The following is a 57,671-nucleotide window of genomic DNA, read 5'->3' as shown; positions in this document are numbered from 1 at the left end:
CCAGTACACGCTTCAATAGCGGGTGCAGGTCGGCAATTTCGGTACAAATGATCTGTTCAATCGGCGTTTTGCTTTTTACTGCCAAGGCTTTGTCGGCCATGCCCGCGTACACAATCAACAGGCGTGCGCCGGAGTCGTTAAACTGGTGTTCCATTTCCCGTTCGGTGTACAGCGGGTTGGTGTTCACCACCACCATACCAGCGCGTAAAACGCCCCACACTACGACAGGGTATTGCAAAATATTGGGCAATTGCACGGCCACGCGGTCGCCGGGTTTGAGGTCGGTCTGTTGCTGCAAATAGGCCGCGAATTGCGCGCTCAGGTTATCCAGTTCGCCGTAGGTCAGAGTTTGTCCCATGCAACTGAAGGCAGGACGCTGACGGTATTCCGCGACGGATTTTGAAAACAGGTCAGTCACTGAGGCGTAATGTGTCATGTCGATGGTGGCATTCATGCCACCGGGGTACTGCTCCAGTGCGTATTGGCTCGCCATAATTGCTCCGAGATTTCTTGTTTTATGAATAAGGATGGTTCTGGGCTGTCTTAATTTTATCGTTGCTTGGGCGCAGTGTACGCCCTTCACCGGGCGCTGTTAACCTCCCCCTAGGGTTAGGGGTTCGGGCTGTTTCAGACTATGGACAATACCGCATTGAAGGTCAGGATTATTAACTCAGAGTTGGTCAATGTTGCTGCTGTGTCCGTTGCCGAAGCACGCGGCGGAGCACTTTACCTACGGCGCTTTGTGGCAAGCTATCGAGGCAGGTGACGGACTTGGGTACTTTATACCCGTCCAGACGCGCCCGGCAGTAGTGGATCATTTCTTTGTCGGACACCGCTTCGTCGATGGGCACCACATATAGATGAATCCGCACATGCCCATGCCCGTCCGGCTCGCCGACCACGGCACAGGTTTTCACCTTGGGGTGTTGGGCAACCACCGCTTCAATTTCAGACGGGTAGACGTTGAATCCGGCCACCTGGATAACGTCTTTCAGGCGATCAATAACGGTGAGATTACCTGCGTGGTCTAGACGGCCCACATCACCCGTGCGCAGCCAGCCATCTTTTGACAATACCGAATGCGTGGTTTCGGGGGCATTCCAGTACCCGGCAAAGACTTGTGGCCCGCGCACCCATATTTCACCCACCTGTTCGGATGGTAGCTGCGTGCCATCAACCGCACGAATACTGACCTCGGTATGCAGTAGCGGCTTGCCAACATGCCCCTCGTAAGGTTGAGTCAACGCGGCCATGGTGACGGCTGGCGAAGCTTCGCTGAGCCCATAAGCATTCACCAACGGCGCTTGCGTGGCGTGTTCCCAGCGCTGCGCCACCATTTGGGTTAGTGCAGCACCGCCCGCCAAGGTCCATTTGAAGCCGTGAAATGAGAGATGGGCAAACTCTTTATGATTCAGGGCGTGCTCAAACAAGGTTTGAATGCCGACCATGGCGGTCACATCCCATTGTTTTAAGGTGCGAATCAGGCCGGTGATATCACGCGGGTTGGTGACCAATATACTGTGCGCACCCAAGGAAAACAGACAGAGACAATGCGCCGTAAAGGCATAGAGGTGATACAACGGCAACGGGGCCATCACGCGCTCTCTACCCGGTATTAACGCCTGAGTATCCGCCGTGGGGTCGGTCAGGTGCTGTTGCAATTGCGCGACGTTAGCCATGAGGTTGCGTTGCGTCAACATGACGCCTCGCGCCAACCCGGTGGTACCCAAGGTATATTGAATTAGGGTCACGTGATCAGGCGTTAAGGCCGGTGCTTTGAAGGCATGGGCTTCACCCTTCAGCAACGCGGCCATAAAAGGGGTGGCGTTTGGTAGGTCAAATTCGGGGACGCGGCGGTGCAAATAACGCGCAACGGTGTTGATCATAAAACGTTGATGGGTGGTGTGCAGGTCGCCCAAGCGCGCCATCAAGATATAGTCGGGTGCAATGTCGCCGTGTAAGCGCTCCACCAGGTCGCCAAAGACTTCCAGGAAGACCAAGGCACGGGGTGCACTGTCACGCAGTTGATGCAGTAGCTCATCCTGACTTAACAAGGGATTGATGTTAACGAGCACAAACCCGCAACGCAGTATGGCATGCGCGACGATCGGGTATTGCAGGTTATTGGGCAGCAAAACGGCAACGCGATCACCGGGCACCAAGTCGGTTTCATGCTGCCAATAGGCCGCCAGATTGGCGCTTAAACGCTCCAACTCGCTGTAGGTGAGTGTCACACCGATGTGGGTAAAAGCGGGCCGATCGGCAAATGCCTCGTACGCCGCTTCTAACCATAGGTTTATGCTGTTGGGCAGATCAAGTTCTTGGGTGTGCATACCCTATACTCTACCTCTAGCTTTTCGGATGCTGTTAAGGCTGCTCTTGAGGTTGCTTTTATGGTTTCTTGGGTTCGTCTTCCGGCAATTCGTCGCCCATCAAGGAATCATCCAGCATGTCGTCGATGTCGTCATCACTGAGGTCGAATTCATCCGGCGCGAGCTTTTCGTCAAACGCGGAGTCATCGTCTGAAATAATGTCTTCCCAGTCGTCCAGATCATCCACCGACTCCAACACTTCATCCGTACCTGAATCCCGAATGCCCAAGCTCTCCAGATCAAACTCTTCATCCAGTACCGACGGTTCTTCGGCGGCTTTCTGCACAGCGTCACTGATGGTCGGGATGTCGCCATCGTCCTCGACCGCATCTCCGTCCATTTCCGGTTCAGCGGCGGGAGGTGCTTCAGCGGGTTTTGGTGGGTCGACATAGATTTCTTCATCGACTTCTTTGCCATCAAGCTCTTGCAAAACGGCTTTTTCGGCCTTGGTTAAGGGCTCGTCGAGGTCTAATTCATCGACCTGATTGCGGCTTTCAAACTTGCGATACGCCAGGTACAACAGCACCAAAACCAGCAATCCAGAACCTGCGGCTAATGCGTACGGCAGCCAGTCGCGCACATTCGAGCCGCTTTGTGCCGGTGCTGGTTGCTCAAGGAAATCCAGCTCTGGCAGTGGCTCCGGCATGGATTCTGGGGGCTCAACCAATGCCGGTTGTTCAACGACCGGTTCAGGTTCAGGCATCGGCTCAGGTTCCGGTACGGGTTCTGGTGCCGGGGTGGGCGCTGACGGTACTTCGGCCATCGTCGGCTGCGGCTGCGGTTCCGGCATCGCGGGTGCGGCAGGTTCTGTGCGCTGGGCACCGATGCGGATAGCATCGCCAGCGACAACCGGGAAACGCAACACGAAGGGATCAATGGCCAGTTCGCCCAAGATACTGTTTGCATCGGAGGTTTCAATGCTGGCTTCTACCACGTAGTTGCCCTGCCCCCGATCGGCAGCCACTTGCAATGACCAGTATCCGGCAGTTTGCGGTACAAAAGGTAGGAAACGCGCACTGCCGTCCGGGCCATCGACCTGCCCCATTACGCGCACGGAAGCACTGTCCAGGTCGCCTAAATTGGGGTAAATGCGCAATTCATAGGTAGTGTCTTGCGGGATCACCTCTACCGCCACTGGCTCGCGGACATTGAACGACACCACGCGACGCCGGTTAAACGTTTGGCCGTTGGCCTCAATGATAATGTCGTAGCTGCCGGTGGTTGCGGGCAAAGGTAAGTCGCCGACAAACCCGTCACCTTGTCGGGTGAGCGTTCGGCTCTGCACAACGTCCATGCCCGAGCGTACGGTGGCTGACACTTCAATCAGGTCCAGGAAAGCGCTATCGGTCACGCGGCCATTACGGTCTTGAAAATAGGTCCGCAACGGCAGGGTCGTGTTACCCGGTACGCTGCGCGGAATGTCATCGACCCGCAGGCTCAAGTCGCTGACCACGGTTACGCGTGAATCTTCACCAAGCGTACCGTCAATGCGCCATGTGCCCGCTGGTGGGGTGCGGAAGGTGACCAAATCAAACTGGGGTGTGGCTAACCACCGGCTGGATGTGGGGCGGTTATCCACTGTGTAGCGCTGACCGTCCGGCGTTTGAAACGCTAAGGCAGCGTCTGAGCCACGGAAAATCAGGGCGGTAAATTCGCTGACGGACGCATCAACTCGGAACGTTTGGTCGCTGGCAATGGACACTTCATCCGGTGCTTCCATGCCCATACTGCTGTTCAGAATCTGGACAAAAATAGCGAGCAGCTCTTCGGCGTTAGATGCCGTTTCGTTCAAGCCACCGGTTTGCGCGGCCAATTGGCTCATGAGCACCGTATCGATGTCATCAGACAAGCCAATACTATGAATGGTGCCGTTGTACTCGGCAATACGGGGTGCCAGTACATTGAGGATGCGATCACGTTCGCGGCGGCTGGCGGCATCGTTCGGCGGAATATCCACCACGCCGTCGGTCAGTACGATGTAGTGTTTTTCGTTTCGGCCGGTGCTGTAAGAAAAATCGTAACTGGCACGTTCCAGCGCTTCACCGATGTTGGTGTACAGGGCAATGGAATTGATTTGCGTGGCCCGTTCCCGCGCTTGGGCGCGCCATGCGTCGTTCACTTCCCCGTGCGGTACCAGCATATTGACGTACTGACCGAAGGTCCAAACGCCCGCCGTGCTGCCTTCCGGCAGCATTTCCAACAACAGGTTAACGGCCGGTACACGCAGGTTGTCGGGGTCGGTATCGGCCATACTGCCGGATATGTCAACGATGATACGCAGATCTAATGGATTGCCACTCTGCGGCGCGTTCTGCTGGGCCAGCACAGGCATAGCCAACACCAGCAAACTGAGCAGGCTAACGAATGTCTTTAGAACAGAGCTCTTTGTTGAAGCGTTTGGCATACCGACCTCATGAACGCGTGCACTGTCCGAGCGGAAAACCTCCGCCCGGCCCCTGTGTATGTGAATCAGATGATTTGCTGCAAGAAACGACGTCCTTGCTCAGTGACGTACCAGCGTACACCCTTCAAACCGTTAACTCGACCGGCCAAGCCTCGCGAAGCCAATAAATTGAGGGTTTTCACCAAGTCCCCTTCGTTGTAGTCGGTATCAGTACTTAAACCGCGCAAAGAGCGGAAAATGTAGCGTCCGGTGCCAAGGCTTTTGAGGACATTTGTTGCCGTTACGTCGACTTCATCCGGCAAAGGAACGGCACCATGGTTGTCGTCATCGGTGGATTCGTTTTCCGTTTCGCTTTCGATCATCGGAGCGATTTGCACCATCAAAGCATGCATCTGGTGTTCCAACGCTTCCGAACGTTCACGCGCTGAACGAGCAGTTTCCATGATGCGATCGGTGGTGCTGATGATGAACACTCGCGAGGCCAAAGCGGCTATCAAACAGAACCCGGCGAATAGAACAAACTGGCCTGGGTCACCTTCGCTGGCGCTGATCAAGTCGCTGCCGAGCAGGCTCAGCACAACAGGCACCATGAACGAAGCGGCTCCACCCACCACCAAGCTGCGCGGCAGGCTGACGACATCAGGGTCATGCTGACCATGCAGATAATAGTTCACCAAGCCGCCAAAGAGACCGGCCATCAACATGACCGCGATCAGTACAAAAACATGAGTTAACATCGGTGTCTCCTAGGACTCTCTCACGTACGCAAAAAAATTGAACAGGCACGGCCTGTTCGTCTATAGCAAATGACTATCAAATTCCATGCCAACGCTCTACTCGGCGGGATCGGGGTCTGGCCGATGCGGCAGAGTTTCCCGCTGCTGGCGTTTGCGCATTACGATACTGATCAGTAACCACAGTACTAAACCGGCCACCCAGAGTGCCAGCATCGGCGCGAGAATATTGAGCATGGTGCCGATGCCACTGTCCATCATTTCAAAGCCACCCACAATAATGGCCGGTGCCAGATAGGGTTGCGGGTCGGTGCCTTGCCACGGCACAATGAGTGTCACGGCAAAAACGTAACGTAAATACCAGCGCAGTCCGGCCCAGCGCAACTGCCCGACGCCTATCCACAGCAGGCCAAACAAAATAAGGCCTAGCGCACCATACACGCCCCAAGCAAACACATAACTTTGATAGTCTTCCATCATTCTGCCTTAAAAATAATGTGATCTTCCCACTCGTCTTCCGGCACGGCGTCATCGGGAATCACCGGCCAGTGCAAGACGGATTTGCCTTTTTTGACCGTCGACATAGGTTTCCCGGTGCGCAGAGGGTGCCATGACGGTAAGTCTTTGCCTTCATACACCAGGCGATAGGCACAGGTATCCGGCAGCCATTTGAACGCACTCACGTCCGCAGGCTTGAGCCAAATGCATGACGGTACTTTTTCATGCCGCGTGTTATAAACCTTACAACGACACTGAGCGTCAAGATACCGGCACACCAAGTTGGTGTAGTAAACCTCGTCGGTGTCTTCGTCTTCCAGCTTTTGCAAACAACATTTTGCACAGCCGTCACACAGCGACTCCCATTCTTCGGCCGTCATCTCGGTGAGCGTCTTTTCTCGCCAGAAGGCGTTAACCTTCTTCATTACAACCCCTCGTAGCGCGCCGAGGTATCACGATACAGATCGAGCAAATAGGGTTCACGCGGTGGTGGCATTTGCAAATAAAAGCCCTGTTCATCCAACGCCCGTAAAACATTTTCTGCCTTGGCACGCGCCAATTTGCGCTCGGCGGTCAGGAGCATGTCTGTTACTTTGATCGGTTGCCCAAACACGGTCATCAATTCCTCGGGTACGCGGGCCAATTGTTCACTGCGCAGCACATACAAATAGGTTTCGTCGCGTTTGGAGGACTTATAAATAGTAATCATGGTTTTGTTCATTGACCGCTCTCCTCCGATTGCGCGTCGAGCGGAAAGCGGCTTTGCAGATGCTCGGTGAGCGAGTGGCCGAACAATGACCAGCGCCAACCCTCCCAGGCCTCGGGCACCGCAAAGGCCCCGGTGCGCTGCCATTGCGTCACCACGGCTTCCAGATCTTTTTTACGCACCAGATACTCGCGTGGCAACCCTTCAGCTTCTGCTCGCTGCGACAGAAGTTCACGCGCCGACTGAAACGCGGGGGCATTTTGAATGCGCAACGGCCCCTGAATGCTCGCCGGTGTTTCGGTTTGACGAACGTCGTGCGAGGCTTGAATCAAAGACAGAATCCACTCGCTTTCTTTGCGCAATACCGACGGTTTTATCTCGGTGAGCTGCGCAATGCCTGCGTTGTCCTTGGGCCGTTTGAGCGCCAGAGTCACCAAGTCATTGTCGCTGATCAGTGCCTTCCGGTTCACATTTAAGGCTTGGCAGCGCCGTTCGCGTTGCGCAGCAAGCTGCTGGATCAGCCACAGTTTGTTGCCCTTTAATTGCCACGCTTGCCGTAAACTTAAATAGTGTTCGTTGGGGTCGCGGCGCGCCAGCTTTGAGGCTAAGCGGTCAACGTCTTCACGCACCCAGTCATAACGCCCACGGTCGATTAAAGCAGCCGCCAAACGTGGATAGATTTGATACAGATAATGCACGTCGTTCGCGGCGTAGGCGCACTGGGCGTCGGACAAAGGCCGAGCCAACCAATTGCTTTGGGTCTGGTCTTTGGGCACCTCTATCTGCAATTCATCGGCCACCAAACCGGCGTAACTCTGGCTGCTGGAACCGCCCAAAAACCCAACCGCCAGTTGGCTGTCGAAGCCGCCTTGCAGGGGTTCCCCCAACAAAAGCGAAAAGATTTCCAAATCCTCTTCACCAGAGTGAAACACCTTGATGATGTTTTTGTTGGTGAACAACGGGCGAAGTTGGTCGGCCAAATCCGGCAGCGTCAAGGGGTCAATCAGGTAGCTACCCCGCTCGTCGGCAATCTGCAACAAACCCAATTCCGGGTAGTAGGTACGCCGCCGCACGAATTCGGTGTCCACGGCAAGATAGGATGCATTTGCCCAATGGGTACAGAGTGCGCGTAAGTCGGCGCTTTGGGTGATTAAGGTATAGTCAGTCGTCATGCTGCTCCGTGCGGCCACGGACGGCCATGGCTAGGGTCGTGGGATCCAGTTTGGTCAATTCTTGGCCAAGCGGTATGCCCTGCGCCAAACGGGTAATTTTGATGCCAAAGGGTTTGAGTTGATCGACCAGATATTGCGCCGTCGCCTCGCCTTCCACTTGTGGGTTCAGGGCCAGCAGAACTTCGCTGAGGGGCACGTCCTGCGGAGTGCTAACCTGCTGTATTAACAGGGGTATGCCCAATTCTTCGGGGCCAATGCCATCCAACGGGGAAAGATGTCCGTTCAACACGAAATAACGACCATGGAACGCGCCGGTCTGTTCAATTAAGTACAGGTCGTCCAATGTTTCGACAACGCACACCTGGTCTTGTTGCCGGGTGTCATCGCTGCAAATGTCGCACAGTGGCGAGGCCGCCAATTGACGACACCGCTCGCACGGGGTCAATTCCACCAATGCATGTGTCAATGCCGTGGCCAGTGCATCGGCGCCATCGCGGTCACGCTGCAACAAGTGCAAGGCCAACCGCCGCGCCGTCTTCGGCCCAATGGTGGGCAGTCGACGCAGTGACGCAATCAAGGCATCTAAAGATTCCATGGGCGCCTCAGAAGGGTAATTTAAAGCCGGGTGGTAAACTCATGCCTGCGGTCAGGCCAGACATTTTGCCTTTGGAGGCCTCTTCTACCTTGCGCACGGCATCGTTCACGGCCGCCGCGACGAGATCTTCCAGCAGCTCTTTATCTTCACTCAGGAGGCTCTCGTCTAATTCGACTTTACGGACATCATGACGACCGGTCATGGTGATTTTTACCATCCCGGCACCGGACTGGCCGGTCACTTCCAGGGTGGCGATTTCTTCCTGTGCCTTTTGCATTTTTTCCTGCATTTGCTGCGCTTGTTTCATCAAGTCGCCCATTCCACCTTTCATCATGCGTTTACTCCTGGTCTGGTCTCGGGTGCTGGCGGTATTACGGGTTCAATGGTGTCGGTCAGTAATTCACCGTCAAAATCTTCGGCTAAAGCCTGCACAAATGGGTCTTCCTGCAACGCCTGTTTGGCCTGCGCATAGGCTTCTCGCCGCTGCCGCTGCTGTCGTTGATTCAGGGTTTCACTGGTGCAAGGCTCAAAACGTACATTAACGCGTTCAACTTCAATACCGATGTTGGTCAAGGCCGCGACCAACCGGGACCAATAGCTGGCTTGATGCAGCCGTTCATAGGCCGGGTCGATCTGCAACTCTAAGGTGCCATCACGCAGATCAAGCAGTGCCGAGTTTGCCACCAGAGTGTGCAACACACCTTGAAGTTCAAGCGCCGGTATCAAGTCTGGCCAAACGTCCCCCAACACACTGGGGTCATCCGCTATTTGGTCGAGCGCGCGTTGCGTCGCAGCGGTATAGGCCAATGTGTTGTCGGCGGGTTGCGGCTCGCCCGACAGCGATTCGAACGCTGCAGCGTCCGGGGCAGCGACGTGCGACGGTTCATCATCGGTATCTAACGGCTGTTCCTGCCAGGACAGTGTCTCCTCCTGGTCATCGCTCTCCTCCGCCTGCCCGGGTATTTTCGCATGAACAGGGTCCGCGATAGGCGCAGGGTTTTCTGTACCAAGAGCTTCTGTTTCCGGGCTCATGCCAACCGAATCTTCGACCACCGACTCTGTGGGCTGCACTGTGGACTCAACAAAGGATTCATCGGGCGCCCAAGGCGGTACATCCGGCGCTTGCGCGACAGGATCCTCGTCATGCTGAGGGTACGGTGCCTGCGACGTCTCAGGTGAATGTTCCTGTGGTTGTTCAAACGCCGGTTCCGTCTCTTGCGGTACGGGCTGAGCCTGCTCGTCGGGCTGAGCTTGTTCGTCGGGCTGAGCTTGTTCGTCGGGCTGAGCCTCTTCTTGCGGTTCGGACGCAGTTTCTGTCATTGGAGCCAGGTCAGATTCCGACTGTGGTGCCACCCCCGACACCGGCGCGCTGCCCGTCGGTGCAGGCTCTGATGTATTTGCGGCGGTATCTGCAGAATTCGACGGTCGGTAAACCCGTTTTATGTCGGGTGTAAAGGCAATCATGCGCAGCAAGGCCATTTCAAACCCTTGCCGGGCGTCAGGTGCTAACGCGATGTCTTTGTGGGCTTGTAAGCCCAATTGATAGTACAACTGCACATCATCGGGCGTTGAACGCTGCGCCATGGCCTGTAAGGCGTCGTGGTGCAGGCCCGCACTGAACCCGGGTGCCATCTGTAAAACGGTTAATTGATGCAGCAAGGCCAGAATGTCGTTCATCAGATGCTGCCAATGCGGCGCAAATTCGGCCAAATGCGCTACGACGCGCAGCAACTGCGGGGCATCCTGTTGCAGAACAGCGTCCAGCAAGGCCAAAATCTGACGCGTGTCTACCGTACCCAGCATTTCTGCCACATCGGCTTCTATTACCGTATTCTGCCCAAACGCCATGGCTTGATCGGTGAGACTTAACGCATCACGCATACTGCCTTGCGCCGCTTTCGCCAAGTGCATTAAGGCGGCATCGTCAAAGGGAATGTGTTCGCGGGTTAAAATGTCTTTTAAGTGCCCCATGACCATGTCGGGGGTCATGCTTTTTAAATTGAACTGCAAACAACGCGAGAGCACGGTAACCGGCAGCTTTTGCGGATCGGTTGTGGCCAGCAAAAATTTCACATGCGGTGGTGGCTCTTCCAGCGTTTTCAACAAGGCATTAAAGCTGTGATTAGAGAGCATGTGCACTTCGTCGATCAGGTACACCTTATAGCGCCCGCGTGTCGGCTGGTATTGCACGTTTTCCAGCAGCTCACGGGTGTCTTCTACCTTGGTACGCGATGCCGCATCGACCTCAATCAAGTCAATAAACCGGTTCTCGGCAATTTCACGACACGCCGAGCATTCACCACAGGGCGTTGAACTTACCCCAACTTCACAATTTAAACTTTTGGCGAACAGCCGAGCCAAGGTGGTTTTACCGACCCCACGCGTACCCGTGAATAAATACGCATGGTGTAAGCGCTGGTTATCCAGGGCATTCACCAATGCCGTCAACACGTGGCGCTGCCCGACCATTTCGGCGAACGTCTGGGGCCGCCATTTGCGTGCGAGAACTTGATAACTCATACAGACATCAATAGAAGAAAAAAGTAGGCGTATGCTACCTGCTGAGCCGACACAGTGCCAGACTTGATCTCAGGAGTTGCGGAGGTTTTGCTCGGATTCGAAAAGCAAGGTAAAACAGAAGGCGAAGTATGGAGATGTCCCAACCAGCCACACCCCGGCACATGACGTCACCACTACCGTTGCTCCCTTCCGGGCCTGGCGGGGTTTGCGGTTGGTCATTGCGAGGGGACCGGCTGGGCCACCACAACAGGTGCGGGACTATACCGACTGTCCGAGTCTATCGCAACCCCTTCATTCAATGAATTATCGGGCAGATCTGAACGGATAAAAGACACGTAAACCACGACAGAAAAACGGAACTAATGAGACTATGGATAACCCATTAAAGTCAGACGACAAGCCCCGTATTGGTATCAGCGCCTGTGTGATGGGCGACGAAGTACGTTACAACGGGGGGCATAAAAAACACGCCTGGATTGCCAACGAACTGGCGCCGCATTTGACGGTACAGAAATTCTGCCCAGAGTTTGAAATCGGTCTGGGCGTACCCCGCGAAACCATTCGTCTGGTTGATCACGAGGACGGCATTCATGCCGTATCACATAGCGGCGAGCGCGATGTCACGCAACCCATGCGCCAATTGGCGGAGCACTACACACAGATAGCTCAGCAATGGGACGGCATCATCTTTATGCACAATTCCCCCAGTTGTGGTTTGAACCGGGTGAAACTCTACCTGCCCAACGGCTACCCATTGGGCAACACACAGGGCCTGTTTGCTGCCGATCTGCAAGCGGCTCATCCTTTATTACCGATGGAAGATGCCGGGCGGCTAAACGACGCACACATCCGGGAGCATTTTCTTACCCGCGTGTACATGCAGTACCGCTGGCGCACGCTTAACCCTGGGCAGTCGGCGAAAGACTTGTTGGCCTTCCATTCACGCAGCAAGTATCTGGTGATGGCGTATTCGTATCCGGTGTATAAGTCGTTGGGGCAGTTGCTGTCGAATGTAAAAAGCCGCCCCTGGGAAGAAACCGCTGCCGAATATTATCGTCAACTTAATGCTGCACTGGCCAACCCACCCAAGCGCGGTCAGATCACCAATGTGCTGCAACACATTCAAGGCTATTTAAAAGACAACCTGAGCTCGGAACGAAAACAGTCCTTGCGCGCGGCCATCGACAAATATCGTGCCGGGTTGGTGCCAATGATCGTACCCATGACATTGTTGCAACACCACCTGGATTCGGTCTGGGACGACGACAGTTACATACGCCAGCAATTCTTTCTGGCGCCCTACCCGGAAACATTAGGACTAAGGAACACCATATGAACCTGATTTGGTTGCGCACCAGTGTTCGTTTGCTGGACAACCCGGCCTGGGGATTAGCAACACTGGAAACCTCACTCGATACCCCGCATTGCGTACTGCTCACGCCAACCCCGGAGCAATACCGTACGCACGGCTATGGCCCCCGAAAAATAGACCCTTGGTTGGCGCAGTTTAACGCCTTTGCCGAGACTTTGCGGGCGCTGGGCGTTAACGTCGAACTGCACAGCGTACCCACCTACCGCGAGGCCGCGGCGTGGGTGCTTTCGCGGGCCACAGCGCTGGGCGCCCGGACGGTGATTGCCGATCGTGAATACGGTTTGAACGAACGTCGCCGCGACGCATGGTTAGGCAAGCGCCTCAATGCACAGAATATTGCATTAACGCTGACCAATGACCGCGTCACCTTTGCGCCGGAATCCTTGCTCACCGGCCAAGGGCAGCCGTTCAAAGTCTATACCGCGTACAAAAACGCCTGGCGTAAACAATGGTCCAGTGCACCACAATACCCCTACCCTCGGCCGACATGGGCTACCCAGTTGCCAGCACCGGAAGAAGAAGCGCAGAGTGCCATGGCCGATTTCGTCGCGCAGGATCTGAAGCACTACAGCACGGCGCGTAATGACATTACACAGCCCGTGGTCAGCGGCCTATCGCCGTTGATTGCCAACGGATTATTGACCACCCGACAGGCCTTCGCCGCTGCAGCCGAACAGCGAATTGACGCGGAACAATGGCTTAACGAATGGATATGGCGTGAATTCTTTCATGCGGTGGCGTGGCATTTTCCGGAAATATATCGGCACCGACCGTTGCAGCCTTGGACTGACCTCGTTCCCTGGTCGGACGATCAAGCCCTTTTTTCTGCCTGGTGCGAAGGCCGCACGGGCTACCCGGTGGTGGATGCCGCGATGCGGCAGTTGAAGTCTACCGGGCAAATGCCCAATCGCGCCCGGATGTTCGCCAGTGCATTTTTAACCAAAGACCTGCACCTCGACTGGCGGTTGGGCGAAGCCTGGTTTCTTGCCCAGTTAAACGATGCCGATTTCGTGGCCAACAATGGGAACTGGCAATGGGGTGCCAGTACGGGCGTTGATGCGGCGCCCTACTTTCGTGTGTTCAATCCGCTACGCCAAGGAGAAAAATTTGACCCAAATGGCGACTACGTTCGTACTTGGGTTACTGAATTGGCAGATCTACCGGGCAAATCGATTCACAATCCCTCGCCGCTTGAACGAGCCGCTTCGGGATACCCCGACCCCTTGGTGATCCATGCTGACGCAGCAACCCGTATCAAAGCGCTCTTTAAACAGGCAAAAGACCTGAACAACGGACAGCAAAATGATGATTGAACATATACAGCGCACCTACCAAAACATCAATGCGAAGAGCTTGGATGACGGCATTCTCCAACAGCTCTACACGGAAGATGCCGTGTTCATTGACCCTTTTCACCGCATCGAAGGTCGGGACCGTTTGGACGCCTACTTCAAACAACTCTACCGCAATGTGCGTGCCATCAACTTCACCTATGGCCGCGCGGTGCAGCAAGACAACCGCATCACCATGGAATGGGAAATGCGTGTCGAGCATCCCCGTTTGAAAGGCGGCGAGCCGGTGAACGTGTCCGGCATTACGTGCTTTGAGCTTGAAGGTGAACGGGTAAAACTGCATCGAGACTATTTTGATGCGGGTGAAATGCTGTATGAAAACCTTCCCGTGCTGGGTCGAATCATCAGAACCATTAAAAACAGGATGGGACAATGAAAAAGATTATTTGGTTGGTGGGTGCTTCCACCGGCATTGGTGCCGCTTTAGTCCGTGAACTGGCGCAAGATGCCGAACGGCTGTACATCAGCGCGCGCTCCGCCGATAAATTGTCTGCTTTGGCGGAACAGTTTTCTAACGTCAACATTCTGCCATTTGATGTGACCGACCGTGCAGGTCGTCATGCCGCCATTGCCGAAATTGAACAACAATCGGGCCGTTTGGATACCCTTGTTCTCAACGCGGGCACCTGTGAATACGTCGATCTTGAGCAAGGTGATACCGACTTGGGCTTGTACCAACGGGTGCTGGACACCAATTTTCACGGGCCCGTCGCCCTTACCCATGAAGCCCTGCATTTATTGCGACGCAGCGATGCCGGCTGCATTGTTGGCATCAGCTCCAGCGTGATCTTTACGCCGTTACCGCGCTCACAAGCCTATGGCAGTTCTAAGGCGGCGTTTACTTACTGGTTGTCTACCATGGCCATTGATTTACGTGGTGAAGGCATCTCGGTGGTGATTGTATCGCCCGGTTTTGTCGATACGCCTTTGACTCAACTGAACGATTTCAAAATGCCGTTTTTGTTGTCGCCCGAAAATGCCGCGCAACGGATACGAGATGGCATTAATCGCGGTAAAACGCATTTGCATTTCCCTAAACGATTCACCTTGCTGCTGTTACTGGAAGGTCTACTTCCCCTTCGTTGGCAGCATGCCCTGAACAGCAAATTAAGCCGAAACAAGACCAAACATACCTAAGGAGAGCGCCCATGCGCCAGCGCATTGCCATTATCGGCAGCGGAATATCCGGTTTGACCGCAGCCTACTTGCTGCACAAGGAACACGACATCGAATTGTTTGAAGCCAATGAATACATTGGCGGACATACCAACACGGAAGACGTGCCGGTGGGCGGAAAAACCTATCCGGTGAACACCGGCTTTATCGTGTTTAACGATTGGACATACCCTAATTTTCACAAACTCATGGCCGAACTGCCGGTAGAAGCGCAAAAGACCGTCATGAGTTTTTCGGTCAAATGCGAACAAAGTGGTTTGGAATATTGTGGCCGCAGCATTCCCTCGCTGTTTGCCCAGCGTCGCAACTGGTTACGCCCTAAGTTCTACCGTATGGTGCGCGACATTTTGCGTTTCAACAAACAAAGTATCGAACTGCTGGAAGCCAATGCGATCGACCCACACCAAACATTGGCTGAATTTTTTACCGAACATGGCTACCACGGCTGGTTTGTCAGCAAATACATTGTGCCCATGGGTGCGGCCATTTGGTCTTCAGGCGAACAGGATATGTTGCGCTTTCCGGCGCTCTTTTTTATTCGCTTTTTTAAGAATCACGGCCTGCTCTCGGTTAAGAACCGGCCTCAGTGGTCCACCCTTATCAACGGTTCACGCAGTTATGTCGAGCCGATAACGGCAGGATTTCGTGACCGTATTCATCTGAACACGCCGGTACAAAAGGTCGTTCGTTCAGCAGAGCATGTACAGGTTATAACAGAAAAAGGTCATAAAGAGTTTGACCAAGTCATTTTCGCTTGCCATTCTGATCAAGCCTTAGCCATGCTGGCTGAACCAACCTCGACCGAGCAAGACATTTTGGGTGCGCTTCCCTATGCCAAAAATGATGTGGTCCTACACACAGATGCTTCATTGCTGCCAAAACGCAAACAGGCGTGGGCCGCATGGAATTATCACATCCCCACCAGCGCACAGTCTGCGGTCTCGGTGACCTATAACATGAATATCTTGCAGAACTTTGACGATTGCCCCGAAACGTTCTGCGTTACCTTGAACTATGATGGCCCGATAGACCCGAAGAAAATCATTAAACGGTTTGATTACAGCCACCCGGTATTTACGCCGGAAGGCATGTTGGCGCAAGCAAGATACCACGAGATTGGCAACCAGAACCGTACCCATTTTTGTGGTGCCTATTGGTTCAATGGCTTTCATGAAGATGGCATCAACAGTGCGCTACGCGTCGTGAAAGACCTGGGCATAGCATGGTGATTGGGCAATGACGCTGCACAGTGGCATTTATACCGGCATCGTCGGGCATGATCGCAAACGGCCCAAACCCCACCGCCTAGAGTACAAGGTGTATATGCTTTACACCGATCTCGACGAAGTGGAGAGCATCGCGGCGCAGCACCCTTTCTGGGGTGCTTACCGGCGCAACCTGATCTGGTTCAAGCGCCTGGACTTTATGCGTCCGACGGATAAACCACTGAAAACCGTGGTATTGGATTTGGTTGAAGCACGTACCGGCTATCGCCCGACCGGTGCGGTGCGGGTGCTGACCCAGTGGCGCAATTTTGGCCTGAGCTTTAACCCGGTATCGTTTTACTATGTGTTTGATGCGGAAGATGACGAGACTCCGGTCGCTATTTTGCCGGAGATCACCAACACCCCTTGGCTAGAACGCTACCAATACGTTTTGGTAACACGCCCCCTGCCCGGAGGCATCGCCGCGACTCATTGTCAAAATGGGCAATGGACCTTCAAGGTCGACAAAGATTTTCACGTCAGCCCGTTTCACCCCATGCATCATAAATACGAATGGCATTTTGATGTACCCGGTGACCATACGCGCATGTTGCTCAAGAATTACGACGAAGATGGCCTGATATTTTCCGCTTGGATGAATCTTGAACGCCAACCGGTGAACCGACGCAACTTGAATCGCGTAATCTGGACATACCCCGGTATGACACTACAAGTTTTATGGGGCATATACACACACGCCCTTAGGTTATGGTTGAAAAAGGTGCCGTTTTATCCGCACCCTGAACGAGGAGTTAAATAATGAGAATAACAGGAAATGAAGCCGTGTCTGCCACTGAAACGCTAGGCTTTTGGCAGCGGCTCATGTTTAGGGCTTTGGAAAAAAATATTCAACAGGGGTATTTGGTACTGGAGCAAAATGGCCAGACGTGGGCGTTCGGTGATGCCCATAGCGACTGTCGTGCTTTGGTCGAAATTCGAGATCCGGCGGTCTATAAAGAATTCGTGCTCGGTGGTGGATTAGGCGCCGCCGAAGCTTATGTGCTCAAACTGTGGGATACCCATGACCTGACCGCTGTGGTCCAGGTGTTTGCGCGCAATCTGGACGCCATCGACAACAACCCGTTCTTGCTGTCATTCCGCAAGGCGCTGTCTTGGCTTGACCATAAGTTTAACCGCAATACCATCAATCAGTCGCGGCGTAACATCGCGGCCCATTATGATTTGGGCAACCCGCTGTTCGAGAAGTTTCTTGATCCGCACATGATGTATTCGGCGGCTATTTATCCGGCGGCTGGGGCATCGTTGGAAGATGCGCAAACCTTTCGCCTGCATCGTATTTGCCAAAAGCTCGACCTGCAACCGGACGACCACCTGTTAGAAATTGGCACCGGCTGGGGCGGTATGGCGATTTTTGCGGCGAAACACTATGGCTGTAAGGTCACGACCACCACCATTTCACAGCAACAGTTCGACTACGCCAAAGAGCGTGTGGCCGCGGAAGGTTTGACCGATCGCATAACGTTACTGCTGCAAGACTACCGGCTGCTGGAAGGCAAGTACGACAAACTCGTGTCGCTCGAGATGATTGAAGCGGTTGGTCATGAATATTTGTCGACCTATTTTAAAAAGTGCGATGCCCTCCTGAAGCCACACGGCGCTATGCTCTTGCAAGCCATCACCATCGCGGATCAACGCTATGATTACTACCGGAAGAGTGTCGATTTTATTCAAAAGTACATCTTCCCCGGTGGCGCGCTGCCCAGCATTGCGCGCATGGCGCATGAAGTAAGCAAAGCCACACAAATGACTGTGAAGCATTTGGAAGACTTTGGCCCGCACTACGCGCGCACGCTGAAAGATTGGCGAGAGCGCTTCAACCGTCAATCGGAAGCCCTGCACGACATGGGTTATGACGAGGCCTTTCAACGTCTCTGGAATTATTACTTTGCCTACTGCGAAGGGGGTTTCTGGGAGCGCAACATTGGCGTTGCTCAATTATTGCTTGCCAAGCCCGATAACCGCCGCGAGTCCGTAATGCCATGATCAAACCTTGGCACCATGGCGTCATCTATCAAGTAACCTTCTTTGTGACGGTGTTAACGGGCAATCTTTGGTCGTTGCTTTGGTCGGTATTCTTGCTGTTTACCGTGGTGTTCAAACAACCCAAAGCTGTTTTAGCGTTTATCGGCTTGGTAACCCTGGGTGGCTATGCTGTTGATCTGATCATTCAAGCGTTGGGCTTTATCCGCTTCAGCCATAACACCCTGCTGGGGCCTATCTGGCTGTTTGTCTTATGGATCGGGTTTGCCAATGTCATCTGGCATTTGGCGTATAAAATCTCGTGGCTTTGGCTGCAAATTCTTTTAGGCGCGGTGTCTGGTCCGCTGTCTTACTATGGTGGCGCAAAGCTGGGCGCGGCAGAACCCATGGACTTGGCCGGTATTGTGGTCTATTCGCTCTGGTGGGCCGTAGCCTTCCCTGCTGGTATTGCATTACGTAATTACTGGCACCGTCGTTGGTTAAAAGAGAGTGAGCAATGAAGCGCGTCATCTACTATTCAATCGGTTTACTCCTGTTACTGTCCGGTCAAGCCGTATCCTCTACGTGGGATTTAATGGGTACCGCACGGGACCCGGTAACCGGTGACTTTATTTACCGTGAATTCCATCGTGTTGAACTCAACGCGGACCAGTCCCAAACCCGCGTGGTGGAATACCGCGATCAAAACAACGAAGTATTGGTGGTGAAAACCTTGGTATCACCGACCGATCGTCCATACCTCCCGGAAATTCGTTGGGATGACATGGCGCAATCGTCATTAATTGAAGGCCGCTTTGACGGTGGCATCTACGAACAAAGCATTGCCCGCCCCAACGGCAATGACGTGCAGCGCGCCCGGCTCGATGATGTTCAGAATACCGTCCTGGACGCTGGCTTTGATCGATACCTGCAAGACCGAATGCCTGATATTTTGGCACAAGGTAGTCTGTCATTTGATTTTCTGTCGTTGGGTGCCGGGCGCACGTATGCCATTACGGCCAATTTGATCGAAGCGAATGACGCACAGATCCGCCTGAACATAGCCCCCAGTTCGGCGTTAATCCGTTGGTTTGTCGATCCCATAGAACTGGTGTATGACCGTGAATCCCTGGCCTTAATTCGTTACACCGGAATTACTAACTTCCGTCGCGAAGGCAGTGTCGTGAACGCTGTGATTGATTACCAATACAGCCCTGAAGCCATTGAGGACGCATCCTAATGGCTCGGCATCATACGCTGATCCGTTGGGGCCTATTCGTCGCGGGCAGTGCCTTTTTAGGGCAAATCATCTGGGCTTCCATGACCGTGAGCTTATTCACGGAAGGCCCCATGATCGGCAATCTGGTGTGGGGCAAGGTGACCCTTGTGGACCTGTATCTGGGGTTTTTCATCGCCTTGTTGTTGCTGTGGCAACTCGAACCCAAAAAAGTCTTGGTGTTATGTTTTATCCCGCTTTACATGGTTATGGGTAATTGGTTGTTGTGTTGGTACTTGGCGTGGCGCTGGCCGCAACTATTTGCAACAAAGCCATGACAAATTTGCGTCGAATCTCGACTTAACCTTCCCCTTCGTGGCGAGTTCATCTACATTTGCAGAAACCTAGTAAAGTGGTTGCTGTCTGTATGATGAAGGTTCGACACCGCATCGCGGTAAAATTAGCCCTAGTGAGCGTGTTGGTAGCGTTGGTGCTGGGGCTATTCTTAGGTGCAGTGCAAGCCTTCGTCGATTACAAAAACGAACAAGAACGTATTGATCAAACCGTCATAGCACTGCTCGAAGCCTATGAGCCTGCGGCGGGTCGTGCCATCTATAATCTGGATACCTTACTGGCCGACGAAGTCACCAATGGATTGATGACCTATGAATTTGTGACCCGCACCGCCATCTTTGACGAACTGGGCAACGAACTGGCCAGCCGCGAACGACTTGGGTTGGCAGAAGAAGAGTTGAGCGGGTTACAACGGCTGGTGCCGGAAGGTCAGTCATCCTACTCCATCGACATCGTTATTACGGGCACCACGAATCCGGGTGCTTTGGTGCTGGAGATTGACCCCGCCATTGCGCTACTACCCTTTATCCAACGATCCGGTACAGCCCTGCAGCTGGCCGTTTTCCGCACCCTGTTTATTGTGATGGCGTTATTTTTGGCCGCGCATTGGATGGTGACACGTCCGCTAACGATTTTAAGCCAGCACTTCCAAGATGCTGAGCCGGAGCGCGGTGAATTAGAAACCATTGCCCTGACGTTCCACAAACATGATGAATTAGGCACTCTGGTCAGCAGTGCTAATCGCTTTGTCACCACCGTTCAACTGTTGCTCGAAGAGCGTGATGCGGCGGAGCGCCACAGCCATTCCGCGTATGAGAATATCCGCGAGCTGGTTGACCACCTACCCCAATTGATTTACGTGGTTAGCCATGAGCAACGGTTATTGGTGGTTAATCGGGCGTTCGCCGCCCTGTTCGGTTCTGACCCTGAAGTGCTGGATAAAGCTCAAATCAGCACCCTGCGTCCGAGAGTCAGTGAAAGTGTCTGGCGGACGCTGTTTGGCACCGACCGGGAAGTGTTGGCCAGTCAGGAAGAAATCGAGATCCCGGAATTAACCTTGCTCGATGCCCAAGGCGAAGAGCGCGCCATTGAAACCCAGAAATTTCCGCTGAATTATCGCGGTGAGCAGGCCGTCTTGTCGGTAAGCATTGATGTTACCGAGCGCCGTAAAACCGCCGAACACATTCAGCACCTGGCCTACCATGACAGCCTGACCGACCTACCCAACCGCAACTTCTTGTTAGAGCATGTGGAACGCCTGAAGCATCAGGCCACCGCCAACAGGGAGTTTGGTGCCTTGGTGTTTATTGACCTCGATAATTTCAAAAACATTAATGACTCACTCAGTCACGCGGCGGGCGATTTTGTGTTGCGGGAAGTGGCACGGCGACTCACTGCCCATGCCCAATCAGGCGATACCGTGTCGCGCCTGGGCAGCGATGAATTCGTGCTTTGCATACCAAAAATTTCCAACCGGGCAAAAGAAGCGCTTTTTCATGCCGAATTCCGCGCCAACGTTATTCGTGACCTCATTGCGGCGCCGTTCTGGTTTGATAACCAGCGTCTGAACGCCACGACGAGTGTCGGTATCGCCCTCTTTCCAGACGGCGATCTATCGGCCGCCGATATTTTGCGTAACGCCGATATCGCCATGGTGTCAGCTAAGAACGAGGGCAAGAATCTTTGCCGGGTATTTCAACCCAGCATGTCGGAAGAAGCCACCCAACGAATGATCCTGGAAACCGGCCTGCGGCAAGCCTTGGAAGACGAGCAATTCTTCCTGACCTTCCAACCGCAGGTTGATGTTTCAACCGGCGCCATCGTAGGTGCCGAGGCCTTGCTGCGCTGGGCACACCCGGAACGCGGTACGGTTTCACCGCTAGAGTTCATTCCCATATTGGAAGCCACCGGGCTGATCGTACCGGTCGGGCGCTGGGTATTGGAAAGTGCCTGTGCCGCCGTTGCACAGTGGCAAAAGGCAGGCCTATGGCACTCACACATGCGCTTGGGCGTGAACGTGAGTGCGCGCCAATTTGCGCAAGCCGATTTTATCCACTACGTGCGCCATGCCACAGAACAGCACAAAATTTCGCCGTCGATGCTGGATATGGAAATTACCGAAAGTATGTTAATCGAACAGATGCGTGAAACGGTGGATCGCATGCAACAACTGCAGGATTACGGTGTCACCTTCTCCATCGACGATTTCGGCACCGGGTACTCTTCCCTTGCCTACTTAAAACGGTTACCCATCGATGTGATCAAAATCGACCAAGGGTTTATCCGCGACATCACCACCGACATCAATGACGCAGCCATTGTCGAAACCATTCTGGCCATCGCACGCCACATGAATCTACAAACCGTGGCTGAAGGTGTAGAAACTCCAGCCCAGTTGGCCTTCTTGCAGGCGAACGGGTGCGACCGGTACCAAGGTTACTTTTATTCAAAACCTATATCATTGGTGGATATGACGAATTTACTGAAAGCCCAAGGCAATAAGGAATTGGTAGAAGCTACATGACTTACAGCGTAAAAGAAGCGTTTTATTCGTTACAAGGAGAAGGCGCACACACGGGTCGCCCGGCGGTATTCTGCCGGTTTACCGGGTGCAATCTATGGTCTGGCCGTGCTGCCGACCGCGCCGGTGCCATTTGCCAGTTTTGCGACACCGACTTCATTGGAACTGATGGGCAACATGGCGGCCGATTCCACAGCGCCGAGGCGCTGGCCGATCATATTCTGGCTTTGTGGCCGGAGGGCTGTGGTCATCGCTACGTCATCTTTACCGGCGGCGAACCGCTGTTGCAACTGGATACAGACTTGATCCAAGCCATGCATGCTCGTGAATTCGTTGTGGGTGTGGAGTCTAACGGAACCCTTGCCGCACCAGAGGGCATCGACTGGTTGTGTGTTTCGCCCAAAGGGACCTCGGATGTCGTGGTCAAACACTGCGATGAGCTGAAACTGGTCTTTCCTCAGTCTGCCGCACCACCAGAGCGTTTTTCACATATTCGGGCGACCCATCGCTATTTGTCACCGATGAATCCTTATGATGCTAATCGCATTACCCCGCAATCGGACCATACACAAGCCGCGATTGCCTATTGTTTGGCCAATCCGGAATGGCGTCTGACCTTGCAAACACACAAAATCCTTGGGGTCGATTAAGACCGTACAACCGACCATTATCACGATTTCAAATACCCATATTCTGTTCTACGAATACCTGTAGCCATGGGCTTCTATTAACTTTTTGGCGTTAATCAACTACACTCACAGGGTATTTTTCGGCCCTGACGGGCCAATACCCCTACCTCGACAGATGCTGTAACGCAGTTTGTCCCGTCAGAGCCTCAGACCAATGAATGGAGAGCCCATCGTGTTAGAAGCCTATCGTGCACACGTAGAAGAACGCGCCGCCCAAGGCATCCCTGCCAAGCCACTGAACCCTGAGCAAGTCACCGCTCTGGTTGAGTTGTTGAAAGCACCCCCGCAGGGTGAAGAAGACTTCATTCTGGATCTGATCGTGAACCGGGTTCCGCCCGGCGTCGATGAAGCGGCCTATGTTAAAGCCGGTTTTCTATCGGCCGTCGCTAAAAGTGAAACAGCTTGCCCGTTGATTTCCGCTGAGCGCGCCGTTGAATTGCTTGGCACCATGCTAGGTGGTTACAACATTGAAACCCTGGTAGGCCTGTTGGACGACGCTAAATTGGGTGCCGTGGCCGCCGAACAGTTGAAAAAAACCTTGCTCGTGTTTGATGCCTTCCATGACGTGGCAGAAAAAGCCGACGCAGGCAATGCGCACGCGAAGGCCGTTTTACAAAGCTGGGCGGATGCCGAATGGTTCCTAAACCGCCCTGCCTTGGCTGAAAAAATCACCCTCACGGCATTTAAAGTGACCGGTGAAACCAATACCGACGATTTGTCACCCGCACAAGATGCTTGGTCACGTCCTGATATTCCGCTGCACGCCCTCGCCATGTATAAAATGGAACGGGACGGTTTGAAGCCGAATCAGCCTGGTGAAGTCGGCCCGATTGATCAACTGGAAGCCTTAAAAGAAAAAGGTCACCCCATTGCGTTGGTGGGTGACGTTGTGGGTACCGGTTCTTCTCGTAAGTCCGCCACCAACTCTGTGCTGTGGTTCACTGGCGACGATATTCCATTTGTGCCCAACAAGCGCGCGGGTGGCTTTTGTTTGGGTAGTAAAATAGCGCCCATCTTCTTCAACACCATGGAAGATGCCGGCGCCCTGCCCATAGAGCTGGATGTCGACCAACTGAACATGGGTGACGTGTTTGACATCTTCCCTTATGAAGGGAAAGTGGAGAAAGACGGCAAAGTCATCACCGAATTCAAATTGAAAACCGATGTTCTACTGGATGAAGTCCGCGCTGGCGGCCGGATTCCGTTGATCATCGGCCGTGGTTTAACCGACCGCGCACGCGCCCATTTGGGTCTGGAACCTTCCACCGTCTTCCGTCGCCCCAGTGGCGCGACGGACAGCAAAGAAGGCTTCACTTTGGCGCAAAAAATGGTGGGCAAGGCCTGTGGCGTTGCCGGTGTTCGTCCAGGCGAATATTGCGAGCCGAAGATGACCACTGTAGGTTCTCAGGACACCACGGGGCCAATGACCCGTGACGAACTGAAAGACTTAGCGTGTTTGGGCTTCTCGGCCGATCTGGTGATGCAGTCGTTCTGCCACACCGCTGCCTATCCCAAGCCGGTGGACATCGACACGCAACACACCCTGCCCGACTTCATCATGAACCGTGGCGGTGTGTCGTTGCGTCCGGGCGATGGCATCATCCACTCGTGGTTGAACCGCATGTTGCTGCCTGACACCGTCGGCACCGGTGGTGACTCACACACCCGTTTCCCGATGGGCATTTCATTCCCTGCGGGCTCTGGACTCGTGGCCTTTGCGGCAGCGACCGGCGTTATGCCATTGGATATGCCAGAGTCTGTCCTGGTTCGTTTTAAAGGCAAGATGCAACCGGGTATTACGCTGCGCGATCTGGTACACGCCATCCCTTACTATGGCATTAAAAACGGCCTGCTGACCGTTGAGAAAAAAGGCAAGATCAATGAGTTTTCCGGTCGTATTCTGGAAATCGAAGGTCTTGAACAATTGACCGTTGAGCAAGCGTTTGAATTGTCGGACGCGTCAGCCGAGCGTTCAGCGGCGGGGTGCACCATTACCCTGTCAGAAGAATCGGTAGCCGAATACCTGCGCTCAAACATCGTGATGTTGCGTTGGATGATCGCCAACGGCTACGGTGACCCTCGGACCATGGAACGTCGCGCTAAAGCCATGGAAGAATGGCTGGCCAACCCCTCCTTGATGCGGGCCGACAAAGATGCCGCCTACGCTCATGTAATCGAAATTGATATGGACGAAATCAAAGAGCCTATCCTGTGTGCACCGAACGATCCTGACGACGCGCGTTTGCTGTCCGACGTTCAAGGCGACAAAATTGATGAGGTGTTCATTGGTTCGTGCATGACGAATATCGGTCACTTCCGTGCGGCAGGCAAACTGCTGGAACAGCATAAAGGCAGCCTGAGCACGCGTTTATGGGTATCGCCACCGACCAAGATGGACCAACACCTGTTGATGGAAGAAGGTTATTACAACATCTTTGGCCGTGCCGGTGCACGTACCGAAATGCCCGGCTGCTCACTCTGCATGGGTAACCAGGCACGGGTTGCGGCTAAATCCACGGTAGTTTCTACGTCGACGCGTAACTTCCCCAACCGTTTGGGCGATGGTGCAAATGTTTACCTGGCCTCTGCTGAACTGGCAGCCATTGCGGCCGTGATGGGCAAATTGCCAACACCCAGCGAATATTTGGACTATGCCAATAAAATCGACAGCATGGCGGGCGAGATTTACCGCTACATGAATTTCGATCAGATGGAAGACTTCGTTTCGGCTGCATCCTCCGTTATTGCTACGGATGCTGCTTAACCGGTCAAACAAAAAACAGCGCTTTGGTTGTTTTTTTTACAAAAAGCCCTTCTTTTGAAGGGCTTTTTTTTGTTTTTTATCCTAGACTACCAGTATTAGAACTATAAATTTTAGCGATTATGTCTATTCCTATTATCATTTGTGATGACTCAAGTTTCGCCCGTAAACAGATGGCGCGCGCCCTGCCACCGGAGTGGGAAGTAGAAGTAACCTTTGCCGAGAATGGTGAGGAAGCGATCGCGTTAATCCGCGAAGGCAAGGGTGAAGTCATGTTCCTGGATCTCACGATGCCCGTGATGGACGGGTACCAAACGCTGGAACTGATCAAAGGCCAGGACCTTCCCTGTATGGTCATCGTGGTTTCTGGAGACGTACAGCCGGAAGCCGTTGCACGGGTCAAACAATTAGGCGCCATCGAATTCATCGAGAAACCCATCGATACCGACAAAGCTCGTCAGGTATTGGTTCAATACGGTGTGATGTAGGTGGACGTTGTGACCAAGCCCTTCTTACTGAACGAAGACCAGCGCGACTGCTTGCAAGAGCTGTCGAACATCGCTATGGGGCAGGCAGCGAGCCTGTTAGCTCGTCTATTGAATGTGTTTGTGGAATTACCCATTCCACGCGTCAACATCATTGAAATCACTGACCTGCACATGGCGTTGCAAGCGCTGGACGGCGGTGAGCGCTCATCCGCCGTCTGCCAGGGTTTTGCTGGCAGCGGTGTCACTGGCGAAGCCATGCTGATCTTTAATGACTCCAGTTTCGATGATGTGGCTGGTCTGATGGACTACCAAGGCCAACAATCCGAAGACATTGAAATCGAGCTATTGATGGATGTGGCCAATATCCTCATCGGCGCCTTCATTAAGAAGTTTTCTGAGCAGGCGGATTTGAATTTCAGCCAAGGCCACCCGACGGTTTTAGGACAGCATCAACCGATCAGAGATTTATTGCGGCCGACCGCGCACAGTTGGCATAAAACGCTGTCGATTGAAATCAGCTACAACATTGAGAACCACAACATTCATTGCGACTTGCTGGTGCTGTTTACGGAAGAATCGTTGCCTGTTTTACAAAAGAAAATCGAATACTTATTGGACTGATCATGACGGATGCCTCGAACGATATCGTTGATTTTCATTGGATGCTTGAAATCCTGCAAACCATTGATATTGGTTTGATCGTTATCGATAACGAATACAACATCACGACCTGGAATGCGTTTATGGAAAACCATTCGGGCCGGGCTGCCAGTTCCGTTAAAAATCAGCCCTTGTTTGAAGTATTCCCCGAATTACCCGAAGCGTGGTTTCGTCAAAAAGCCGATACCGTTCGCCTGCTCAGCATTCGTACGTTCACGACGTGGGAACAGCGCCCTTACTTGGTTCGGTTTCGGAACTATCATCCGATCACCAGTACGGCCGAATTCATGTATCAAAACAGCATGCTGTACCCCATCGTCGATACCAAAAACCAGGTAACCCATATTGCGGTGGTAATCTTCGATGTCACCGACATTGCCACCAGCAAGCTGGCCCTACAAGAGGCGAACGGCGAACTTGAACGGTTGACCCGGACCGATGGCTTGAGCCAATTATTTAATCGCTCCTATTTGGAAGAATCCATTCACCGAGAACTGCAACGCAGCCGCCGGCATAACCACCCCGCATCGTTGATCATGCTGGATGTCGATTTCTTCAAACACGTTAACGATACGTACGGCCATGTCGCCGGTGATGATGTTATTCGATTTATTGGTCGGCAATTGCGATTGAACCTTCGAGAAACGGACACGGCAGGTCGTTATGGCGGGGAAGAATTTGCGGTGGTGTTACCCGAAACCAGTGCTAATGACGCCAAGGTATTTGCGGAGCGCTTACGCCTTATTATGGAAGACTCCACCATGAAACATGAAGATACAGAATTCAAGATTACCATCAGTTTGGGTATTGCCGAACTGACCGACACCATGAGCACGGAACAAGACTGGATATCGTCGGCCGACCATGCGCTCTATGAATCGAAACACAATGGTCGTAACCAAACCACCATTTTTAAAACGAAATAACCCATATCGTCAAAGCTCACTCACCCTTCCAGCATTGGCCCCGCCGACGTAAACCAAGCGTTGATGTCGGCCTCTTGCACCCGTCCAGGACCCACATACACCAAACGCGTGGGCGGGAATTGCAACAGATATTCCGCTTGCCTTAATAACGCATCGAAGTTTTGCTGATACATTTCTTGCGACAACCCCTTCGGCTGCATCGACTTCAGCCTTGCGGCCAAACCTTCAATATTTTCCTGCAAGGGATCTGGATCGCCGTTCACAAAGGCCTGACCCGACAGCGGATAAGCGTAGATAAAGGTGAAGTTTTCTGGAAGATGCTCCGACAGCGCCGCCGATGCAGTGCGGGCCAGATCGATGAATGGTAGACGGCATTCATCTAAGTACCCGTACAAATACACACGGACACGATGACGCTTCAACGCCAACATCAATGGGTGTAGTTCAGGCACGACCGCCAAGGGATACGGCATTACTCCCCTTTCATTCATGATTCAGCACATCGCAACACTATAATGACTGCGCGCCTGCACTTCAATGAGGCTTGTGTGCGATAAAATGCTGGTAGCGCGCAAACGCTCGATAGTCGTCGCGCAAACCTAAAACCCATTCCCATTCAATCTGATCCTCCAGCTTGGGATTATCCTTAAACATTGGCCACATGAAATCGGTAAAGCAACGCACCCCATAGCGTTCGTCAACTTGCATACCTGCGCGCGATAATGCGCTCTCAATGGTCGCAGCATCGAGCGGTGAAATGGGTGTCAATCCTTTGCCGTCGCCAGCCAAAGTGCCACGCGCAACCTTGTACAAGTTGCCTTTAATCAGGTTCTTAAAACGAATACTTTCTGCATTATAGAACAAAACCGATAAATGACCGCCTGGCTTTACCCGATCACACAACGCTCGTATGCCCTCTTCCGGGTCCACCATCCATTCCAGTACCGCGTGCCCCAGCACCAAATCAAACTCGCCCGTCAAGGTTTGCAGTGGTCCTTGTACCCATGCCGACACCCTACCCTCTTTAGGGGCCGATGAGGCCAACAGGTGCTGTGCCTCAGTCAGCATTTCAGCCGACAAATCGTTATAGGTCACCGCATGCCCGGCGTGCGCAAAGGCGTGCGTCATTTGCCCCAATCCACCGGCGGCGTCCAACACGGTCAGCGCTGGTCGAACCGACAAATACGGTGCCAAGGCGCGCAACACCAGCGCCATGCGCACTTCGCCTTTACGCGATTGGTAAATGTTTTTTTTGAAGCGAGCAAGAAGATGCGAAAAGCTGATGTCCTGACCGGTCACAATATTAGCGCCTCAAACCACATATTCTGGGTATAAGGCGCTATTAGGACACAGTCACGGGTGAGGGGCAATCAGTCGAGCTTGCGGATGGTCAGTATCAGTTTCCCGACGCGAAAACCGAATTTGCGCATCACCGTTTCATTGATCAAGGTTTGGTCACTGACTTGATACAGCCAATCGTCCATATCCAACACAACATTGCGGCCGCTGCTCAGTGGAACGGATAAACGATAACGCATCTGTATGGCGTTCCCCGCATGCACTAGCCGCGATTCACCCACCACATCGCCTGCCGTTCCCGTCCAGGTATTGGGGCCGGTTCGGGTAAACTCCCAATAGCGCTCGGATTCCTCGCCGTCCGAGAACAGAAAAACCTCATCCAACACACCACGCTCTTCATCCCAGTAGGCATCGATGGTTGCGACAAAATGGCGGGTCACTTCTCCGGAACGGTTCTGTACCAGCCCTTCGGCCACTAATTCACCGTTAAAAAAAGCAATGGGATCAAACGTTGGTTGCACGTCGGCGTAGTCCTGCACTTTTACGCCAGCACACCCGACCAAAAACAACACCCCACTCAATAAAGACAACACCCAAACACGACGACGATTCATGGCTCAACCTTGCAAAAAGTAACTGTGTATCAGATACGTGCTGCACCGTAAAATGGGTCAATGCCGTGGTCGCCAACGCGTTTGACCGGTATGATGCAGCCCTTGCCCTTAGGAGAAACCTTTGTGTCCACCCTCCCTGAATATCTGTGTCCTGTTTGCCAGTTTCCTCTACTACCGCCTTCCGTAAGCGAACAGCGTCAGTGGTCATGCCATAACCGCCACGGGTTCGATGCGTCCAAGCAAGGTTATTTGAATCTTCTATTGCCACAGCAAAAGCGCAGCCGGGCACCGGGAGATACCCCGGACATGGTAAAAGCACGAACCGATTTTTTAGATACCGGGCGATACCAGCCCCTTGCTAATGCACTAAGCCAAGCCGTAGCCCCCGTCAGTGGCGCGACTCAGGTGCTGTTGGATATAGGCTGTGGTGAGGGCTACTACACCACACAATTGGCGCAACTGGACTGGCGTCAGATTTATGGCCTGGATATTTCCAAGCCCGCCATTGTCGCGGCGACGCGGCGTACATCTGCCATACATTGGTCGGTGGCCAGCATGCGGGCCATCCCGTTGGCGGCACAGAGTGTTGATGCCATCACCTGTGTTTTTGCCTACTACCACGCCGAAGAAGTGCTGCGTGTACTGAAACCCGACGGTCGATTGGTGCTCGTGGTGGCGGGCCCGGATCACCTATTGGAACTGCGCCAGGCCATTTATCCTGAACTGCGTCCACAAGAAGCGGACAAGGCATTAAACGCGGCCCTACCGTATTTCGATTATCTGGACGAGCAGCGCCTCGATTTCTACCTGACGGATTTACACGGTGATGCGCTGTGGAATTTATTGCAAATGACGCCCCACTTCTGGCGCGCGTCACCGGCCGTCCAAACGGCGCTGCGCGCGCAAGGGTTTGCCCGTTTACGTGTTCAGGTTCAAATCCTGACTCTCCAACCTAAGCCGGTGCAGTCTTGAGATTGATTGGTCATCTTTTAAGAGCCGCACGCCACGAGCTATGCTAACCCGTAACGACATTAAAGAGCCCGCACCATGCCTGACCTGTTGGTTTCATTACAGAATGTGCCGCAACCCACCCAATTAGCGGACAACATCCACATCGAACTTGCCAAGCCATGGGACCGACACACACTGTTGCGCTGGGTAGAACAGGAATTTTCGCCAGGATGGGCCAGCGAGGTGGCCTGTGGCTTGGGTCAACATCCTTGCAAGGTCTTGATTGCACGCCAAGACACCACACTCCTGGGGTTCGCCTGCTACGATGTTACCTTTCCGGCTTTCTTTGGCCCGACCGGTGTGTCCGAAAATGCGCGCGGAAAAGGTATCGGGAAAGCCTTGTTACTGGAAGCTATGCAACGATTGCATTATCAAGGCTACGTTTATGCCTTCATCGGTGACGCCGGGCCAATCGATTTTTACCAGCACATTTTGGGTGCAGTAGCGGTACCGGAGTCTTTGTCGGGCGGATACACGCCTGTATTGACGCCCTAAGCTAAAGTTTGCAAGGTTTTAAACCCAAACAGAATGCGCATACCGGCGGTAATGAAGCACAAGGCCGCAAAACCCCCGGCCAGCCATGGAAATGCTGCAGGCCAGACACAACAGGCCACAAAAAACGCAATGGTTTCAGTGCCCTCCGCCAACCCGGCCATGTAATGTAAACCTTTATTCGGGTATTTGGGATTCGAGATTGAACGGCGCTCTGCCATGATGGCAAAGGCAAGAAAGCTGATGCCCGTACCCACGAACGACAGCATTAACAGCAGTGCCCAATGGGTAAACGCCGGGTCTGCCAATGCAAAGCCGAACACCACAGCCTGATAAAAAATAAAGTCGAGGGTGATATCCAGAAAGGCGCCCGCATCACTGGGCCCTTGCAAGCGGGCCAATTCACCGTCGATGCCGTCCCCGAGCCGGTTCAGCAAAATAAGCCCCAAGGCCAAGCCATAGGCATTCAACAGCAAGGCAGGCACCGCCAACAACCCGATTACAAAACCGACCACGGTGACCTGATTGGCGGATACACCGTGCGCCGCTAAAACACGCGCACTGGCCTGCAGCGGTCGTTTTAGTAAGGGTAAGGTATAGCGATCTAGCATGCTGTCTGCACTCCTGTCAGCAAATCGTACCGATGCCCGGAAGGACAATCGGCCGCATCGTGGGTGACCAATATGACCGGCACTTGGCGCTGCCGTAACTCGGTAAACACCCAGTCCCGAAACTGTCCACGCAACGTCACATCCAAGCGACTGAAAGGTTCATCAAGCAGTACGGCTTTGGGTTCCGCCAGTAAGCACCGCAAAACGCTGACGCGCGCCCGCTGACCACCCGATAAGGTCGCTATATCACGCGACTCAAACCCAACCAGGTCAGCCTCCGCCAGGGCGTTACGAATACGTTCCTGCTGGGCCGCTCGGGACAACCCGGCAGGCAAGGCGAAACAAAGGTTTTCCGACACATTGAGGTGGGGAAACAACAAATCGTCCTGGTACAACAAGCCAATCTTGCGCTGCTCCATGGGCAGCACATCCACGCGTTGGTCGTGGCACAACACAGCCCCGGAAAACGCAAATACCGGTGCCATATCGCCCACAATGGCAGACAACAGCGTGGACTTCCCGCAACCGCTAGGACCCATCACCGACAACACCTCGCCCGCATGCACTTGTACATTCACTGGCGGAAACAGCCTGTTTCCGGCACGCCGTATTTCTACATCATTCAATTGCAACATAGACTGCTCTCATTATCCCTATATTTGCATCGACCGGCGGTGCCGAAAACGCCACGCCGGAATCAGTAGAGCCAAAGAATAGATCACCAAGGGCACCAGCCACTGCACCAAAGCATAGACGGCAACGATACGCCGGTCACCGCCACTGGCGATGTTCACGGTTTCCGTGGTTAAGGTAGAAAAACGCCCGGCACCGACATACAACGTCGGAAGATATTGCGCCAGACTGACGGCAAACCCAAGCGCCAACACATAACACAAGGGCCGCAGCAACATGGGCCATTTAATGCGCCATAACGCCCGCCACTCTGAGCCCGACAACACGGCAGCTTGGCGTAAATACCGATCATCAAAACTGCGATAAGGTCCCGCAAGGCTTAAAAACACATAGGGCACCACGAACATTAAATGTGACCATAAGAGGGTTAACCAGCGACCATCCAATGACGTGCGCACGAGAAATACCTGAATACCAAACAAGAAGGCAATTTGCGGCACAATTAATGGAATGTAGATCAACCAAAGAGTACGTGGATCATGAAAATTCGGTCGGATGCGCCTTAAGGTAACTTCATGTTCCAGACAACCCACCACCAACACTAAGCCAATCAGGGCGGCGGCCATGCCCGTGATCACCGTTAACCAAAACGGATCCATCAATTGCTGCCACCCGCGAAGCCAGAAGCGCGCGCTGTAAGCACTGGGCAAGGCATCGGGAAAGCTCCAGCGAAAGGCAACGCTCCAAACAATGAGTACCAGAAAGGCGCCTATGGCCGAGGCCACAAGCACGACATTGGTACCTAAGGCCAGACTGCGCAAGCCACCCAATGACATACGCCGACGCCCGCTGCGCAGCCCGAACCGCAAGCCTCTCAGCACCAGCCGTTCACAAAGCCACCAAATGACCAGACACCCCAAAGTCAGGGCAAACAACAACGTAGCCCCGGCACTGCCCGGAAAACGTAACACAATGTTGGCATCCAGAAACCAGCGATGTACCAACACCGCTAAGGTCGGTGGTGCGTTGGGACCCAGAATCATGGCCATGTCGACCACCGAAATACCATACGCCAACACCGCAAACATGGGTAAACGTAATAACGGGAGCAGTTGCGGAATCAACACGCGCCACCAAATCACCGGCTCTTGGTATCCGAGACTGCGTCCCGTACGCAAGGTTTTGTCTACCTGTAGCTGATTCAGGGCAGCCAGTGCCATAAACAACAAGAATGGCATTTCTTTCAGCGTGAGCACCACCAACAGACTCAACCCCATAGGGTCATTCACGGTTACCCAAAGTGGAGGCAGATCAAAGCCGGTAAATATTGGGCTGATGAGTTTCAGTAGCCAGCCACTGGGGGCCAGTAAGGCCAGCATGCCAATAGCAAAGGCCGCATGAGGTACGGCCAACAGTAAGGACAGCCAACGCCGTAGCAGCTTGAGGCTGCGTGAACGCCAAGTCACACTCAACACGCATAGCGCAAGCACTAGGGCGAGCAGACTGGAGCCGCCCGCCGTCAGTAACGTTAAGCCTATGGCCTTAGGGACACTGGGATGACTGAACAAGTAAGCCCAATGCGCCAAGGTCACCTGGTCGCCCCCCAAAACGGGTAATATCCCCCAAGCAGGTAACCAGGTTCCAATCAAACCAATCAAGACCGGGAGCACAAAGATGGCGCCCGTCAACCACGGAAAAACGGCTAACCAACGACGCAAGGTCGAGCGTTCAGTCCCTATCATCGTGCGTAGCGGTTTTGCCACTCCTGTTCTAGAAAGCTCACCCAGCTCGCATGAGGCTCCGGCAACACCGCGGCAAGTTCCTCGCTGGTTAGTGTGGCCGGACCAACCTCAATGTCGGCAAACCAGCGCTGCTGCTCCATGGTCATTTTTTCCAGGCTCAATACCGTCGGGTCACCCCAAATGGCTGGGTCTGCTTTGCGTGCTTGTGCTTCAGGTGACAGCAAGAAATTCGCGACCACCATCGCAGCCTCCGAGGCACGAGCATTGAATGGGATAGCAACAAAGTGCGTATTACCGATGGTACCGCCGCTATGTACATAAGTTCGCACGGTCGGTGGTAATTCGCCTAAAGCAATGGCATTGGCTGCATCATTGGGGTTGAACGACAATGAAATTAACACAGCACCATCGTTCAACAGTTGTTTCATTTCAGGTGCATCACCAGGAAACGTGCGGCCATTCTGCCAAGCCACGGCATGCAGATCATCAAGGAAATCCCACAAGGGCTGCGTTACCATGGCCACATCGACGCCATCGGTTGACCGTGCTAACACGCTCGGGTCGGGCGTCAATTCATACAAAGCTTGTTTTAAAAATGTCGTGCCAAAAAAGCTCGGTGGCGCCGGATAGGTCACTCGGCCGGGGTTGCTTTGAGCAAAGGTCAGCATCTCCGTCATCGAACGCGGCGGTTGACTAACTCGACGCGAGTCATACATAAAAACCAACTGCGCCATGCCCCAAGGAGCCTCCATATGGTCAACCGGGGTCGAGAAGTCCATCAGCACCGTGGGTTTGTTTTCTTCATCCACGTAACGATAGTTCGGCAGTTGTTGTGTCCAAGGTTCACGCAACAGGCCCTGCTCTTTCATTGCGGCGAAGTTTTCACCATTAATCCATACCAAGTCGACCGTACCATTGTTGGTTCTACCGGCCGCTTTTTCCGCCAGTACGCGGCTCACCACATCGCCCGCATCGGCTTTTACATGCTCCAAACGAATGCCATACCGCTGGCGCACTTCATCGGCTGCCCACAGGATATAGTCGTTAATGGCTTCACTACCGCCCCATGCATTGAAATACACTTCCTGACCGCGGGCGCGTTCCAGTGTTTCATCCCAACTCACTTGAGCGTTCGCCAATCCGGCCATCCAAGCACTCAGTAACACTCCCAATATGACCTTTCTCTTCATTATTATCTCCCAGTGGCATTGTGCGTCATCGACGCTCCATGTTGATCAGACCGCTCTTACGATCAATAGTTCCCAAACGTATTAAGGTTGCGCATAGGGTTTGCGCGCCAGCATTTTACCTTGGTAATAAGTATCCAGCCCCGCCACACTGACAATGCCATAGTCGTCCAGGGCAATCCAACCGTCTTCCTGCATCGCGTGTTCCGGTAGCCACAATTCATCCACCCGGCCCACCACCAACACCGTACCGTTAATGTCCAACGTATGTTCCTCCGCGAACGATAAACCAATGCGAATCGGACTTTCTTTCACATAGGGCGCGATACAAAGATCGCTGTATTCTGGCGTTAGCCCGGTTGCAGCGAACTCGGACGTTTCAGACGGGTACTTCGCACTGGTTTGATGCGCCGCATCCACCATGTCCACCGTGAATAAATTGAGGGTAAAGCTGCCGGTTTCTTTTATATTGTCGTAGGTATCTCGCTGTACTGTCAGGGGGCGAAACAACACGGCCATCGCCGCGGGGTCGGCTCCCACATGCATGACCGAATTAAACACGGCCAGGTTTTCAGTTCCGGCCGCCGAGCGACTGCCCACCAAGTGCACGCCCTTGATGCCACTCATGGCATTAATCAATTGCGCCCGGTAACGGGAACGCATGGCGGAGATATCTTGTAAAGAATGACGAATCATGGCGGTCATAGCGTCGAGCGATCCTTTAGACTGTAGTGGTGCAGTACAGTGTAACCTTGATATTGGATTCCCAGAACCGCGAAAATTCCAAACGCTGTTTTACCGTACGAAGAATTTGTTACCAAAGAACACACCTTCAGGTTTCCATTGGTAACAGAAATGTGATGAAAAATGGCTGACCTCCTATAGAAAATCACATAAACCATTGTTTTACATGGCTTTTAATTTTCTGGCACAACACATGCAATCATTATGGCGTGTATCTGATGAAGATATCGCACGCTCTAAAACAAAAATAACAACCGAGCCTATAGACAGCGAAGCCGCCTAAAAATAACAACAAGGCTTTGTATATCGGACGACAATAAAAACAACAACGATCCTTCGATGAAAGCCGACCCAGTGTCGGCTTTGTTGTTTCTGGTGATTGAATTTTCCCTCCACTACTGGATTACTGGCATCTGCGCCTCGGAAATTGCTCTTAAGCTGTCTGACTTAAAGGTTGTGCAGGGCGTCGGGCGTTTGCCTAAAGGCGCGCCTTCCGGCCTGCTGTGAAGCGCCGTAGCCATACCCCGAAAGCCCGCATAAGCCACTTTCCATAAAAAAGCCTCCCGAAGGAGGCAAAACACGCAGACGTTGATGCACTTAGGCTGCGGGGTTTTCAGCCCCGATAGCCGGTATGATGCTGCTACTGTGCGTTGTTGTGTGAAATGTCGACTTCGACATACGCATAGCTGATCTGATTTTCGAGCTTGTAGGCCCGCGTTTTCTGGGTCGCACGCAACTGCACTTGATATTGTGGATCGGATTCGTAAGAAGTCCCCGTCGCTTCAGCGGCTTCGGCATTGAACATCGCTCGGGTTAAATCGCGATAATCGGTTTGGTACAGCACATCGTCCGTGGATACATCTGAGTTCGCTGCGCCCACGTTTAAAGCGGTACGATCGGAGCTGAAGTAGATGTCATAGGTTTCTGTTGCGGGATACCATACAAGCTGATCGCCTTGATGCAGGTAGTGTGTGGTGACATGGCGCGTTTCAAACGGCGCGTCAGCAACGGTTTGCGCGGTAGCGTAGTCCACCACAAACACGCCTGACTGACCGGAAACCGTCATTACGACCCGACGTTCTTCTGCGGTATTTTCTTCATGGCGTACATTCAAGGCGGTCGTTTCATCCACGCCAAAACCTAGCCGAACATCCGCATGATCCAACAAGCGAATCAGCCGCGTTTCGCGCGCCCGTTCGGAAAAGTGTGTATCGGTAACGCCCCAAGAGAAAACGCCCATACCACCGGTTAACTCAGTGGAATCTGCATTGTAGCCGTTTTTGAGAATGGCATGCGGGGAGCCCGCGGTTATCATTGGGTTCACATTGGCGGTGCTCAGTAACCGGCCTCCACCTTGCACGGCAGCCCCGGCTGACGTTCCTCCAATGACCAAGTCACCTGCCGCATGACGGTCCAAAATTTGCGCGAGTTCCGCACTGTTTTGCCGAACTGTCCCATCAAAAGTGACGAGTGCTTCAAAGGTACGCACTTGATCGCCGCCGTTGATGTAGATCCCGTCCGCTTCCGCAATCATAGCCGACAAGCCATCTTCACATGCATCAAGGTGCGCGGCAAAATAATCCGGGTATAGAATATCCAAGTGTGCCGCCGATGCATAAGCACTGTGATAAGCGCTCAGCCAACTGCAGTTGTCCTCATCTCGCGCATCGCGGTAGGCGCGATCTAAGGGCAGCCAAGCGGCGTTTGCACCGGCATCTTTAAACATGCCTACATAGTAGTCGGCTGCTTCATAACTGTTGGCAGCCGACGATGTCATGACCAGGATTCTGGGCTGCTCCGCGTCCGTCAAACCACCCGCTGCGCGTGCTTGCGCCACAAAGTCGTTTAACAAGGTTACTGCATGTCCATTGGTGGTGTCGTCCAAGCTGACGTACTCAACGGGCCGGGTAAAGTCGACCAAGGGATCAATCAGTTCCTGCAAAAGACGGTAACGCAGACTGGCCGACAAGGAGTTCCACAATTGGCCCCCGTTTTCAAAGCCTTCGCGAAGTACAACCGCTTTGAAGGCTGGCCCGAACACCGCACGATTATTGCCCTCGCCCGTATTCTCATAACTGACCGACGACGTACCCGAACTGTCCAACATATGCTGCAAGATCAGCACCACTTGCTCTTGATGAGCGCTGCTGTCCCAGCCTGTTTGTGCCTCCAAAGCATCGATAACTGTTTGATTCAACAGAAAGCTTTGTGCATCCAACGTATCGATCAAGCGAAAGAAGTCACCATCGTTGTCGTCATTCACGAGGTAGGACAAGGCGGAATCATAGAGGTCTGCCCCATCCGCAATCAGCTCGCCTTCCAACGCCACGGCTCGAATAGCCGCCAACAATTCATCCTGTTTCCGCCCTGTAGCGGACACCAGTGCATCCAACACAGTGTTGATGGCCGTCTGGTCATCATCCAGTGTACCATCGGGTAAATTTGCTATGACGGCTTTTGCGGCAGTCACCTTTTCCAGTGTTACCGTATAATTCAAACGCTGATCGGCTTTTTTCAGACTCTCAAAGGTCGCGTATTGCGCAGAGGTACTGTCAAACCAGATGCTGTCGCCATCGACGCCACTGGGTAAATCGGTAACATCATCATTATCTACCGCAATGAACGCGGCACGGAAATCCTGCCAGTCGGCGTATTCATTACCAGCGGTTTCCGTTTCGAGGACACCTTTCAGGTGGTTAAGAATTAACTCGACGCCTGTTTTGAAGTCTGCGTCTTCGGCCCAAGCCGGATCCGCCACCAGCGCTGCGATTTTGGCATCCGACAACACCACAGGCTCGGTCGGGGCAACGGCCTGATTATTTCGCTCATCATCGGTCAGGTTTGCTGCAGCCCAGGCGGACCAGTCATTGCATGCGCTCTGGCCGGCGCTTGAACAAACGCCAGAGGCGCCGCCCACCAGCTGGTTTTGCGCAACGATTGTCCATGCGCCCTCGGTCGACACGGCACCGTGATAGGTTGCTGCATGGGTTGCCCGGCCCGTCGGCAACGTCGACGTTTCGGTTGTCGGGTCATTCTTAACGTCTTCTGGAAAACATCCGGCCAAAGCAAAACTTAGGGCACAGATGATCGCCCCACGTCGAACGTGCGTGATTTTTTTCATGATAGGGTTTTCCTGTCGTCCACGGCAGAACGCCCGCCAGTCAGAGTTGCGTTTCGTCAGCCGTGCAAAAATTCAAGATGAAAGTTTTGGGAAACAACAGATTTGGTGGCTACTCGTCGAACCACTCGCTGAGATAAAAGCAATTGAAGGAGAAGGCCAAGAAGCCTCGATGTCTGAACATAATGACCGCGTTTCTTGTTATTTTTTGTTGTCGTTGATGGAATACTCGTGGTTTCATTCGCTCACAATCAGCATTCCTGTACTACTATTAACAAAAGAGGCACAGAACCGGAAGGCTTAATGGGTCCTATGTCGCATTCATGAAAGAACGGGCAAAAATTGAAAATTACGATGCAGGATTACAACAATTGTTTGAGATGGGTCACTTGGGCCGCAAAACAGGCTTGATACTGTGCGTTGAATCTGCGAAAAAGTCCGTCGCTCGTACAGTGTTACGGTTATACTCAGCAGCAGCAATGTTAATAGGAGAGTTTTACCATGTCTGAGACCTACCGACTGGTCACCCGGAGTGACTTTGACGGGCTCGTGTGCGCCGCCCTGCTCAAAGAACTGAACATGATTCACGACATCCTGTTCGTGCACCCAAAAGACATGCAGGACGGCAAGGTGGCGGTCACCGAACGCGACATTACCACCAATCTGCCGTATGTTCCCGGTGTCCACATGGCGTTTGACCATCACTTCAGCGAAACCTTGCGCAATGAAAAGCACGATAATCATGTCATCGACCCGGATGCCCCGTCGGCGGCTCGGGTTGTCTATGATTATTTTGGCGGTAAAGAACGCTTCCCCAACATCACCGACGATCTGATGGATGCCGTGGACAAAGGCGATGCCGCACAATATTCGCGTGATGAAATTCTTTACCCCAGCGGTTGGGCGCTGCTCAATTTCTTAATGGATGCTAGAACTGGCCTGGGTCGGTTTCGAGAGTTCCGTATTTCGAACTATCAATTAATGATGAAACTCATTGATGAATGTCGGGTTAAGAGTATTGACGAAATACTGCAACTGCCCGATGTCGCTGAACGGGTTGCCCTGTATCGTGAGCATGAGCCTATGGCGGTTGAGCAGATCAGTCGCTGCGCACACAAACAAGGTAATTTGATTCTGCTCAACCTCCAGAAAGAAACGGACATTTGGGCGACCAATCGGTTTACCGTTTATGCCCTCTTCCCGGATTGCAATATTTCTATTCACCGCCTTTGGGGTTTACAGAAACAGAACACCGTGTTCGCTATTGGCAAATCCATCCTTGACCGCAGCAGCAAAACCAACGTTGGCGAACTGTGCTTGAAATACGGCGGTGGTGGTCATGAAGCAGCGGGCACTTGCCAAGTAGACAATGCACAAGCGGACGATGTCCAAGCCGAATTGATCGAGCAGATCCTTAAAGACGGCTAAGCGTAAACGCTACCAACATTTAACACTCACAACACGCCGCAACGTGGTCATCATGTGCGGCGTTTTTGTTGTTCAGGAATGACCATGCTCAGTTATCGCCACAGCTTTCATGCGGGCAACCATGCCGACGTTTTAAAACACAGCATCTTAATGTATGTATTGCAGTACATGAACCGTAAGGAAAAACCTTATGTCTACATCGATACACATGCGGGCGCGGGCGTGTACGATGTACTAGGCCAACAGGCACAGAAAACCGGTGAGTACTTGGACGGCATAGCCCGTCTCCTCAACCAAAAGCAGCCAACGACTGACTTCCTAAAGCCCTACACGGATTTGATTGCATCCTTCAATTCCGGCCAAAACCTGCATTACTACCCTGGCTCACCCGCCATTGCACAACGCCTATTGCGACCTTCAGATCGACTGATACTGACCGAACTTCATGGTGCCGATGCGGCCAATTTGCGCGACAGTTTGGGACGTGACCGACGGGTTTATATCAGTCAGGAAGATGGTCTGAAACACCTTAAGGCCATTTTGCCGCCACCAGAAAAGCGGGCAGTTGTGTTGATTGATCCCTCGTATGAGATAAAGACCGACTACGATTTGGTCATTCGAGCCATTCAACAAGCCGTGCAACGCTTTGCAACGGGCACCTACTTGCTTTGGTATCCGGTGATCAACCGCTCTGCCACCGAAAGTTTTATTGCCGAGCTGGTGAAGTGCCAAATACCGGATATGTGGCGCTTGGAACTGTGTGTCGAGGCAGACAACAACGATCGTGGTATGACAGGCAGTGGTATGATTCTCATCAACCCACCCTATTCACTGGCCGGTGACGCCACCGAGAGCATGGCGGTGTTGCACCAACGCTTGGCACAAGATATGGGACAGGGCGGCACGATTCTGCAACGCTTGACTGAAGAATGACCAATCTTTACGACGCCTTGAAGCGTCAATTCCAGCGCTTGCGTTACACTGTTAGAGGTTGAAATCGGAGTACCTCTATGCCCACACTGCGCCCAGCAATGACGTCTGAAAAAACCGGATTTGACGGGTTATCCGTTGCCCCGGACTCAGCACGCACGCGCAGTTTCTGCCTGATGCACTGGGCCACTCTTGGCCTGTTAAGTTTACTGGCCGGTTGCAACCCGGACCCAATGACCAGCGATTACGCGACGGATGAACTTCACCTGAACCTATTGGTCATGCGGCATAATGACCAACTGGTGGTACAAACGAGTTTAACACCGCATCAAGACCTTGGTAGCCGGGCACAACTGGCCGACAATGAAGCCTTGTTGGTGCGTATCAACGGCCAGGAATATCCCTTAGCGGCGCAGTGGAATGGCGTGTACTCCAATGAAATTCCTTATCAAGAAGGCACCTTGGAGCTGGACTTTGTGCGCCCAGCGCAAACATCTGCGCTCAATACATGGTTGCATCTCCCCGTCTCGCCGGAATTCTATAGCCCGGAATCTAATGAGATTTTTGAAACGCAAAGCGACCAGGTGATCCCATTGTCTTGGAGTGGGATTGCAACGGAAAACGGGCGCTATGAAGTGCGTTGCTCCAGCATGAAACAAGGCATTGCCGAGTCCTCCGGCGTGTTTCAAGCCATAAACCGCCAGGCCATAGAGTTGTCCATTGACGAACTCATGGCGCCCGTCATTCGTAGTCAAGAGCGCGCCTTTTGCCAGGTCATATTCACCTTGCGTGGTGTGTCAAACCAAGGTTTGATCGCACCTGAACTGTCCGGAGGTGATGTCCATTTTGAAAGTCACGTCAGCCGCACGATCATTGTGCGTCACAACGCACTATTTCGGGGCGAACAACAGGCCGTCCTGCACTGATACGCTGCATTTTGGTGCGATTACGCCATGGGACGCCCTAATAGTGACGCAACGATGGGGTGCCGTGAAAACGGGATGTGGCCGCTAAATTGCTAGAGTAAAGCCTATCTTTCGCAGTGGACGGTGTTGAGATCCCGTCATGAGGCCACCGATTCAACATGAATGAACTTGATTACACACAGATACTTCCGGGCTTCCAACCCATTATTGATGTTTCCCATGGCACTGTCGTAGGGCATGAAGTGCTGGCGCGCCAGCGTGCCGTGGATGGCACCCTCCAGAGTTTAGGGCACCTTTTTTACGCGCATAAAGGGCACTCGCAAACCCTGTTGCAACTCGATCGCCACATTCGGGAAATGGCGGTGCAAAAGCTGAAGGAACTGCCACATGGGTTCATTTCTCTGAACATCAGCCCCGATTGGATCAATCAATTAACCGCTTGGACAAATACTCCACTGCTGCAAATGCTGAAACGCGCAGAAGTCGACCCCAACCGCATCATCATCGAGATTACGGAACAGAAGGGCTCGGTTGAAACCATACGAAATGTGGTGAAACGCTATCGGGAGGAAGGCTATCGGGTAGCCATTGATGATTTTGGTGCCGGCAACTCGCACATGCATCGCATCATGGAACTGGAACCCGATATCCTGAAACTTGATATGAAACTGTTTAAGCAGGCCGCCAACAGCGGTAAACACTTTGATTTGGTGCACAGTGTCTCCGCATTAGCCGAAAAAACCGGTTGCCAGTTGGTGTGTGAAGGCGTGGAAACTATCCGGGAGTTTGAGTTTGGTTTGGAACTGGGCGCTTCTTGGATGCAAGGCTTTCTGTTCTCGGAAGCCCAAGCGGACTTCGTTGATGCACAACGCTTTCAAGATCAAATCAGTACGCTAAGACAACAATTTTTGAGCCGAAAAATCGCCGAACATCGGCAGCAATCGGCTCGAGACCTACTCATTGAACAGCAGCTACAGGCGCTCATTGCAACCTGTCAGCAGCGCGATGACTGGCAAAATATCGCGAACTTGACCGGTAGCGACATCATAAAATTCTATCTTTGCAGCGCCGATGGCACACAAATTTCGCCGAACTATGAAGTACACCCGGAAGGAATTCGGTCCAATCACAGCATGGTAGGGATGAACTGGTGCTGGCGGCCACATTTTTATCAATTGCTCGCCAACCGGGAATCATCCGATCAAACTCTGGTGAGGTCCGATTTCTACCGCGACATCAGTACCAAACAACTCTGTCGTTCGTATGTTACGCAACTTAACGAGCAACAATTTTTGTTTATTGATGTGATGGAGCCGGACGAATCATAGTCAAGAATTACGACACTCAGTCGATTACCTTCAGAGAGCGATTGAGTGTACAGTATGAGCATGGCCAAAATAGACAGTGGGTCCCGCATGCGCTTACCACCGGATTCGGCGCTTAAACCACAGCCCTACTCCGAACGCGAGCATGCGACCACAGCAGCGCAACAGCGCACACTGACCGACTGGTTTCAGTTGGCGCAACAACAGCGGCAGGGTCAGGCCGACCCGACGTTGGCGCGCGCTATTGAAACAGCTCTGCAAAGCCACCGCGAGCTGACCACAGCGCAAGGTCATCGACTGACCGTTACAGTACTTGGTCCATCATCATCCGGCGTCGCCGGGCAATACGAAGCTCGCGCCGGAGACCAAACGCTGCGCATACAGAGCGCCACGCCGTTGCAAGCCGGGCAAAATCTCTTGCTGACGACCTCCCCGTCCGGGCCAGCTTTAGTGGTACCCGCGTCTGACCAGCAAAGATCGGCGATGTTAACGATCGCTCGACAAGCACAACTGGCCCGACTACCCACGCTACAACCTCAAACCAGCGCAAAGAGCATTCAGGCACTGTTGAATGCCTTAACCCAGATAAACCAGGCCATACGGCCTGACCCGACGACTCAACAAAACCCATTAGGAAGCACAACACGACCGGACAACCCGCAGGCCACGCCAACACCCGGCACGACAAACCCGGAAGCCAGAGCACTAGGCACCAGCCAACCCATTTTAACGACGCTTTTGTCACGCTGGCTGAGCACCATGCCACAAGCGCCCGTGCAACCGCCGAACGCCGTCAACGGTCCAGCAACGGTGGCCACCGGAGCAGCAACAGCAACCGGACAGACTCCCGCTATGCCTGCGCCGGAATTCGTACAGACGTTGGTATCCAATCTGAAGTCATTAGCCACTCCTTCAACCGAGCCGCCCAGCACAAGCGCTAGCCAAAAGAGCGCCGGACAACATTGGATCAGCCAACTGGTGCAAACGGCCCAACAAGAATATGGGGCAGCCACAGCGCAAACGGTGCGAAAGGTATGGCAGCAGTGGCAGCAAAATACGTTAAATAATTTGGCCAGTACCCTACCAGAAACAGGCAAAAGCGCTATGCCTGCAGCGACTAGCCTTACCGCGACGTCGAGCGCACCTGTGTCCCGCGAAACGCTGGACACCCTGATGCAACAACTGCCGCTACTGGCGTCCGCCAAAACACGAGACCCCGAGCTGAAACCCCTGACGCCACCCAACGATTGGTGGCGCTTGGCGGCCGAGCAGTGGCTCGATTTGCGCACTCAGGTAGCGAGTGCTGCCAGCGCAAAACCGCTCAGTCTGGAAGAACAATTACGCCAGCAAGCACAACGTCTTTTGCATCAATCCGGTCCTACTTATTCTCCCGAACAGTTGAAACGCTCCTTTGCATTACGTCGGGAAAGCACACATTTGCCTAATTCCGAGCAACAACAACTAGCTCTCATTCGGCAAACACTGGAGCAGGTGAACCAACAACAAACCACCCGGCACTTATTGAGTCTGGGAGCAGATACGGCCGTAGAACAGCCGCGCATCCTGCACAGCATTCCCGTCTGGTCAGACCAACATCTGGTCTGGTTTGATATTGAACGACACCCTGAGCCGGAGGGGTCTGAACATAAAAAGAACAAACCATCGCGCTGGTGTTTGGATGTACATTTTCACCTGCCCCCCATGGCACCCATGTGTGCTCGTTTACTGTGGGAAGGTGAACATTGCAGTCTGCAATTCCTAACCGATGACAGCGCCACCTTGCGCATGCTGCATGACCACATCAACGGCTTTCAACAACGGTTGCAGCAGATGGGTTTACCCGTAGAAGAAGTGCTTTGCCGCCATGGTTTACCCAAACGACAACAGCGTGCAGAAACCACACCATCAACGGGTGGGCATAGAGTGGATATAAGAACATGAACGACGATACCGCCATAGCCCTGCAATACGACGGAGCTAAAGCACCGACGGTATTAGCCACCGGGCAAGCTGAACTGGCCGAAGAAATTATCGCTATCGCCCGCGAGCACCAAATTCCGATCTACGAAAACCCGGACCTGGTGGCGTTATTAAGTTCTTTGCAGATTGGGCAGGAGATACCACCTGAGCTGTATCAAGTGATTGCCGAAATTATTGCTTTTGCGTTTTATTTGCAAGGCCGGTTACCGCCCGGCTTTAGCCCGGAAAGCGTTTCAGAACATCGACCTATGTACGACACTCCGCCCCTCTAACCTGGCAGGTTATTGCCTATGCACGGTCAAGCGGTTTGGACCTTGGGTGTTTGACGCAGCAGCGTTACATCCAAGAAGTCGGCAATGGGGTCCTCATCGCAGTCCCCAATCACCAAGTCGGCGACCGCTTTCACTTCGGGCTTGGCGTTACCCATTGCTATGCCTAAACCCACCAGTTCCAATAGGCGGATGTCTGGAATTTCATCACCAAAGGCAACCGTTTCAGCCGGCGTAATGTTCAACCGCGCCAACACGCGTTCCACGGCGGTCGACTTTCCTACTGCCGTGGGAATAATATTGATCACTTTGAAGTCATCAGTGGGTACAAAGCGGAAATCAGAATAATTTTCCTGCCAAGCCATCAGTGCTTCTAATGAATGGCCTTGTCCATCCGCCGTAATCTTGCTCAACCAGCCGTAATCAATATCGTCCAATTGTTTCAGCATGGCAGGCGTAGCATTCTGTTTTTGCAACAGGGTTTCTGCACAATAATCACGATTCGTGGCAAAATTCTCACCCCAGCATTCGGCAGTGATCTGTACCGGTGGATCTGTTTCACGTAATGCGGCCACCAGATGCCGGGCTTCCAAACCTAAACAGGCCATTTGCCATTGATGATCACGCGTAAATTCGTGCACCACGGCACCGTTCAGGGTAATCAATGTGGTCAGTTCCAAGAGTTCAGCAGGCACGAGATTACGAACAATTCGAATGGGGCGGCTGGTGGCAATGATTAACGTAAAACCTTGTTGATAGGCTTCTATCAGACGCGACAAGGTTCGCTTTCCCACCTTACGCTCACGATTCAATAAGGTGAAATCGAGATCCAGCACAATTGCTTTAATGGTCACGATGAAAACTCCTGCTGTGCACTCACACCGCTTTAAATACCCTTTAACAGAATCGGGGCCTGCGGGGTGAAAGAATTATATTTGTGCGCGCGATGGTCGCACATTTGATGAATTTTCGCCACCTCATACCGTATTAGCTCGCAACTCATATAACCAAATGCAATATAAATTATTTTTTTAATATTTTATTTGCCATTAAAAGTACCCTACTCTACGGATCATGACGAATAACAGAGAACCACGATGAGTTGGACCGCCTATGCCACGATAGCCATTACGCTCAGCACCTTAATGGCTCTCATCTTTACCCGCGTCGCGCCGCATTGGGTGTTGCTGGCTGCCCTTGCCGTATTGAGTACATCCGGTATCGTATCGACCGACCAAGCGTTGAGTGGATTCAACAACCCGGGCATGATCACGGTAGCCGCCATGTTCATCATTGCTGCCGGAATGTATCATTCAGGCGCTATAGACAGCGTGGTGCGTCACGCCATGGGACGTCCCAAAACCACTCGAGCGGCATTACTGCGCATCTTCTTGCCGGTTGTTTCGCTGAGTGGTTTTTTGAACAATACGCCCGTTGTGGCGACCATGATCCCGGCACTTCGGGCATGGTCAAAACAGATCAACATTCCCACCTCCAAACTCATGTTGCCGCTCAGCTATGCAGCCATTCTCGGCGGCACGGTAACACTGATCGGCACCAGTACGAATCTGGTGGTTAATGGCCAATATCAGTTACTGACCGGCGCAGAGGGCTTCTCCATTTTTGCCATCACATGGCTGGGCCTGCCAGTTGCCGTGGTTGGCGGTCTCTTTATGTGGCTGCTGTTTCCCCGCTTACTGCCCAACCGTCAAGCCACACCGTTAATGGATGAGGTGCGTGAATTCACCGTAGAAGTGCAAATCGACCCTCAAGGCCCATTAGTCGGAAAAACGGTGGTTGCTGCCGGTTTACGACACCTACAGCAACTCTATCTGGTGGAAATTGAACGAGATGGCAACGTAGTCACCGCGGTGCCTTCGGAGGAGCGCTTACGAGGCAATGATACCTTGGTATTCGCAGGCGAAACCGAAGCCATTACCGAGTTACTGCGCATTCCAGGCATTCGCCCCAGCATGAACAGCGATGGCAGCGCTACCCTATCGAAGCAAAGAGAAGAACGTAGTTTGGTCGAAGCCGTGGTAGGCCACAGTTGCACCTGCTTAGGACAAACCATACGTGATTGCCGATTCCATGATCGCTACGGTGCCGTGGTGTTAGCCGTTGCTCGAAATGGCAAACGACTAAACGGTAACTTGGGGCAAATCAAACTGGCACCCGGAGATACGCTATTGCTGGAAGCACGCCCTGCGTTCGTCAGTCGACAGCGTTATCAACGTGACTTTCTGCTGATCAATGATCTTGAACAGCGATCCCCTAATCACAAGCAGGCAAAATGGGCATGGCTCATCCTGGCCTGTGTGGTCCTAGCAGCCAGCTTGGGCATCACCAGCATGTTAAATGCGGCGCTGCTCGGTGCTGGTGCCATGATCTTGGCTGGCTGTTGTTCCTTTGAACAAGGTCAGAAAAGCCTCGATTTATCCGTTTTGCTGACCATTGCGGCGTCATTTGCGCTGGGTAATGCCATCATGGAAACCGGACTGGCGAGCCAAATCGCCAGTTGGTCGGTGGCTGTGAGTGCTGGGCGGCCATGGCTATTGCTGGTCTTAACCTACTTGGTGGTGTCACTGCTCACGGAAACCATCACCAATAACGCTGCAGCAGTATTAATGCTGCCGATCATTTTGGCTGTCACCGGCGAAGCAGGTTTAAACCCCGAGCCTTTTGTTATGGCAATCATGATGGCCGCTTCCGCCAGCTTTGCGACACCACTTGGGTACCAAACCAACATGATGGTGTATGGCCCGGGCAATTACCGCTTTACCGACTTTCTGCGTTTAGGCCTGCCGATGAATGTGGTGATCGGCGCAACGGTCATCGGCTTGATTCTATGGCGGATGCCGTTGGTGGTTTAGATAGCCATCAGCCAAAACAAAAAACCCGATCATTATTGCTAATGATCGGGTTTTTATATTGGTGGAGCTAAGCGGGATCGAACCGCTGACCTCCTGCATGCCATGCAGGCGCTCTCCCAGCTGAGCTATAGCCCCGTAAACTTGGGATGGCGCGTATATTAGGGGCCATCCCGTGTGGTGTCAACAACTTTTTCTTGTTAATTCAAGAGGTTGCGACACCACGCATCTACCTTAGAGCTTCCAGCTTTGTACGGTGTCGAGGCCGTATTCGCTGATCCAGTTATCCAAGTCTTTCGGGTTGCGCTTGATCTTTTCCAAGGTTTCACCGGTGTGCGGGTTACGGTATGAACCCACTTCCAACTTAGGACCTGTCGCCTTGGCGGATGCTTTTTTCGGTGCATTGCCCTCGCGGCCAATGACGCGTGCAAAATAGCTTTTCAGATCATTGTAGGCGTCCGGGCGATGAGACAATTTGCTCATTGATTTAACCCACTCCACCAATTCATCGCCTTTCGACATATACAGTTCATCGCGGCTTACGCCATAATCGGCACTGACTTTTGCAATAGCCGCTTCAAAGGCATCAAAACCTTCTATTTTTTTAGCTTGCGCAGCACGCTCGGCCTCTAATGACTCGATGCGGGCTTTATAGTCTTCAATCTGCTTATCAATATCTTGTACAAACATTATTGCTCTCCCCTTGCACTCAAGGATTGGTAGTTATCACTTAATTCGGGACATGATGATGAAATTGGGTATTCAATCATGTAATAAAAACGACTATTCACGCTCAAATTCTCAGGAAAAAAATACATCGTTGTCCTGTGAGCTATTACTTCGTGGCAAAAGATACTGCATACAATTATCCGCTGTCTACCTTTAAACGGTAAACAGCGAACAATTATTACTGCCGTTATTACAGCGGTTTCATGTGCGGGAACAATATCACGTCTTTTATCGAGGGTGAGTCCGTAAAAAACATCACCAAACGATCGATACCAATACCCTCACCGGCGGTCGGTGGTAATCCATATTCTAGTGCTTTTACGAAATCGGCATCATAGAACATGGCCTCATCATCACCCGATTCTTTTTCAGCCACTTGCGCGCGAAAACGTTCGGCCTGATCTATCGGGTCATTTAACTCGGAGAAACCATTCGCTACTTCCCGGCCACCCAAGAAGAATTCGAAACGGTCAGTAACGTCCGGGTTATGATCGTTGCGGCGGGCCAAGGGCGATACCTCAGCGGGGTATTGGGTAATAAATACCGGACCGCGTAGTTTTTCTTCTACCGTCGCCTCAAACACTTCAGTCAATAGCTTTCCAGCACCCCAATTAGGTTTTACTTGGATATGGAGCGTTTTCGCCAGTGTCGTCAAGGCCGACAGTGAATCCAACTGTTCCGGCGCTATATCGGGGTTATATTTCAACACCGAGTCCCGCATGGATAAGCGCTCGAACGGTAAGCTCAAGTCATAGGTTTCACCTTGATACACGATGTCTGTAGACCCCAGAACATCCTTAGCCAGTGTACGCAACAAGTCTTCAGTTAAGTCCATCAAGTCATTGTAATCAGCGTACGCTTGATAAAACTCCAACATGGTAAATTCAGGATTATGGCGTGTCGAAACACCTTCATTTCGGAAATTGCGGTTGATCTCAAATACGCGTTCAAAACCACCCACCACCAACCGCTTCAAATACAGTTCCGGTGCTATGCGTAGGTACATATCAATGTCCATCGCATTATGGTGCGTCGTAAAGGGCCGTGCTGACGCTCCGCCTGGAATCACCTGTAGCATAGGCGTTTCGGCTTCAATAAAGTGACGGTCGCCTAAGTAACGGCGAATACCTTCAATCATTTTGGCGCGGATTTGAAAGGTACGGCGCGTTTCTTCGTTAACGATCAGGTCAACATAGCGCTGGCGATATTTCATTTCCTGATCCGCCAAACCTTTATGTTTCTCCGGCAGCGGCTGCATGGTTTTATTCAATAAGCGTGGCGTTTGCATATCGACATACAAATCGCCTTTGCCGGACTTCTGCAAGGTACCCTGGGCACCCACAATGTCGCCCATGTCCCATTTCTTAATACCATCCAGTACCTCAGCCGGTAATTCTTTGCGGTTGACGTACAACTGAATACGGCCAGTCATATCCTGCAGCACCATAAAGGCACCGCGATTCAACATAATACGACCGGCTACCGTTGCGGGAATGTTCAACTCGGCCAATTCTTCTTTGGTTTTGGCACTGTACGCTGCTTGCAAATCTGCGGCGTAGTCTGTCCGGCGGAAGTCACTCGGGTAAGCATTGCCCTGCTCTTTCAACACACTGAGTTTTTCCAGGCGCTGTGCCACAATACGGTTGTGCTCGGCATGCTGTTCATCGAGGTTAAGGGATTGCTCTGGCGTTTGATCGGTCATCTGAACTCTTCCTGCTTACAAGCCTTTTTTCAACGAGGCTTGAATAAATGGGTTTAATCCGCCGTCTAACACGGCTTGCGTATTGCGGGTTTCTACCCCGGTACGCAAATCTTTAATGCGCGCGTCATCCAATACATAGGAGCGAATCTGACTGCCCCAACCAATGTCCGACTTGGAATCTTCCAACTGCTGTGCGGCTTCGTTACGCTTTTTGAGTTCCAACTCATACAATTTGGCCTTTAGCATCTTCATGGCCACGTCTTTATTCTTGTGCTGTGAACGGTCATTCTGACATTGGGTAACCACACCGGTGGGCAGGTGCGTAATGCGCACCGCCGATTCTGTCCGGTTAACGTGCTGTCCACCGGCCCCGGAGGCGCGATAAACGTCTATGCGCAAATCAGCCGGGTTTATTTCAATATCTATATCGTCATCGACTTCAGGCGACACAAATACGGAGGAAAACGACGTATGGCGACGGTTACCGGAGTCAAACGGTGATTTACGTACCAAACGGTGCACACCTGTTTCCGTACGCAGCCAACCAAATGCATATTCGCCTTGGACATGAATGGTTGCACTTTTAATACCGGCCACTTCTCCAGCCGATGCTTCTATCAAATCCGCTTTAAAACCATTGGCTTCACACCAGCGCAAATACATGCGCAATAACATTTCAGCCCAGTCTTGCGCTTCTGTACCGCCACTGCCAGATTGAATATCCAAGTAAGCATTATTGATGTCCATCTCACCACTGAACATCCGGCGAAACTCTAATTCTTCTAACGAAGCGAATAACTTCTTAAGGTCGTTCTCAACTTCCGTCAACGTATCTTGATCGTCTTCTTCTACCGCAAGCTCTAACAAATCTTGTACATCGGCCACGCCCTGATCCAACTGATCAATGGTGCCGACTGTATGCTCTAAAGCGCTGCGTTCCTGCCCAAGTTTCTGGGCATAGTCGGGGTTATCCCATATTTTGGCATCGCCGAGTTCCAGCTCGACCTCTTGCAGTCGCTCTTTCTTTACTGCGTAGTCAAAGATACCCCCTGAGCACGTCCGTACGTACTCGAATATCTTTCAAAGACTCTTTAATACCGTTGACTTCCACCGACGTCACTCCTGATCATTAATAAAATTCCGCAAACAAAAAAGCGCCGCGCATTCTAGCAAAATATGCCCTGTACTGCCTATAGCACTCTAAAAGAGCGCTGCATCAATATCGGTTTTAATCAGTAGCTGCACTGTTCGTTGCCCGCGGAATTCATTGACCGAGAGCTCATACGCGAGATGGATGTCGGAGGGCGGGTGTTGTTCCGGCGGCCAGGGGCAAAAGAACCAAATCGCGTCTATCGGCTCTAACAATCCATCAATACTCACCGAGAGCTTCAAATGTTTTCCACCCAACCAACGATGCTGATGCACCTGAAAACGATTCACAAAGAGCGGTACGGGGCAACCTTGCCCCCATGGCCCCAGCTGGGTCAGCTCTTCGGCTTGCAGCAAAGATATTTCGGCCGCCGTCAACGCGCCATCGTGCTGTAACTCTGGCACTAAAACTTCGGGGTCAACCATCGCCCGCATGGCGTCTTGTAATGCTGCCTGAAAGGCTGCGAGCTTGTCGGCGTACAGCGTCAAGCCCGCCGCCATAGCATGACCGCCAAAACGCACCATGATGTCAGGGTGCTGCGCCTGGACCCACGCCAGAAGATCACGAATATGCACCCCGGGAATGGACCGCGCACTGCCTTTGTACAATAATCCGTGCGAACTTTGCTCCAAGCTGGGACATAGGGCAATCGCTGGTTTATGCCAACGTTCCTTCAACCGCCCAGCGACCAAGCCCACCACGCCCTCATGCCAGTGCTCATCCCACACCACCAGCAATTGTTGATCTTCTTCTAAGGCTAGATTATTGACACTGCTCAACAACTGCTGTTGTGCCGCATCCACCATGGTGCTTTGCACCCGCTTACGCGCTTGATTGTGGTCTTCCAATAACGCGGCCAGCTCGGCGGCTTCTTCTGCATCTTGGGTGAGCAAACAAGCGACCCCTACGGTCATGTCATCCATTCGCCCGGCGGCATTTAGCCTAGGTCCAAGCACAAAACCGAAGTCCTGACTGCTTAATTGTCGCGGATCACGACCGGCCGCTTGCAGTAGTGCAAGCACACCTGGCCGTGCTACACCCCGGCGTAAACGGCGTAGCCCTTGCTCCACTAAAATCCGGTTGTTTCCGTCGAGCGGCACCACATCGGCCACGGTGGCCAGCGCCACCAAATCTAAATAGTCACCCAAACGAACGGGTGGTAAACCCTGTTCCGCAACCCACTCAACCGACTGCTGGCGCAACACCGACAACACATAAAAAGCCACTGTACAACCGCAAGCCACCTTACTGGGAAACGCACAATCCGGCTGATTCGGATTCACCACCACATCGGCAATACAGGGCTCATCGCCCGGCAAATGGTGGTCAGTCACCAACACTTTAATGTCCAAGGCGTGCGCGGCACGAATACCAGCATTGCTGGCGATGCCATTATCGACCGTGATTAGGAGATCAGGGATACCGTCAGGTGACTGGGCAATGTCCGCCACTATGGCCGGCGACAGTCCATAACCATGCACAAATCGATTGGGGATAAAAAAGTCTATGTTGGCACCGAAGTGTCGACCAAGACAATCGACCATTAAGGCAGTGGCCGTGGCGCCGTCGACATCATAATCACCCACGACCAAGATGCGGCCGCCTTGCTGGATCACCGACAGCAACAAGGAAGCCGCCTCATTGATGCCCCTCAGTGAATCAGGCGGCAATAAATGATCTAGGGTTAAGGAATCCGCTGGGCCGCTCAAACCACGCGCAGCAAGAATGCGTTGCGCTAATGGTGAGAGCCCAGGAAAATGCAGTGCTGCGGTTGGTGCGGTACGTTGGCTTAGTCGCTGGAGGCGCATTCAGCCGAATACCCGCTCCACCATATAGGCATGCACCGTGTTACGATCATTTGGTAGTACGTCGTAGCGCTCGGCACGGCTTAACAAGTCGGCCAAATGATGCGGTAAGGCAGGCGATTCTAAACCGGATTTCTGCACGGCTTCGGCAAATTTTACCGGATGAGCGGTGCCTAAGGTAATCATTGGCACGCGCATATCGCGCCGCGTTGCCCGCGCGGCATGTACGCCAATGGCGGTGTGCGGGTCCAACAAATAGCCGGTTTCTGCATGCACCTGACGAATGGTCGCACAGGTTTCATCATCGTCCACACAGGCGCTATCGAACACAATGCGTGCCTTATCCAACTTCGCCACATCTAAGGTGGCTTGGCCACTGGCCATGTCCTTCATAAGCTGTGCAATGGCAGCACCGTCACGGTCGTATAAATCAAACAATAAACGTTCAAAATTTGACGACACCACAATGTCCATGCTCGGTGACAAGGTATGCTCTAACGGCAGCGCTTCGTATTGGTTTTGGCTCATCACCCGATGCAGCACATCGTTTTTGTTCGTCGCAATCACCAATTGGTCAATCGGTAAACCCATTTGCATGGCCAAGTAACCGGCAAAAATGTCGCCAAAATTGCCCGTGGGTACAGAAAAGGCCATTTTACGATCCGGCGCGCCCAAGTTCAGCGCCGCATAGAAGTAGTAGACGATTTGCGCCATGATGCGCGCCCAATTAATGGAATTCACCGCCACCAACCGCCGCTCACCGCGCAAAAATGATTGATCGGAAAAGCTTTCTTTTACCATGCGTTGGCAGTCATCGAAGTTGCCTTCAACCGCCAAATTGAAAATATTATCGCCCAACACCGTCGTCATTTGACGGCGCTGCACTTCGGATACCCGCTGATGCGGATGCAGAATAAAAATATCGATGTTGTTACAGCGACGGCACCCTTCAATGGCCGCAGAACCGGTATCACCGGAAGTCGCCCCCATAATCACCGCTTTCTCGCCACGTTTCTGCAGAGCATGGTCCAACAAGCGACCCAATAATTGCAGCGCAAAGTCTTTAAACGCCAACGTAGGCCCGTGAAACAACTCCATCACGTACTCGTTATGATCGATCTGCTGCACAGGCACTACTGCTTTGTGCGCAAACCCGGCGTAGGTGTCCTTCAGCATGGCGCGTAATTCATCGCCATCAATAAACTCGGCCACAAAAGGCTGAATGATCTTATACGCCAATTCGTCGTATGGCAGCTCGCGCCAGCTACGAATCTCTTCCAGCGAATAATGCGGCAAAGTTTCTGGCACATATAAGCCACCGTCGGTGGCTAAGCCGGTCAGCAAGACTTCCTCAAACCCCAACACAGGGGCTTGTCCACGAGTACTGATGTATTTCACTGTCACGTTCTCTTAAGACTGAATTTGAATTAACCGTCGAGCTGTTCCACGCGTATACGGGTGACCTTACCGATAACCGACGTCTGTCCTTCCAGCTCAGTGATGGCCTTATTCATTTTTTGCTCTTGCACGCGCTGGGTCAGCAAGATCAGCGGCACGGTGTCATCACTCGGCTGTGGCTCTTTCTGAATAATGGCTTCGATATTGATCTCGTTATCACTCAAAATATTGGCAATGCGCGCCATCACACCGACTTCATCAGTCACTTGCAGACGCAGATAATAGCTCGTTACCACTTCAGCCATCGGCAATACTTTCAAGCCTTCCGCGCCACGGTGATAACCCAAATGCGGCACCGGGTGTGCCAAGTCAACTTCGCGTGCCACGTCCACGATGTCGGCAATCACCGAACTGGCGGTCGCTTCCGCACCGGCACCCGGGCCGTAATACATGGTTGGGCCCACGGCATCGCCGTGTACCAGAATCGCGTTCAATACGCCATTGACGTTCGCCAACAACCGCTGCTCAGGCACCAAGGTCGGATGCACACGCATTTCCACGCCGTCTTGACCACGCTTGGCAATGCCCAAGTGTTTGATGCGGTAGCCTAATTCTTCAGCGTACTGCACATCGTCTTGAGTGATCTGCGTAATACCCTCGGTATACACGCTTTCAAACTGCAACGGCACACCATAAGCGATGGACGCCAAAATGGTCAGCTTATGCGCCGCATCAATACCTTCTACGTCAAAGGTGGGGTCGGCTTCGGCATAACCCAATTCTTGCGCTTCGGCCAACACATCCAGGAATGCCCGGCCTTTTTCGCGCATTTCGGTCAGAATGAAATTGCCTGTGCCATTGATTATGCCAGCCAACCAGTTTACTTCATTGGCCACCAAGCCTTCGCGCAAAGCCTTTATGACTGGAATACCACCCGCTACCGCCGCTTCAAACGCTACGGTCACGCCCTTGGCTTCTGCCGCTTGGAAAATTTCATTACCGTGCAGTGCAATCAGCGCCTTATTGGCCGTAACCACATGCTTGCCATTGGCAATGGCTTCTAACACCAAGTCTTTGGCCACCGACGTGCCGCCGATCAGCTCAACGACAATCTGCACCTCCGGATCACGCACCACATCAAAAACATCACGGGATACGTTATAGCCCGCAGTATGGCTGGCCGGGTTATCGCGCCGAGCCCCAATGTGCGTAATCTGAATATCACGGCCAGCGCGACGGCTGATGGTCTCCTGGTTTCTGGTTAATACATTGAATGTACCGCTGCCCACAGTACCCAGACCGCATATTCCGATGTTGACGCGTTTCAAGGGAGACCTTCCTTCCGAATTGATTTTGCAAGGGAAAAATTGAGCCGAAAACATACGTGTTTCGTGGCTTGCTGTCAATCTGAGTGGACATACCCTGTGGGGAATAACAATCTTTGATCCGTTGCAAAATTGGGAATATTTCGAAAGCTCGAATCATGCCGACATCATGGGATGATGCAGCGGGCGTAGGCATACCCCGAAAGCCCGCATAAGCTACTTTCCATAAAAAAAGGCGACCGAAGTCGCCTTTTGATGAAAAAGTGTTAACGAATTAACCCAATTTTTCCTTGATACGCGCGCTCTTACCAGAACGCTCACGCAAGTAGTACAGCTTAGCTTTGCGCACGTCACCGCGACGCACAACTTGAATGCTGTCTACAACAGGGCTGTACGTCTGAAAAGAACGCTCAACACCCACACCGTGAGAAATCTTGCGCACTGTGAAAGCAGAGTTCAGGCCGCGGTTACGCTTGCCAATCACTACACCTTCATAAGCCTGCAGACGCTCACGCGTACCTTCAACAACTTTAACCTGCACGATCACAGTGTCACCGGTGCCGAATTCCGGAATTTCTTTACCCATTTGCTCAGCTTCGATCTGCTGAATGATCAAATTTTT

General features: G+C 52.8%; 55 protein-coding genes, 1 tRNA gene and 1 other RNA gene (2 of these 57 only partly in view). 27 read left to right on the top strand and 30 right to left on the bottom strand.

Translation table 11 applies throughout. The features are described 5' to 3' along the window. From ACFOSD_RS08450 to ffs, 12 genes are all read right to left on the bottom strand, one after another. Window positions 1-493 carry the start of an AMP-binding protein gene (locus tag ACFOSD_RS08450; protein WP_380695471.1) on the bottom strand. The gene continues 1,172 nt to the left of window position 1, outside the view, so 493 of the gene's 1,665 nt are visible here — the first part of the coding sequence; it begins with the start codon at window positions 491-493; its stop codon lies beyond the left edge, outside the window. Window positions 494-680: 187 nt separating this feature from the next. After that, window positions 681-2,333 carry an AMP-binding protein gene (locus tag ACFOSD_RS08445; protein WP_380695469.1) on the bottom strand — a complete coding sequence of 551 codons (1,653 nt, stop codon included), beginning with the start codon at window positions 2,331-2,333 and terminating at the stop codon, window positions 681-683. Window positions 2,334-2,391: 58 nt separating this feature from the next. After that, window positions 2,392-4,776 carry a VWA domain-containing protein gene (locus ACFOSD_RS08440; protein WP_380695467.1) on the bottom strand — a complete coding sequence of 795 codons (2,385 nt, stop codon included), beginning with the start codon at window positions 4,774-4,776 and terminating at the stop codon, window positions 2,392-2,394. Between the two features lie 65 nt (window positions 4,777-4,841). Beyond that, the gene (locus ACFOSD_RS08435) at window positions 4,842-5,513 is read right to left on the bottom strand and encodes a YEATS-associated helix-containing protein (RefSeq protein ID WP_380695465.1); all 672 of its coding nucleotides are present in this window, start codon (window positions 5,511-5,513) and stop codon (window positions 4,842-4,844) included. A gap of 96 nt (window positions 5,514-5,609) precedes the next feature. Beyond that, the gene (locus ACFOSD_RS08430; protein ID WP_380695463.1) at window positions 5,610-5,987 is read right to left on the bottom strand and encodes a hypothetical protein; all 378 of its coding nucleotides are present in this window, start codon (window positions 5,985-5,987) and stop codon (window positions 5,610-5,612) included. Continuing rightward, window positions 5,987-6,433 (bottom strand): YcgN family cysteine cluster protein, encoded by a 447-nt coding sequence (locus ACFOSD_RS08425; protein WP_380695461.1) that lies wholly within the window; start codon window positions 6,431-6,433, stop codon window positions 5,987-5,989. Before ACFOSD_RS08425 ends, ACFOSD_RS08430 begins: the two co-directional genes overlap by 1 nt. Continuing rightward, window positions 6,433-6,729, bottom strand: a complete 297-nt coding sequence (locus ACFOSD_RS08420) for a YcgL domain-containing protein (protein ID WP_380695459.1) — start codon at window positions 6,727-6,729, stop codon at window positions 6,433-6,435. Before ACFOSD_RS08420 ends, ACFOSD_RS08425 begins: the two co-directional genes overlap by 1 nt. Further along, the gene (locus ACFOSD_RS08415) at window positions 6,726-7,886 is read right to left on the bottom strand and encodes a ribonuclease D (RefSeq protein WP_380695457.1); all 1,161 of its coding nucleotides are present in this window, start codon (window positions 7,884-7,886) and stop codon (window positions 6,726-6,728) included. Before ACFOSD_RS08415 ends, ACFOSD_RS08420 begins: the two co-directional genes overlap by 4 nt. Beyond that, window positions 7,876-8,481, bottom strand: coding sequence for a recombination mediator RecR (gene recR, locus ACFOSD_RS08410; RefSeq protein ID WP_380695455.1), 606 nt, complete (start codon window positions 8,479-8,481; stop codon window positions 7,876-7,878). Before recR ends, ACFOSD_RS08415 begins: the two co-directional genes overlap by 11 nt. A gap of 7 nt (window positions 8,482-8,488) precedes the next feature. After that, complete coding sequence (locus tag ACFOSD_RS08405; RefSeq protein ID WP_380695453.1) at window positions 8,489-8,815, bottom strand: YbaB/EbfC family nucleoid-associated protein; 327 nt, start codon at window positions 8,813-8,815, stop codon at window positions 8,489-8,491. Beyond that, a complete protein-coding gene (gene dnaX, locus ACFOSD_RS08400) occupies window positions 8,812-11,001 on the bottom strand; it encodes a DNA polymerase III subunit gamma/tau (RefSeq protein WP_380695451.1) in 2,190 nt (729 codons plus the stop codon). The genes ACFOSD_RS08405 and dnaX overlap by 4 nt, the downstream gene beginning before the upstream one ends. Before the next feature lie 138 nt (window positions 11,002-11,139). Next, window positions 11,140-11,236: signal recognition particle sRNA small type (gene ffs / locus ACFOSD_RS08395), an RNA gene on the bottom strand. Between the two features lie 135 nt (window positions 11,237-11,371). On the opposite strand from ffs, the gene ACFOSD_RS08390 reads away from it, so the two are divergent. The 16 genes from ACFOSD_RS08390 (at window position 11,372) to ACFOSD_RS08315 (ending at window position 27,761) form a co-directional block, all read left to right on the top strand. Then, window positions 11,372-12,337 carry a YbgA family protein gene (locus tag ACFOSD_RS08390; RefSeq protein ID WP_380695449.1) on the top strand — a complete coding sequence of 322 codons (966 nt, stop codon included), beginning with the start codon at window positions 11,372-11,374 and terminating at the stop codon, window positions 12,335-12,337. Further along, window positions 12,334-13,686 carry a cryptochrome/photolyase family protein gene (locus ACFOSD_RS08385; RefSeq protein WP_380695447.1) on the top strand — a complete coding sequence of 451 codons (1,353 nt, stop codon included), beginning with the start codon at window positions 12,334-12,336 and terminating at the stop codon, window positions 13,684-13,686. The genes ACFOSD_RS08390 and ACFOSD_RS08385 overlap by 4 nt, the downstream gene beginning before the upstream one ends. Then, the gene (locus tag ACFOSD_RS08380; protein ID WP_380695445.1) at window positions 13,676-14,101 is read left to right on the top strand and encodes a nuclear transport factor 2 family protein; all 426 of its coding nucleotides are present in this window, start codon (window positions 13,676-13,678) and stop codon (window positions 14,099-14,101) included. The genes ACFOSD_RS08385 and ACFOSD_RS08380 overlap by 11 nt, the downstream gene beginning before the upstream one ends. Further along, window positions 14,098-14,862 carry an SDR family NAD(P)-dependent oxidoreductase gene (locus ACFOSD_RS08375; protein WP_380695443.1) on the top strand — a complete coding sequence of 255 codons (765 nt, stop codon included), beginning with the start codon at window positions 14,098-14,100 and terminating at the stop codon, window positions 14,860-14,862. The genes ACFOSD_RS08380 and ACFOSD_RS08375 overlap by 4 nt, the downstream gene beginning before the upstream one ends. A gap of 11 nt (window positions 14,863-14,873) precedes the next feature. Continuing rightward, window positions 14,874-16,130: an NAD(P)/FAD-dependent oxidoreductase gene (locus ACFOSD_RS08370; RefSeq protein WP_380695441.1), complete on the top strand. Its 1,257-nt coding sequence runs from the start codon at window positions 14,874-14,876 to the stop codon at window positions 16,128-16,130. A gap of 7 nt (window positions 16,131-16,137) precedes the next feature. Then, window positions 16,138-16,926 carry a DUF1365 domain-containing protein gene (locus ACFOSD_RS08365; protein ID WP_380695439.1) on the top strand — a complete coding sequence of 263 codons (789 nt, stop codon included), beginning with the start codon at window positions 16,138-16,140 and terminating at the stop codon, window positions 16,924-16,926. Then, the gene (locus ACFOSD_RS08360; RefSeq protein WP_380695437.1) at window positions 16,926-18,170 is read left to right on the top strand and encodes a class I SAM-dependent methyltransferase; all 1,245 of its coding nucleotides are present in this window, start codon (window positions 16,926-16,928) and stop codon (window positions 18,168-18,170) included. Before ACFOSD_RS08365 ends, ACFOSD_RS08360 begins: the two co-directional genes overlap by 1 nt. Then, window positions 18,167-18,667, top strand: coding sequence for a DUF2878 domain-containing protein (locus tag ACFOSD_RS08355; RefSeq protein WP_380695435.1), 501 nt, complete (start codon window positions 18,167-18,169; stop codon window positions 18,665-18,667). The genes ACFOSD_RS08360 and ACFOSD_RS08355 overlap by 4 nt, the downstream gene beginning before the upstream one ends. Next, window positions 18,664-19,386 (top strand): hypothetical protein, encoded by a 723-nt coding sequence (locus tag ACFOSD_RS08350; RefSeq protein ID WP_380695433.1) that lies wholly within the window; start codon window positions 18,664-18,666, stop codon window positions 19,384-19,386. The genes ACFOSD_RS08355 and ACFOSD_RS08350 overlap by 4 nt, the downstream gene beginning before the upstream one ends. Next, complete coding sequence (locus tag ACFOSD_RS08345) at window positions 19,386-19,700, top strand: hypothetical protein (protein ID WP_380695431.1); 315 nt, start codon at window positions 19,386-19,388, stop codon at window positions 19,698-19,700. The genes ACFOSD_RS08350 and ACFOSD_RS08345 overlap by 1 nt, the downstream gene beginning before the upstream one ends. A gap of 89 nt (window positions 19,701-19,789) precedes the next feature. Beyond that, a complete protein-coding gene (locus ACFOSD_RS08340; protein ID WP_380695429.1) occupies window positions 19,790-22,240 on the top strand; it encodes a putative bifunctional diguanylate cyclase/phosphodiesterase in 2,451 nt (816 codons plus the stop codon). Continuing rightward, a complete protein-coding gene (gene queE / locus ACFOSD_RS08335; protein ID WP_380695427.1) occupies window positions 22,237-22,887 on the top strand; it encodes a 7-carboxy-7-deazaguanine synthase in 651 nt (216 codons plus the stop codon). Before ACFOSD_RS08340 ends, queE begins: the two co-directional genes overlap by 4 nt. A gap of 211 nt (window positions 22,888-23,098) precedes the next feature. Further along, entirely contained in the window at window positions 23,099-25,690 is a 2,592-nt protein-coding gene (gene acnB / locus ACFOSD_RS08330) for a bifunctional aconitate hydratase 2/2-methylisocitrate dehydratase (RefSeq protein ID WP_380695425.1), read from the top strand. Between the two features lie 119 nt (window positions 25,691-25,809). Continuing rightward, on the top strand, window positions 25,810-26,175 hold the full coding sequence (locus ACFOSD_RS08325) for a response regulator (protein ID WP_380695423.1): 366 nt from the start codon (window positions 25,810-25,812) through the stop codon (window positions 26,173-26,175). Window positions 26,176-26,184: 9 nt separating this feature from the next. Then, on the top strand, window positions 26,185-26,796 hold the full coding sequence (locus ACFOSD_RS08320) for a histidine kinase (protein ID WP_380695421.1): 612 nt from the start codon (window positions 26,185-26,187) through the stop codon (window positions 26,794-26,796). Window positions 26,797-26,798: 2 nt separating this feature from the next. Beyond that, window positions 26,799-27,761: a sensor domain-containing diguanylate cyclase gene (locus tag ACFOSD_RS08315; protein ID WP_380695419.1), complete on the top strand. Its 963-nt coding sequence runs from the start codon at window positions 26,799-26,801 to the stop codon at window positions 27,759-27,761. Between the two features lie 20 nt (window positions 27,762-27,781). Here the strand turns inward: ACFOSD_RS08315 and ACFOSD_RS08310 are convergent, their stop codons facing one another. From ACFOSD_RS08310 to ACFOSD_RS08300, 3 genes are all read right to left on the bottom strand, one after another. Continuing rightward, window positions 27,782-28,252, bottom strand: a complete 471-nt coding sequence (locus tag ACFOSD_RS08310) for a hypothetical protein (protein WP_380695417.1) — start codon at window positions 28,250-28,252, stop codon at window positions 27,782-27,784. A gap of 43 nt (window positions 28,253-28,295) precedes the next feature. Further along, the gene (locus ACFOSD_RS08305; RefSeq protein WP_380695415.1) at window positions 28,296-29,060 is read right to left on the bottom strand and encodes a methyltransferase; all 765 of its coding nucleotides are present in this window, start codon (window positions 29,058-29,060) and stop codon (window positions 28,296-28,298) included. Between the two features lie 71 nt (window positions 29,061-29,131). Next, window positions 29,132-29,674: a DUF3833 domain-containing protein gene (locus ACFOSD_RS08300; RefSeq protein WP_380695413.1), complete on the bottom strand. Its 543-nt coding sequence runs from the start codon at window positions 29,672-29,674 to the stop codon at window positions 29,132-29,134. 123 nt (window positions 29,675-29,797) lie between these two features. On the opposite strand from ACFOSD_RS08300, the gene ACFOSD_RS08295 reads away from it, so the two are divergent. Further along, window positions 29,798-30,646 (top strand): methyltransferase domain-containing protein, encoded by an 849-nt coding sequence (locus tag ACFOSD_RS08295; protein ID WP_380695411.1) that lies wholly within the window; start codon window positions 29,798-29,800, stop codon window positions 30,644-30,646. Between the two features lie 75 nt (window positions 30,647-30,721). Continuing rightward, window positions 30,722-31,180: a GNAT family N-acetyltransferase gene (locus ACFOSD_RS08290; protein WP_380695409.1), complete on the top strand. Its 459-nt coding sequence runs from the start codon at window positions 30,722-30,724 to the stop codon at window positions 31,178-31,180. Here the strand turns inward: ACFOSD_RS08290 and ACFOSD_RS08285 are convergent. The 5 genes from ACFOSD_RS08285 to ACFOSD_RS08265 all read right to left on the bottom strand — a co-directional run bounded on the left by ACFOSD_RS08285 (window position 31,177) and on the right by ACFOSD_RS08265 (window position 36,055). Then, window positions 31,177-31,788: a CDP-alcohol phosphatidyltransferase family protein gene (locus ACFOSD_RS08285; RefSeq protein ID WP_380695407.1), complete on the bottom strand. Its 612-nt coding sequence runs from the start codon at window positions 31,786-31,788 to the stop codon at window positions 31,177-31,179. The genes ACFOSD_RS08290 and ACFOSD_RS08285 overlap by 4 nt on opposite strands. Further along, window positions 31,782-32,423, bottom strand: a complete 642-nt coding sequence (locus ACFOSD_RS08280; RefSeq protein ID WP_380695405.1) for an ATP-binding cassette domain-containing protein — start codon at window positions 32,421-32,423, stop codon at window positions 31,782-31,784. The genes ACFOSD_RS08285 and ACFOSD_RS08280 overlap by 7 nt, the downstream gene beginning before the upstream one ends. 18 nt (window positions 32,424-32,441) lie before the next feature. Next, the gene (locus ACFOSD_RS08275) at window positions 32,442-34,184 is read right to left on the bottom strand and encodes an ABC transporter permease (protein ID WP_380695403.1); all 1,743 of its coding nucleotides are present in this window, start codon (window positions 34,182-34,184) and stop codon (window positions 32,442-32,444) included. Continuing rightward, on the bottom strand, window positions 34,160-35,353 hold the full coding sequence (locus ACFOSD_RS08270) for an ABC transporter substrate-binding protein (RefSeq protein ID WP_380695401.1): 1,194 nt from the start codon (window positions 35,351-35,353) through the stop codon (window positions 34,160-34,162). Before ACFOSD_RS08270 ends, ACFOSD_RS08275 begins: the two co-directional genes overlap by 25 nt. An 81-nt stretch (window positions 35,354-35,434) precedes the next feature. After that, a complete protein-coding gene (locus ACFOSD_RS08265; protein WP_380695399.1) occupies window positions 35,435-36,055 on the bottom strand; it encodes a flavin reductase family protein in 621 nt (206 codons plus the stop codon). A gap of 378 nt (window positions 36,056-36,433) precedes the next feature. Here ACFOSD_RS08265 and ACFOSD_RS08260 point away from each other — a divergent pair, with 378 nt between their 5' ends. Then, entirely contained in the window at window positions 36,434-36,601 is a 168-nt protein-coding gene (locus tag ACFOSD_RS08260) for a hypothetical protein (RefSeq protein ID WP_380695397.1), read from the top strand. A gap of 133 nt (window positions 36,602-36,734) precedes the next feature. On the opposite strand, the gene ACFOSD_RS08255 is transcribed toward ACFOSD_RS08260, so the two are convergent. Then, window positions 36,735-39,215: a cyanophycinase gene (locus tag ACFOSD_RS08255; protein ID WP_380695395.1), complete on the bottom strand. Its 2,481-nt coding sequence runs from the start codon at window positions 39,213-39,215 to the stop codon at window positions 36,735-36,737. On the opposite strand from ACFOSD_RS08255, the gene ACFOSD_RS08250 reads away from it, so the two are divergent. The 7 genes from ACFOSD_RS08250 (at window position 39,214) to ACFOSD_RS08220 (ending at window position 46,073) form a co-directional block, all read left to right on the top strand. Further along, the gene (locus ACFOSD_RS08250) at window positions 39,214-39,516 is read left to right on the top strand and encodes a hypothetical protein (RefSeq protein WP_380695393.1); all 303 of its coding nucleotides are present in this window, start codon (window positions 39,214-39,216) and stop codon (window positions 39,514-39,516) included. The genes ACFOSD_RS08255 and ACFOSD_RS08250 overlap by 2 nt on opposite strands. A gap of 197 nt (window positions 39,517-39,713) precedes the next feature. Further along, window positions 39,714-40,640 carry an exopolyphosphatase gene (locus ACFOSD_RS08245; RefSeq protein ID WP_380695391.1) on the top strand — a complete coding sequence of 309 codons (927 nt, stop codon included), beginning with the start codon at window positions 39,714-39,716 and terminating at the stop codon, window positions 40,638-40,640. 84 nt (window positions 40,641-40,724) lie between these two features. Then, a complete protein-coding gene (locus ACFOSD_RS08240; RefSeq protein ID WP_380695389.1) occupies window positions 40,725-41,573 on the top strand; it encodes a 23S rRNA (adenine(2030)-N(6))-methyltransferase RlmJ in 849 nt (282 codons plus the stop codon). A gap of 77 nt (window positions 41,574-41,650) precedes the next feature. Further along, window positions 41,651-42,496, top strand: a complete 846-nt coding sequence (locus tag ACFOSD_RS08235; RefSeq protein WP_380695387.1) for a hypothetical protein — start codon at window positions 41,651-41,653, stop codon at window positions 42,494-42,496. A 158-nt stretch (window positions 42,497-42,654) separates the two neighbouring features. Further along, window positions 42,655-43,824 (top strand): EAL domain-containing protein, encoded by a 1,170-nt coding sequence (locus ACFOSD_RS08230; protein WP_380695385.1) that lies wholly within the window; start codon window positions 42,655-42,657, stop codon window positions 43,822-43,824. A gap of 54 nt (window positions 43,825-43,878) precedes the next feature. Continuing rightward, entirely contained in the window at window positions 43,879-45,762 is a 1,884-nt protein-coding gene (locus ACFOSD_RS08225) for a flagellar hook-length control protein FliK (protein ID WP_380695383.1), read from the top strand. Further along, a complete protein-coding gene (locus ACFOSD_RS08220) occupies window positions 45,759-46,073 on the top strand; it encodes an EscU/YscU/HrcU family type III secretion system export apparatus switch protein (protein ID WP_380695381.1) in 315 nt (104 codons plus the stop codon). Before ACFOSD_RS08225 ends, ACFOSD_RS08220 begins: the two co-directional genes overlap by 4 nt. 26 nt (window positions 46,074-46,099) lie before the next feature. On the opposite strand, the gene ACFOSD_RS08215 is transcribed toward ACFOSD_RS08220, so the two are convergent. Next, window positions 46,100-46,924, bottom strand: a complete 825-nt coding sequence (locus tag ACFOSD_RS08215) for an HAD-IIB family hydrolase (protein ID WP_380695379.1) — start codon at window positions 46,922-46,924, stop codon at window positions 46,100-46,102. A gap of 243 nt (window positions 46,925-47,167) precedes the next feature. On the opposite strand from ACFOSD_RS08215, the gene ACFOSD_RS08210 reads away from it, so the two are divergent. Then, window positions 47,168-48,943: an SLC13 family permease gene (locus ACFOSD_RS08210; RefSeq protein ID WP_380695377.1), complete on the top strand. Its 1,776-nt coding sequence runs from the start codon at window positions 47,168-47,170 to the stop codon at window positions 48,941-48,943. Window positions 48,944-49,002: 59 nt separating this feature from the next. Here the strand turns inward: ACFOSD_RS08210 and ACFOSD_RS08205 are convergent. The 8 genes from ACFOSD_RS08205 to rplS all read right to left on the bottom strand — a co-directional run. Further along, window positions 49,003-49,078, bottom strand: a tRNA-Ala gene (locus tag ACFOSD_RS08205). 96 nt (window positions 49,079-49,174) lie between these two features. Beyond that, window positions 49,175-49,630, bottom strand: coding sequence for a hypothetical protein (locus ACFOSD_RS08200; RefSeq protein ID WP_380695375.1), 456 nt, complete (start codon window positions 49,628-49,630; stop codon window positions 49,175-49,177). Window positions 49,631-49,859: 229 nt separating this feature from the next. Then, window positions 49,860-51,371 (bottom strand): lysine--tRNA ligase, encoded by a 1,512-nt coding sequence (gene lysS, locus ACFOSD_RS08195; protein ID WP_380695373.1) that lies wholly within the window; start codon window positions 51,369-51,371, stop codon window positions 49,860-49,862. A 15-nt stretch (window positions 51,372-51,386) separates the two neighbouring features. Beyond that, a protein-coding gene (prfB, locus tag ACFOSD_RS08190) for a peptide chain release factor 2 (protein ID WP_380695371.1) occupies window positions 51,387-52,482 on the bottom strand; the annotation gives its coding sequence in 2 pieces (ribosomal slippage) (window positions 51,387-52,409 and window positions 52,411-52,482; 1,095 coding nt in all). Between the two features lie 89 nt (window positions 52,483-52,571). Then, window positions 52,572-54,329 carry a single-stranded-DNA-specific exonuclease RecJ gene (gene recJ, locus ACFOSD_RS08185; RefSeq protein ID WP_380695369.1) on the bottom strand — a complete coding sequence of 586 codons (1,758 nt, stop codon included), beginning with the start codon at window positions 54,327-54,329 and terminating at the stop codon, window positions 52,572-52,574. Then, entirely contained in the window at window positions 54,330-55,724 is a 1,395-nt protein-coding gene (thrC, locus tag ACFOSD_RS08180; RefSeq protein ID WP_380695367.1) for a threonine synthase, read from the bottom strand. A 29-nt stretch (window positions 55,725-55,753) separates the two neighbouring features. Next, complete coding sequence (locus ACFOSD_RS08175; RefSeq protein ID WP_380695365.1) at window positions 55,754-57,052, bottom strand: homoserine dehydrogenase; 1,299 nt, start codon at window positions 57,050-57,052, stop codon at window positions 55,754-55,756. Window positions 57,053-57,323: 271 nt separating this feature from the next. Beyond that, window positions 57,324-57,671, bottom strand: partial view of a 50S ribosomal protein L19 gene (gene rplS, locus ACFOSD_RS08170; protein WP_380695363.1) — the 3' portion only. 9 nt of this gene lie beyond the right edge of the window; only the last 348 of its 357 coding nucleotides appear in the window; its start codon lies off the right edge, out of view; the stop codon is at window positions 57,324-57,326.

Source organism: Salinispirillum marinum, assembly GCF_042650105.1.
Classification (GTDB): Bacteria; Pseudomonadota; Gammaproteobacteria; order Pseudomonadales; family Natronospirillaceae; genus Salinispirillum; species Salinispirillum marinum.
The sequence above is the reverse complement of the archived record's forward strand: the minus strand, read 5'-3'. Positions and strand labels throughout refer to the sequence as shown.

Bases quoted from the DNA above. Each gene is read 5' to 3' on its own strand.
- ACFOSD_RS08300 (WP_380695413.1), bottom strand. From the start codon at position 29,674: ATGAATCGTCGTCGTGTTTGGGTGTTGTCTTTATTGAGTGGGGTGTTG.
- ACFOSD_RS08220 (WP_380695381.1), top strand. From the start codon at position 45,759: ATGAACGACGATACCGCCATAGCCCTGCAATACGACGGAGCTAAAGCA.
- ACFOSD_RS08435 (WP_380695465.1), bottom strand. From the start codon at position 5,513: ATGTTAACTCATGTTTTTGTACTGATCGCGGTCATGTTGATGGCCGGT.
- ACFOSD_RS08355 (WP_380695435.1), top strand. From the start codon at position 18,167: ATGATCAAACCTTGGCACCATGGCGTCATCTATCAAGTAACCTTCTTT.
- ACFOSD_RS08350 (WP_380695433.1), top strand. From the start codon at position 18,664: ATGAAGCGCGTCATCTACTATTCAATCGGTTTACTCCTGTTACTGTCC.
- ACFOSD_RS08235 (WP_380695387.1), top strand. From the start codon at position 41,651: ATGCCCACACTGCGCCCAGCAATGACGTCTGAAAAAACCGGATTTGAC.
- ACFOSD_RS08285 (WP_380695407.1), bottom strand. From the start codon at position 31,788: ATGCTAGATCGCTATACCTTACCCTTACTAAAACGACCGCTGCAGGCC.
- ACFOSD_RS08230 (WP_380695385.1), top strand. From the start codon at position 42,655: ATGAATGAACTTGATTACACACAGATACTTCCGGGCTTCCAACCCATT.
- dnaX (WP_380695451.1), bottom strand. From the start codon at position 11,001: ATGAGTTATCAAGTTCTCGCACGCAAATGGCGGCCCCAGACGTTCGCC.
- ACFOSD_RS08365 (WP_380695439.1), top strand. From the start codon at position 16,138: ATGACGCTGCACAGTGGCATTTATACCGGCATCGTCGGGCATGATCGC.
- ACFOSD_RS08445 (WP_380695469.1), bottom strand. From the start codon at position 2,333: ATGCACACCCAAGAACTTGATCTGCCCAACAGCATAAACCTATGGTTA.
- ACFOSD_RS08240 (WP_380695389.1), top strand. From the start codon at position 40,725: ATGCTCAGTTATCGCCACAGCTTTCATGCGGGCAACCATGCCGACGTT.
- ACFOSD_RS08430 (WP_380695463.1), bottom strand. From the start codon at position 5,987: ATGGAAGACTATCAAAGTTATGTGTTTGCTTGGGGCGTGTATGGTGCG.
- ACFOSD_RS08345 (WP_380695431.1), top strand. From the start codon at position 19,386: ATGGCTCGGCATCATACGCTGATCCGTTGGGGCCTATTCGTCGCGGGC.
- ACFOSD_RS08255 (WP_380695395.1), bottom strand. From the start codon at position 39,215: ATGAAAAAAATCACGCACGTTCGACGTGGGGCGATCATCTGTGCCCTA.
- recJ (WP_380695369.1), bottom strand. From the start codon at position 54,329: ATGCGCCTCCAGCGACTAAGCCAACGTACCGCACCAACCGCAGCACTG.
- ACFOSD_RS08325 (WP_380695423.1), top strand. From the start codon at position 25,810: ATGTCTATTCCTATTATCATTTGTGATGACTCAAGTTTCGCCCGTAAA.
- ACFOSD_RS08390 (WP_380695449.1), top strand. From the start codon at position 11,372: ATGGATAACCCATTAAAGTCAGACGACAAGCCCCGTATTGGTATCAGC.
- recR (WP_380695455.1), bottom strand. From the start codon at position 8,481: ATGGAATCTTTAGATGCCTTGATTGCGTCACTGCGTCGACTGCCCACC.
- lysS (WP_380695373.1), bottom strand. From the start codon at position 51,371: ATGACCGATCAAACGCCAGAGCAATCCCTTAACCTCGATGAACAGCAT.
- ACFOSD_RS08385 (WP_380695447.1), top strand. From the start codon at position 12,334: ATGAACCTGATTTGGTTGCGCACCAGTGTTCGTTTGCTGGACAACCCG.
- ACFOSD_RS08200 (WP_380695375.1), bottom strand. From the start codon at position 49,630: ATGTTTGTACAAGATATTGATAAGCAGATTGAAGACTATAAAGCCCGC.
- ACFOSD_RS08380 (WP_380695445.1), top strand. From the start codon at position 13,676: ATGATGATTGAACATATACAGCGCACCTACCAAAACATCAATGCGAAG.
- ACFOSD_RS08415 (WP_380695457.1), bottom strand. From the start codon at position 7,886: ATGACGACTGACTATACCTTAATCACCCAAAGCGCCGACTTACGCGCA.
- ACFOSD_RS08245 (WP_380695391.1), top strand. From the start codon at position 39,714: ATGTCTGAGACCTACCGACTGGTCACCCGGAGTGACTTTGACGGGCTC.
- ACFOSD_RS08425 (WP_380695461.1), bottom strand. From the start codon at position 6,433: ATGAAGAAGGTTAACGCCTTCTGGCGAGAAAAGACGCTCACCGAGATG.
- ACFOSD_RS08340 (WP_380695429.1), top strand. From the start codon at position 19,790: ATGATGAAGGTTCGACACCGCATCGCGGTAAAATTAGCCCTAGTGAGC.
- ACFOSD_RS08360 (WP_380695437.1), top strand. From the start codon at position 16,926: ATGAGAATAACAGGAAATGAAGCCGTGTCTGCCACTGAAACGCTAGGC.
- ACFOSD_RS08250 (WP_380695393.1), top strand. From the start codon at position 39,214: ATGATAGGGTTTTCCTGTCGTCCACGGCAGAACGCCCGCCAGTCAGAG.
- ACFOSD_RS08265 (WP_380695399.1), bottom strand. From the start codon at position 36,055: ATGACCGCCATGATTCGTCATTCTTTACAAGATATCTCCGCCATGCGT.
- ACFOSD_RS08440 (WP_380695467.1), bottom strand. From the start codon at position 4,776: ATGCCAAACGCTTCAACAAAGAGCTCTGTTCTAAAGACATTCGTTAGC.
- ACFOSD_RS08270 (WP_380695401.1), bottom strand. From the start codon at position 35,353: ATGAAGAGAAAGGTCATATTGGGAGTGTTACTGAGTGCTTGGATGGCC.
- ACFOSD_RS08310 (WP_380695417.1), bottom strand. From the start codon at position 28,252: ATGAATGAAAGGGGAGTAATGCCGTATCCCTTGGCGGTCGTGCCTGAA.
- ACFOSD_RS08370 (WP_380695441.1), top strand. From the start codon at position 14,874: ATGCGCCAGCGCATTGCCATTATCGGCAGCGGAATATCCGGTTTGACC.
- ACFOSD_RS08290 (WP_380695409.1), top strand. From the start codon at position 30,722: ATGCCTGACCTGTTGGTTTCATTACAGAATGTGCCGCAACCCACCCAA.
- ACFOSD_RS08210 (WP_380695377.1), top strand. From the start codon at position 47,168: ATGAGTTGGACCGCCTATGCCACGATAGCCATTACGCTCAGCACCTTA.
- ACFOSD_RS08420 (WP_380695459.1), bottom strand. From the start codon at position 6,729: ATGAACAAAACCATGATTACTATTTATAAGTCCTCCAAACGCGACGAA.
- ACFOSD_RS08280 (WP_380695405.1), bottom strand. From the start codon at position 32,423: ATGTTGCAATTGAATGATGTAGAAATACGGCGTGCCGGAAACAGGCTG.
- queE (WP_380695427.1), top strand. From the start codon at position 22,237: ATGACTTACAGCGTAAAAGAAGCGTTTTATTCGTTACAAGGAGAAGGC.
- ACFOSD_RS08375 (WP_380695443.1), top strand. From the start codon at position 14,098: ATGAAAAAGATTATTTGGTTGGTGGGTGCTTCCACCGGCATTGGTGCC.
- ACFOSD_RS08315 (WP_380695419.1), top strand. From the start codon at position 26,799: ATGACGGATGCCTCGAACGATATCGTTGATTTTCATTGGATGCTTGAA.
- ACFOSD_RS08405 (WP_380695453.1), bottom strand. From the start codon at position 8,815: ATGATGAAAGGTGGAATGGGCGACTTGATGAAACAAGCGCAGCAAATG.
- ACFOSD_RS08260 (WP_380695397.1), top strand. From the start codon at position 36,434: ATGAAAGCCGACCCAGTGTCGGCTTTGTTGTTTCTGGTGATTGAATTT.
- ACFOSD_RS08225 (WP_380695383.1), top strand. From the start codon at position 43,879: ATGAGCATGGCCAAAATAGACAGTGGGTCCCGCATGCGCTTACCACCG.